We start from the raw sequence: 55,251 nt of genomic DNA, 5'->3' as shown, positions 1-55,251 counted from the left end.
TGTGTGAAAGGCGGCTTCGTCCCGACTGGACGTTATTCGCTACAAGGTTTTCCCTTGCTCGCCAAAGATGTGCCTGCACTCAATCGCAATAAAAAGAAACCGCCTTTGCGCGTGCTGCTGATGGGAGGCATACACGGCGATGAACTAACGTCGGCAGCGATCGTGTATCGCTGGGTAGATAGCATGAACGGCCCGGCGGCGCAGCGCATAGATTGGCGCATTATGCCGGTGGTGAATCCTGATGGTCTGCTGGCGAAAAAAGCCATGCGTATGAACGCCAACGGCGTCGATCTGAATCGCAATTTCCCAACACCTGATTGGGACAAGGAAGCGCCTAAATATTGGCAAGCACGCACGCGTGCTGATCCGCGTCGTTTTCCCGGCAATTCACCTTTGTCAGAGCCGGAAAGTCGTTGGGTTGAGGATGAAATGCACGCCTTCAAACCGGATGTAATTATCTCGGTGCATGCGCCTTTTGGCGTACTGGATTTCGATGGTCCGGCGCAGCCGCCACGCAAGTTCGGCCGCTTGTTACTGAATCGCGTTGGTGTTTATCCCGGATCGTTGGGCAATTACAGCGGCGTGCACAAGAACGTGCCGGTGATCACGATAGAATTGCCGAATGCACAAAAAATGCCGCCTGAAGCTGAGGTCAGGCGTATCTGGATAGATATGCTGGGCTGGATCAAGGAAAATGTTGAATCCCAGTCAACTGCGCCCGGCGTGCACTCGGTTTCGCTACCTGACACGACTGCGCCCAAAAAGTAAATTCCCGGAGTCGAGCATGGTCGCGAATCAATTTTTCGTTTAAAATAGCAGCCGCATCAAGGAGCGTTGCGATAGATCTCTCGATCTACCAGGCTTGATGCGGTCAACACCAGCAACTGCGCTCACGTTTCTTTTTTTCTAACGAAAGGAGGGCGTGATAAACGCCGCAGCCAATGACTACCTCTACTAAATTCACCGATTACGTTATCGCCGACTTGTCCCTGTCTGTTTGGGGTGACAAGGAAATCAAAATCGCCGAAACCGAAATGCCTGGTTTGATGGCAATTCGCGAAGAATTCGCCGCTGCACAGCCTTTGAAAGGCGCACGCATCACCGGTTCTATCCACATGACGATTCAAACCGCCGTGTTGATCCAGACGCTGGAAGCACTGGGCGCACAAGTGCGTTGGGCATCGTGCAATATCTATTCGACACAAGATCATGCAGCTGCTGCAATCGCTGCTGCCGGCACAGCTGTATTCGCTGTCAAAGGCGAAACGCTAGATGACTACTGGGAATATACGCACCGCATTTTTGAATGGCCGAACGACGCTAAAGGCGCACCGGTTTATTCGAACATGATTCTGGATGATGGCGGCGATGCAACCTTGTTGTTGCATCTCGGTACCCGTGCTGAAAAAGATATATCTGTTTTGAACAACCCAGGTTCGGAAGAAGAAATCTGCCTGTTCAATTCGATCAAAAAACATCTGGCCATCGATGCAAGCTGGTATTCGAAACGTCTGCCAGAAATCCTCGGCGTGACTGAAGAAACCACCACCGGTGTGCATCGTTTGTATCAAATGCATAAAGACGGCAAATTGGCTTTCCCAGCGATCAATGTCAACGATTCAGTTACCAAATCCAAGTTCGACAATCTGTACGGCTGCCGTGAATCGCTGGTCGACGGTATCAAACGCGCGACCGACGTCATGATCGCCGGTAAAGTTGCAGTCATCGCCGGTTACGGTGACGTCGGCAAAGGTTCAGCTCAAGCGATGCGCGCATTGTCGGCACAAGTCTGGGTGACCGAAATCGATCCTATCTGCGCATTGCAGGCAGCGATGGAAGGTTATCGCGTTGTGACGATGGATTACGCGGTTGAGCACGGCGACATCTTCGTTACTTGCACCGGCAACTATCATGTCATCACACACGATCACATGAAGAAGATGAAAGACCAGGCGATTGTCTGCAACATCGGTCACTTCGACAATGAAATCGAAGTCGCTGCGTTGAAACAATACACATGGGATAACATCAAGCCGCAAGTTGATCACGTGATTTTCCCTGACGGCAAACGCATCATCTTGCTGGCTGAAGGCCGTTTGGTAAATCTGGGTTGCGGTACTGGCCATCCTTCGTACGTGATGAGCTCGTCGTTCGCTAATCAAACGATCGCGCAAATCGAGTTGTATGCCAACACCAAGAATTATCCAGTCGGCGTCTACACTTTGCCTAAACATCTGGATGAAAAAGTCGCCCGTTTGCAATTGAAAAAACTCAATGCACAATTGACGACACTGACCACTGAGCAAGCTGATTACATTGGCGTTGCGCAAGTTGGTCCGTACAAGCCAGAGCACTATCGTTACTAAGAAACTGTAATAGAAAATCACAGCAGCCTGACTAATTGCGTCAGGCTTGCTGTGTAAGCATCGCTGCTTTAGAGCAAATGTTTGATAGGTGTTGTCGTGTCGTTCCATTCATCATCTTGATGATGGCGCGGCCATTCCCTGAATAATATTTGAGGAGAAATCACATGCGCTTATTGTTAATCTGGGCAATCAATGCAGCGGCGCTGTTTGCGCTCCCTTATCTGATGTCGTCGATCACGGTCGACAGCGTAGGCACGGCGATTATTGCTGCGCTGGTGCTGGGATTGGTGAACGCACTGATACGTCCCATACTTGTTTTGCTGACTTTGCCGGTCACCTTTTTGACGCTGGGTTTGTTTATCTTCGTCATCAATGGTTTGATGTTCTGGGCAGTCTCGCAAATGGTGGGCGGCTTCCACGTTGCCGGTTTTTGGTCGGCGGTGGGCGGAGCGATTTTGTATAGCGTCATCTCGTGGATATTGTCCGCGCTCATACTTAAAGAAAAATGAAACAACAGAATTTCAGCATAGAATTTTTTCCGCCCAAGACTCCGGTCGGCGTGGAAAAATTGCGCGTCACGTGCGCCAAGCTGGCCGAACTGAATCCCAAGTATTTTTCGGTCACCTTCGGTGCTGGTGGTTCGACGCAACACGGTACGCTTGATACGGTATTGGAAATTCGTGGCGCAGGTCACGACGCCGCACCGCATCTTTCCTGCCTCGGTAGTTCGCGTGAAAGCCTGCGCTCGATTTTGCAGGAATACAAATCGCATGACATCAAGCGCATCGTTGCCTTGCGTGGAGATTTGCCTAGTGGTTATGGCGCGATGGATGCATCTTCCAGCGAATTTCATTACGCGAATGAACTGGTCGAATTCATACGCGCTGAAACTGGCGATTGGTTCCATATCGAAGTAGGCGCTTATCCGGAAATGCATCCGCAGGCCAAGTCGCCAAGTGACGATATCGCCAGCTTTGCGCGCAAGGTCAAGGCCGGTGCCAACTCTGCGATCACGCAATATTTCTACAATGCGGATGCTTACTTCCGTTTTGTTGAGGATGCGCGTAAAGCAGGTGCCGACATACCGGTAACGGCTGGCATTATGCCGATTACCAATTACACGCAACTGATGCGTTTCTCGGATATGTGCGGCGCAGAAATCCCACGCTGGATACGTTTGAAGCTGGCTAGTTACAACGACGACACCGATTCGATCAAGGCATTTGGTTTGGATGTCGTGACGGATTTGTGCGAGCGTTTGTTAGCTGGTGGTGCGCCAGGTTTGCATTTCTACACCTTGAATCAGGCTGCCGCTACGCACGCGATCTGGAGTCGTTTGAACTTGTCACAGAAATAATTTGAACGTATAGATGCAAAAAGAAAAAGCCGCGTATGCGGCTTTTTTTATATCTGATTATTTTAAAACGTTGTCGATGGCGTCATCACCATATCCAGCGCAACGTCATATGGATCCGCTGCAAACGTGGTTTCCGCATTTGCGTAGGCGACGCCTATCGTCTGTGGTCGCGGTAGTGTGGCCAAGGTCCGATCATAAAAACCGCCGCCGTAACCCAGACGAAAGCGTTGCGGATTGAAGCCCACGCAAGGGATGAGCAAGGCTTGCGGCAACAGTTCCGTATGCAGCTCTGTCGGTACCGCCGCGCCATATCTATCCTTGATCACAGCATCGCCCGGCGTCCATGGATAGAACTTTAACGGTGCATTGTCACTCACAACTACGGGCAATGCGAGTTGCACGCCTAGTTCGGTGAGCATTGCATAAGCCGCATTCAGATCAGGTTCGCCGCGCATAGGCCAATACACGCCGAGGCTGTGCACCCGGTGTATAGACCACCATGCCATGATTTTTTCACCTAGTTGCTTATCCCAAAGCAGTTTTTGCTCGGCAGAGATTGCATTGCGCGCTGTGAGTAAAAGTTGTCGTAATTCGCTCTTGTTTTGCATGGGATAGGCTAAGGATTTGAAGGAATCGCGTGCTATTCTAGTTATCGTTGATGTGTATCGCGCTGCTAGCAGCTATGCACAGTATAAGCGGGTCAAAAAAAGGGTTATGAAATTGATGCTTTCGAATAAATTATTTTCTCGTATTGTGATGGTCGCGATGTCGGCGGCATGTCTTTTGCCGGCTGCGCATGCGCAAAAACGCTCAGCAGGTTTTGCCAGTGATGACGATGCTTTTCTGGCATTGCGCGATGCTTCTCGCCGTAATGATGCCGGTCGTGCTGCTGATATTGCAGCCAATCTGGGCAATTATCCGATTCCATCCTACGTTGATTATTATCAACTGAAAGCGCGTCTCAAGGATGCTTCACCAGCCGAGTTGCAAGCTTATTTGGCGCGCTATAACGGTAGCGCGATTGCTGATCGTTTGCGCAATGACTGGTTGCTTGATCTCGGCAGAAAGCGCGACTGGGTCACTTTCGATGAACAGTATCCGCAATTTCAGTTGAATGACGATACGCAAGTGAAATGCTATGCCTTGATGTCGAAAGCATTAAAGGGCATTAAAGTCGCCGATGAAGCGCGCGCCTTGCTGAACGTTCCCAAGGATTTTGGCGAAGGCTGTATCGCATTGATTACAACCTTGATGGAAACCAAACAGTTTGATGAAGATGATTTGTGGGCGCAGATCCGCCTCGCATCCGATACCGGTTCCACTGATTATGTGCGCCGCTTTGTACCATTGACCGGCATTGAAGACGGCTCACTGGTCGCCGCTATGGATAAACCTGCATCCATCGTTGCACGTGGCGTTGGATTCCGTCGTGTACGCCATGAAGTGTATGTCGTTGCTTTGGGGCGTATCGCCAGAAACAATCCGGCACAAGCTGCCGATGTATTGTCGAACAATACTTTGTTGTTGAGCAAAAAGCAGGAAGCATTTGCATGGGCGCAAATTGCTTATCAAGCATCGATGAAGCTGGCGCCGGAAGCAGTTCAATACTGGCGCAAGGCTGGCAACGCACCGCTATCGCTGGAAGCGCATCAATGGAAAATCCGCGCAGCCTTACGGGCCGGTGACTGGAAGTTGGTGCAATCTGGTATCGAAGCGATGCCTGCATCTTTGCGTGATGATGCAGCGTGGACTTATTGGCTGGCGCGTGCCTTGCGCGAGGATGGCAAGATCGAAGCGGCAAATGCGCGCTTTCAGTTGCTAGCACCACAAACCAATTTTTATGGTCAGTTGTCATTGGAAGAACTGGGTCAAAAAATCACGGTGCCACCACGCGCATTACCGGTTACAGATGAAGAGATCGCACCTATGGTGACCAATGCGGGCTTTCGTCGCGCACTTAAGTTCTTCGACCTGGATTTGCGTTTCGAAGGCTATCGCGAGTGGAACTGGGAACTGCGCAAGATGAATGATAGACAGCTCTTGGCCGCGGCAGAATTCGCGCGTCGCAGCGATGTGCTGGATCGTATGGTCAACACCTCAGACCGCACCAAGGCCGAGTTCGATTTCACGCAACGTTTCCCAACACCGTATCGCGACATCATGCGTGCCAATACGCAACGTCAAGGGATGGAAATGGCTTGGGTCTACGGCCTGATTCGGCAAGAGTCGCGTTTCATCATGAATGCGCGCTCGCATGTAGGCGCTTCGGGTTTGATGCAACTGATGCCAGCCACCGCAAAGTATGTCGCAAAAAAAATCGGCATGACAGATTTTGCACATACTCAAGTGAATGAAATCGAAACGAATATTTTGCTCGGTACTAGCTATCTGAATATGGTGCTGACCGATCTTGAGGGTTCGCAAACCATGGCAACAGCGGCCTATAACGCAGGTCCTGGACGTCCACGTTCATGGCGTTCGACTCTGCCGCGCCAAGTCGAGGGTGCAATTTTTGCCGAGTCGATTCCGTTTTCTGAAACGCGCGACTATGTGAAAAAAGTTTTATCGAATGCGACTTATTATGCGGCGATGTTCGAAGGCAAACCGCAGTCATTGAAAGCGCGCTTAGGTACTGTGGCACCGGCTTCTTTTGTGCCAACCGATTTGCCGTAAAAGCGAATTACCTGTTCCGGCATCTTGGATGCCGGAACATACATCATCCGATCACGAATATTTTTCTCGCCCACATTTATGCAAACCACAGAACTTGATCCTACGCTTTCGCAAACGCTTGGCAATGCCGAAAAGAGTGGCCTCAAGCTCGTGATCGCGAATAAAAATTATTCGTCGTGGTCCATGCGCCCATGGGTCGCGATGACTGCATTCAATATTCCATTCCAGGAAATTTCTCTGCTGCTGGATCGTTCTGATACGACAGCACAGATTGCACATTATTCATCCGCTGGTCGCGTACCAATTTTGCTGGCGGGTGAAACCACGATTTGGGATTCGCTGGCGATTTGCGAATATCTGGCGGAGCAATTTCCTGAAAAGAAAATGTGGCCAGAGGATGTCGCGGCGCGCGCGTTGGCACGTTCGATTTGTGCGGAAATGCATTCTGGTTTTACCGGTGTGCGTTCGGCGATGTGGATGAATATACGAGCCAAGTTTCCTGGCAAAGGTCGCACGATCGATGCGCAAGCCGATATCGGGCGCATCAGCGAGATCTGGGAAACCTGTCTTGCCTTGTCCGGCCCTAGCGAATTTTTGTTCGGCGAGTTCTCGATAGCTGACGCTTACTTTGCACCGGTAGTCATGCGCTTCCGTACTTATGAAGTCGTACTCGGCCCTGCACTCGACGCCTATGTTGAACGCGTTGCTGCGCATCCGGCCGTCGCGCAATGGATAAGCGGTGCGCTGGCAGAAACGGCGCATATTGAAAAATACGACGTCTATCCCGACTAATCCCATTCGAATCGCATAGCCCTGAAATGAAAACCTATATCGTTGGCGGCGCAGTGCGGGATGAGTTGCTTGGCGTCGCCGTCAAGGATCGCGATTACGTGGTGGTCGGCGCTACGCCGGAGCAGATGATCGCGCAAGGCTACACGCCAGTCGGCAAGGATTTCCCCGTATTTCTTCATCCTGTTACGCACGCAGAATATGCACTGGCGCGCACCGAACGCAAGACGGCACCTGGCTACAACGGCTTCGTATTTCATACCGATGCTGAGGTCACGCTGGAAGAAGATTTAATCCGTCGCGATCTGACCGTTAATGCGATGGCCAAAGATGCAGATGGCGTCATTGTTGATCCCTTCAACGGCAAGCAGGATCTTGCGCAACATATTTTCCGGCATGTATCGCCGGCGTTTGCAGAAGACCCTGTGCGCATACTTCGCGTGGCCCGTTTTGCGGCGCGCTTTCCACAGTTTTCGGTTGCAGCGGAAACCAATACCTTGATGCAGGAAATGGTTGCCGCCGGCGAGGTTGATGCCTTGGTGCCCGAGCGCGTATGGCAAGAACTGGCGCGCGGTTTGATGGAGCAACAGCCTTCGCGCATGTTTGCGGTATTGCGTGATTGCGGAGCTTTGAAGCGTATCTTGCCGGAGCTGGATATCTTGTGGGGCGTACCGCAACCAGCATTGCATCATCCTGAAATCGATACTGGCGTGCATGTGATGATGGTGGTCGATTACGCCGCACGACAAAATCTATCGTTGCCAATACGGTGTGCTGCGTTACTGCATGATCTGGGAAAGGGTGTGACTCCGCCGGAGCTGTGGCCCAAGCATCATGCCCACGAAATGCATAGCGCAAAGCTGGTCGATGCAGTTTGCCAGCGTTTGAAAATTCCGAATGATTGTCGCGATCTGGCGCTGATGACTGCGCGTGAACATGGCAATATCGGCCGAGCTTTAGAACTGCGCGCTGCGACCATCGTGACGCTGTTCGAACGTTGCGATGCTTTCCGCAAGCCGCAACGATTCATTGATATGTTGCAGGCATCTGAATGCGACCATCGTGGCCGCACAGGCTTTGAAGAAAAACCGTTTCCACAAAATGCTTATTTGCAAAAGGCATTAAGCGCTGCGCAAACGGTCAATGGCGGTGAGGTTGCCGCGCTGACGCAGCAGCGTTATCCGGATCAAGCCGGTCGTATTCCCGAAGCGATTCGTGAGGCGCGGGTGAAGGCAGTGGCTGCCGCGATCGATGAAATAAAGACCTCGATCTAATCGCGCAGCGAGCTCATTTTTAGCGGATGAAGCGACCGTCTTTGGTGATCATCGTCATCTCGACGAACTCGCTACCCGTGTGATCGGTAGCGGTGTAGCTGATCATCAAACCACCCAGATCAAATTTCTGCATCGATTCCATTGCACGTACGAAGCCGTCGCGTGTCAGATTTCGGCCAGCGCGTTTCAATCCTTCCACCAACACCTTGGCGGCCACGAAGCCTTCCATCGCTGCGTACGACATGGTGATGTTGCTGGCTTTGGCAAGCGCCATGAATTCTTTACCCAGCCCTGTTGTGGACGAATTTGGTGCCGGTGTAATTTGCGAGACGATCACGCCGGTACCGGCTGGCCCCAAATCCTGCACGAATGATTGTGAAGAGTTATTCGACAAGGTCATGATCTGCACCATGCTGCCTTTTGCGCGGATGGCCTTGATGAGTTCAACTGTGTGAGCGGATGAGCTAACGATGATCAAGGCATTTGGATTTGCCTTGACGATGGCATCTACGGTCGCTGCGAAATCTGGTTTGACACGCGGGAACGAGGTAATGACGGCGGGAATCAAGCTGCGATCATTCATTGCGCTGACAAAGCCTGCCAATCCGTCTTTACCAAACGAATCATCGACATGCAACAAGCCGATTTTGGTGGCTCCGATAGTAGTGAAATGTTCGACGCCTTTTTTCACTTCATCCTGATACTTTGCGCGCACGTTGAAAATCAAAGGATTTACCGGGAAATGAAAAATCGTCGCGCCGGTACTGGGCGCAATCAGTGGCACTCTGTTTGCGGCGAGTATAGGCAGCATCGCTTCTGTCAGTGGTGTGCCGCGATTCTGGAATAGAGCAAATACATGCTCCTTCTTCACCAGGGTTTCAGCATTGGTGGCCGCCAGTTTGGCGTCGAATTTGTCGTCAAGTGTGAGTAACTCGATCTTTCGACCATTAACGCCACCGCGACTATTCACGCTGGTGATGTAGGCGTTTGCGCCTTCATTCATTTCTTTAACCGGCGCTGCAATGGTGCCGGTCAGACCTATCGTTTGACCGATCAAAATTTTGGTATCGGTCACGCCATCTTCTGCATAAACCTGGCAGAAAAAACCTGCAGAAATCAGACCGACAATTAATACACGCAAAGAACCAAACATGTTGTCTCCCCTAGGTGGCCACATTTACGCAGTGATGCGTTTCTGGCTCGTTTTGTGATCGTGCCTAAGAATGCCATAGACGAGTTACAGCAACTGATTTTTCAATCAGTGATGCTGGGGTGCAGCATGTATTTTTGATAATCGGGGAGGCTTGCGTATAGAAGATTTTCGCGTAAGCGAGGGTAAAACCAGCGGCTTATGGAATAAGCGGCCTTGCCGCCAAACAAGCAGCAAGCAAAGACGTTAAAGCAGACCTGAATCAGGTCATCGGCACATGACGACGGGTGGAGAGCGCGTATAGGCGTAATTCCTGGCGGCTTACGAGGCCATCCTTGTTGGTGTCGATTCTTTCAAAATTTTCCACGACACGCACCAATTTCGCTGCTTTGGCTTGTGATTTAGTAATGCTTTTCTGCGCCGCTGCTGTATTACGGGCTGCTGTATTTTCGGCTGCGGCACGGCGCACGTCTGTTCCTGCAGCTGGTTGCGAAAATGCAACATTGCAGAATAAAACGGCGGCGATTGCGATTAATTTTGTATTCATGGTGGCTCCCCTTTGCAAGCACGAAGCGTGATTGCAAAGCGTATTGAAAAGTTATTCCGCCTGATACGCCAATTCATTTACGCCTTGTTACATTTCTACTTGATATTTCTTTTCTTCATAAGCAAGGAAGAAAGCCTTCGTTTGAAATGATGCGCTCCATGCGTAAGCTGAAGCGTCATGAATCTGATTCTGTGTGGTGCAGACTGAATACAGATTCACAGCGCAATCAAACGATGGAGATGCCTTATGGACTTGCTGGATACGATCACTGCAGCGTCAGCCGCTGCAGTAGTCATTGCGGCGCTGATCTATCGGTTGTAAATTTTAAAGCGCTCTAGAATTTCGGTATGTGCAGCGTTTTGCTGATCATCAAGCTGCCCGATAACACAAACAACAATGCGAAGGGATGAAACTCCCAAGGACCGAGCATGATGATGTTGCCGTAAATTTCGCTGCCAATACGACCTTGCGATGCCAACCACGCCAAAATACCTGTGATGACAACGCTGGTTGGAATCGGCGTTCCTTCAAAATAAGCGACTTTATCTGCGCCCTCGGACAATTCTTCCGCAGTGACGTTGTAGCGTGCAAGACGACTGACGCCGCAGCATACGAAATAGATCATCGCGACCCAATCCCAAACGCCCGTCAAGCCGGCTGCGAAACCCAAGGTTACTGGCGCGAGGCCGAATGAAATCACATCGGCAAGCGAATCCAGTTCGCGCCCCATCGCAGAATGCTGGCGACGCCAGCGCGCAATTTTTCCATCCAGTACATCGAAGATAAATGCTGCCGGCGCCATGGCTGCTGCCAAATAGAAATGCGTGAGCGACTGACTGTTCATGTACAGCATGGCGAAAAATACCGCAGCGACACCGCAAGCCGCATTGCCGAGCGTGAAGAAATCAGCGAGGTGAAAGCCACGCAACATGGAAAAATGCTTACGTGGCGGTTTAGGTGAATTCATCGCGTCTCTTTGAATAAAATATTGCCATCAGTGTGCCGAAAAGATGCGTGCGTGTGAAGTAGTCGGTAGGTCAGGTGGCAAGTATGTCATTGAATGAAATGATTGTGCATTGAAATAATTTCCATTAGAAATCTGAACACTAGCGTTTTGTTCTTTTGATTTGATCTGTTACTCATCATCACGCAATTTCGATTCAAGATAAGCCGGTTACCGCACATACAAGGGCGATGCTTGCACCTAGTCTGATGTTTTTCCTAGTGGGAGACTGACATGTTATTTTTTCAAAATAAAGCATGCAATGCGAGTAAATATGCATTGGCAATATCCATGTTTGTCGGCGGCATGGGCCTCGCTTCAACAGCGGCCATCGCAGCTGACGCGAGCGGCAATCCGCAGCAGGAGCGTGCGGCTTGCATGAATGGAAAGACCCAGCAGGATCGTGCTACTTGCCTGAGAGAAGTTGGCGCGGCGCGTGGTGAAGCCAAGCGCGGCAACCTGACTGACAGTCCAATTTCGTCGCAGAACGCGCAAGAGCGCTGCAATGTTTTGCCACCAGCCGATCGTGATGATTGCATACGTCGCATCCAGGGCGATGGCTCCGTATCGGGCAGTGTCGATGGTGGTGGTGTCCTGCGTGAAACGCGAACGATCGTGCCGGCACCTCAACCTGCTGGAACGGAATATCAGCCAGCGCCTGTAATGCGCCCTCAATACTAAAAATCGGTATTAAAAAGCCGCCTGGCGACATGCGTCGCCAGGCGGCTTTTTTTGATGTGGTGAAAATGATGGGAATTAATTTTGCAGTCAGGTAATTGGACGGCTACAAAAATTGGTAGCGTCAAATTTCTAAGCTTGCCGCCGAATTATTTCAGAGCAAATTCAGCATAGCCGCGCGCGCGCAGGGCGCACGCCGGACAAGTGCCGCAGCCATAGCCCCAATCATGCAATTCACCGCGCTCACCTAGATAACAGGTATGTGTTTCAGAGCGGATCAGATCGACCAAGTTGGTGCCGCCTAAATCCTGCGCCATCTTCCATGTCTTTGCCTTATCTATCCACATCAACGGCGTTTCCACCTGCAGATTAGTAGCCATGCCGAGATTCAGTGCGACCTGCAAGGCTTTCATCGTGTCGTCGCGGCAGTCTGGGTAGCCGGAGAAATCCGTTTCGCACATGCCACCCACCAAGACGTTCAAGCCGCGTCGGTAAGTGACGGTGGCTGCAACGGTCATGAACAGCAGATTGCGGCCAGGGACGAAGGTATTGGGCAAGCCGTTCTCCATCATCTTTATCTCGACATTGCTGGTCATTGCGGTATCGGATATTTTAGAAATCAGCGACAGATCGATCATGTGATCTTCGCCGAGTCGGCTATCCCATTCAGTAGAAAAGCCGCGCAACTTTTGCAAAACGGTGGGACGTACAGTCAACTCTATTGCATGGCGCTGTCCGTAGTCGAAACCTATGGTTTCCACTCTGCTGTAGCGTTCGAGTGCCCATGCCAAACAGGTGGTTGAGTCTTGGCCGCCGCTGAAAAGTACCAGTGCGCTATCTGCTGAATTCATGTTTCCCTTGCTGATCGAAAAGCGATAGCCGAATTATAGGCGCGTAAAGGTGGCGCGTAAGATGCGGCTATCTTTTGATGATCAGGATTGCGGTGTGATCTTGGAAATAGTTTGTTCGATAAAGTCGCCAGATGGCTCGGTAAAGCGGATCCGCACTGGGTACCATTCCTTGCTGGATGCAAACCAGATATCGATTTTCTGATCCTTGTCATCTTCCTTGATGACCTTGCTGACTTTGATGGTTTTCAAATCGCCAAATGGGGTTTTGATGGTTTCTGCTTTGCCCACTTTAAAGGTCCAGGCATCCGCATCTTTTTGTCCTGCCACTACTACAGGGATGCTGGCACCTGACTTGAATTTGGCTGGCATGCTGCGCGCAATGGTTGCGAGTTGCCACACCACGCTATTGCGATCTTGCTCGCCACCTTTGATCGGATAATTGGAGCCCGATGCGCTGAAGGTAATGCTGCGTGTTTCGCGATTAAACGTGGTGGTGGTCGCATCCTTGCGATAGCGTTTCTCCGTGGATGTCGCCGGCGCCAAACCGGATGCATCGATCGCACCTTCGCTTTTTGCTTCGAGGATTTTGCCGAGCAGCATGGCGCGGGTTTCAGTACTGATCGCGTATTTATCTTTGCTGTTGGTCCAGTGCAGCACCGCAGAACCATTCAGTGGCAAGCCTTTTTGGTTGGCATTGATGCTGTACTCAAGATCGGCGGATGGCGGCGGATTGAGCGCGGCCTTGGCTGTGGTTTGAGCAAAAGTGCCAACATGCGAGGCGCTTGCTGCGCAGAAAAACAGCGCGCTTAAAAGAGTGCGGGAAAGGAAAGATCTGGAAGCAAATTGGTTCATTGAATCACCAAATATCAAGTGGTTGAAAAGATCAGACTAGTGTATTGCGGAAACGTTCAGGCTGGTCAGCGTCATGTCGAGGTAATCGCCGTTAGTTTCGGTATAGCGTAAGCGTACCGGATACCAGTTTTGCTCGGGCGCCAGCCAGATATCCAGCTTTTGTTCGTGCGAACCAACGCGTGGCGCGCGCGCGATGTGCCAGGTGCGTGTGGTGACGCCGTCTATCGTAATGTCTTCCTGACCTATGATCAGAATTTGCCAGGTTTCTGCATTGCGAGTGCCGGCGACAAATAGATCGATGCTGCTGCCCGCAATAAATTTAGCGCTATCGCCGCGTCCTATGCCGGCCAGTTGCCAAACAATGCTGGCTCTATCCTGTTCGCCGCCGGTGCGCGGGTAGGACAAGGTGGAAGACGAAAAGCTGATTGTGTTGCGCTCACGATGGAAGTGCGTATTGGTTTCGGCCTTGCGAAAACGTTTTTCGCTATAGAGCTCGGGCGCGATACCTATGTCTTCAATCACGCCGGTACTTTGAAAGCGCAGTGCAGTAATGAACAGTACGCCAAAGTCGCCGTTCACTGTGTACTTGCTGCCGTCGGTATGCCAGCTGATGGTGCCACTGCCATACATGGGCGGGCTTTCTTTTGAAATTTTTTGTACGTCGTATTTCAAGTCGGCTGAAGGTGGTAAATCAATTTGGTAGCCGACGGCTTTTGTATCTGATGCTGGCTCTGGTTGCGCTTCATATTCTTGTGCCGCGAGTTGGTCTGCGAGCGAGATCTCGGCTTGCGCAGGCACGATCTCCTTAGCGGCTGTGGATTCGGAATTCGCGGGCTGCATTACAGCTGATTTCGCGACGCGCGGTGTTGTCTTGCGTGCTGCAAGCTTAGGCCTGGCAGCTTGTGTTGCAGCCTTGATCACCGGCTTTGCTGGCGGTGCTTCCAAGGTTGCTGCAATCACCATTGTGTTTTCAGGTGCTGATGGTTTGGGAAAAACAAGCGCACCACTGAACCAGCTAATGGTGATCAAATGCAAGACGACTGCCGCGACCAATACTGACAAACGGCGCAAGCGTGTCGATGCGCGTTTGTTTTGTGCTGAGGCTAAGGGGTGGTCCATCGTCATGTCAGCAGTGTAAACGCAAGACCATCAATTCGGTGCACAAGCGAGGACAAGGGGCGCCGCGTAAAATGCGTTCTTTGAAAGTGTTCCTTGATTATGCAAAGTAAAAGAATTCTGGCCGCAGCCCTGATGTGCTTCGCCGTCACTGCGGCGCGTGCTGCAGAACCTGTCCGTATCGGCATGATAGAAGGTATGTCCGGCCCATTTGCCAATGCAGGTGAGGCGGTTGCGCGTAATTTGCAGTTTGCGATAGCCGCCGTCAATGCGCGCGGCGGCGTCAAATTGCCGGATGGTCGGCACCCACTCGCGCTGGAGATTTTCGACAACAAGCAAGGTGTTGAAGAATCGCTGATCGAATTCAAACGGTTGACCGATAAACACATCGCCTTCGTCGCGCAAGGCAATAGCTCTGCGATTGCCAGCGCATTGGTCGAAGCGGTCGATAAACACAATCAGCGCACACCCGATAATCGTGTGCTGTTTCTCAACTATTCCGCAGTCGATCCGGCTTTGACGAATGATAAATGCAGCTACTGGCATTTTCGCTTCGATGCCAATGCCGACATGCGGATGCATGCGTTGACTGAGGTGATTAAAGGCGACCTGCGCGCCAAACGTATTTATCTGATTGGTCAGGATTACAGCTTTGGCCGCATGGTTGCGCAAACCGCGCGCAGTCAATTGGCCGTCAAGCGCCCGGATAGTGCAATCGTCGGTGATGAGTTACATCCAATAGGCAAGATCAAGGATTTCGCACCTTACATAGCCAAGATCAAAGCTAGTGGCGCGGATGCCGTAATCACCGGCAACTGGGGCAACGACCTGACCTTGTTGGTAAAAGCCGCGAAAGAATTTGGCTTGAACGCCAAGTTCTATACTTTTTACGGCAACAGTTTGGGCGCGCCAGCCGCGATCGGCGATGCCGGCGTGGATAAAGTACGGGCAGTCGCAGAGTGGCATCCGAATGCGGGTGCTGGCGTCGCACAATCACCTAGCGATCGCTTTTATCAAGGCTTTTTGCAGCGCTACACGCAGCCCAAGGACGATTACGTATTATTGCGCATGCATGTGATGATAGAGATGCTGGCTGCCGCGATTGAAAAAGCCGGTACGACAGAAGCGAATGCAGTGGCGAAAGCGCTGGAAGGCGCACGTTATCACAACGCATTTCATGATGCGACCATGCGTGCTGCCGATCATCAATTGATACAGCCTTTGTACGTATCGGTGATGCGAAAAAAATCGGCGGATGGTGCGCGCTTCGATAACGAAGGCAGCGGTTACGGCTTCAAGACAGAGCTGTATCTACCGGCCGCCAGTACGGCGTTACCGACTAGTTGTCGCATGCAAAGGCCAGCGCGCTAGTATGGATCTTTCTCTGCTAAGCTGAATTCGCAGCACAGGTTTTTCATCGTGTCTTTACGGAGGTGTCGCATGAGTCAATCCAACAATCCCAATATGCCTAACCTTCCAGGGTTCGATGCGATGGCCGATACCTTCGAGTTCGTTAAAAACATGTGGGGCGGCATGCAAACCCCTACAGGAATTCCAGGCATGGCCATGCCTACTTTATCGCTGGAAGAAATCAATAAACAGATAGCGGATTTGAAAGCGGTCGAGTCGTGGCTCAACGTCAACATGACTATGCTGCGCGGGACGATACAAGCGCTGGAAGTACAAAGTGCGACGATCGCTACGCTGAATGCAATGGGCGCGGCATTTGGTGCTGAGATGAAGCCGAATGTTTCACCAGGCAGCACATCCAATACTGCTCAGAACGCCGCGGGCAGTGCTCAGCCTGACTATGCACATACGCAAAAATCTACGCCTGCCGCTGACGCCAATCCCATGCACGCGAATGCCGCTGCAGATGCAACGACAGCATGGTGGTCTGCGTTACAGACGCAGTTTAATCAAGCGGTGAGTAGTGTGATGGCTGACGAAGCGTCTGCGAAACAGAAGGGTGCTTCAACCAAGCCAGTTCCTAAAGCCGCCACCACTGCGGCTCAAAAATCCGCAGCAAAGTCAGGAGCTGGTGCCGCTCAGAAAAAAACCAAAGTCGCGACCAAAACTGCAGCAAAAACAGCAGTTAAAAAACGCAAGCCTTCTGGCAAATCCTGAAGCTGCTTTCAACTAAGGTTTGTCGGCGACCTTGATAGCTGTTCCGGCTACACGTAGATGTTGCGCAATCCATATCGTGAGTACACCGCACGCGACGGCAATATAGCCGACCGTATCGTAATGGTCGATTTGTCCGCTGGGTGTACGCGTGATGATCAAGCCTGCCACCAGCGTCGCCAGTCCTGACGACAACATCTGTACCGACGACACCAGACTCATGAATGTGCCGCGCACTTGAGCTGCCGGCACGGCGCTCACCATCGCCATGCCCGGCACCATGCGGCCAGGCACGAGGATGAAGAACAGCGTTGAGTTAATCAGTACCAGCCACCATGCGACCGGGAATAAATGCGTGGTGATCAGCAAGGGAATAAACGATGCCAACGCCACCCAGCGGAACATTTTCAGCTTGCCGTGCTTGTCCGACATTCTGCCTATCAATTGCGAAGTGAAGAAGGTCGCAGCACCGCCGCATAGATAAATCACGGTGATGAACGATTCCGTCATGCCGACATTGCTGGTCAAATAAATCGGGATATACGGGATCACCGTAAAGCCCGCCATCATGATCAATGCGATGAACGCGAACGCAGTTAAATGGCTAGGTTCTTTGGCCACGGCAAACAACTGCTGGAAAACATTTCCAACTCGTTTGTTTTGTAAATGTGCAGTCAGATGTGGCAATAATTTATAGCCGATCAGCCAGAAAGTCGACGCCAGCAAGACGATGAAAAAGAACGGCGCGCGCCAACCGAGGTCAGTGAAGGTTGATGCTAATAACAAGCCGAGCGGCACGCCTGCGACTGTCGACATTGAGAAGGCCGTCATCACCGTGCCCATTGCTTTGCCGCGACGCTCAAATGGAATCACGTCAGCCACCATCGTTTGTACCAACGCACCTAAAATGCCGCCGAATGCACCAGCCAATGCGCGCGCAATCAGCAGCGCGGTGTAATTGGGGGCAAGGCCGCAGCACAAGGTCGCAATGATGAACAAGGCATACAGCGTCAGCATCAGCTTGCGTCTGTCAAAACGATCGATATAAGTAGCAGCCAGCAAGCTCGAAGCAGCAGCGGTCAACGTGTATGACGACAGCAACAAACCAAATTGATGGGTGTCAATCTGCAAGACTCGGATCAGCTGCGGGCCGAGCGGCATCATGATCATGAAATCGAGAATGTGCGTGAACTGTATGCCGGCAATCGTGAACAAAAAGAACCGTTCATTTTTGACTAAGGGGTTTGGTGGTGCTGCTTGCAAAGAGGGTCTGCCGGTTAAGATTTTAAGGACGTATCGGGCTTGATCGATTGCTGAAAATTTATTGTTGAAAATTCAGTATCTGCATTCGATCAAACGGGATTTTATGCGCACTAGTCTAGCCGGTTTGCAGCATGCTTGCTGGCCGATTAAGGTGACAATTAATCAGGAGAAATTTAATGGTGGCTATCGTATAGTGTCGCTTGTGCTGGAAGCGATTGCATCGGTCGGGCGAATATTCATGTAGGTACATCGAGGCAGAACATATGCAAAATATGATGAGTAGTTTGGTCAAAGCGGACACAGGTACAGAGGTGCTCTCATGATGTGGTTCGCCGCCTACGTACTCGCTGGTGCATTTGTCGGCGTGCTGGCCGGCCTGCTTGGCATTGGTGGTGGCATGACCTTGGTGCCTGTCATGGCTGCACTGTTCGCCGCGCAGCATTTTGCGCCGGATCATATCGTGCACATGGCACTAGCCACCTGTATGGCTTCGATTGCATTCACGTCCGGCTCCAGTGTGCGTGAGCATCTTAAATTTGATGGCGTTGATTTCAATATCGTGAAACGTATGACGCCGGGTTTGGTGCTCGGCAGTTTGCTGGCGACTTCTGTGTCAGCCTGGATTCCACAACGTCATTTGGCGCTGAGTTTTTCCGTGATTGTGTTCTTTGGTGCGACACAAATTCTGTTGAATAAAAAGCCGAAACCTTCTCGCACACTTCCTTCTGCATGGCCTTTGTTCTTCGTCGGTTTGGTGATCGGTATCATCGCCGGGCTGGTGTCTGCTGGCGGCGCATTCTTGACTATTCCATTCATGCTGTGGTGCGGTGTGCCTATGAAGAAAACCATAGGCACGGGCGCGATGATGGGCATTCCGCTGGCGGTGGTGGGGACTATAGGCTACATCATCTCTGGCTGGAACGTGCCGGATTTGCCATCTGATGCAGTGGGCTTTATTTCAACGATTGCGCTGGTCGGAATTGTCTGCGGCAGTGTGGTCACCGCCCCATTCGGCGCACGGTTGGCGCACCGCTTGCCGGTGCCAGTATTGAAACGCATTTTTGCCTGCCTGCTGTATGTGCTGGCCGCCAAAATGCTGTGGACTTATTGGTAGGGATTAAATGAAATTGGCCAGCGCGACGTGGGTCGAGCTGGCCAATAAAATCAGTCTGTGATCAAGATCGATCACAAACAATGATCAGTTTTTACGAGAGAATTTCTCTGCCAGTTGGCTGAGTTTATCAGCGCGCAGACGATCTGCTTCTTCGGCTTGTTTTTTGGCTGCTTCCGCTTTGCGTTGGGTTTCTTCAGCTTGACGTTGCGCCTTGCGTTGATCCGCATTCTTCTTGAAGCGTTCCTTCAAGGTAGTGGTCGCATGGCTGCGGTGCACGTCTGTGACTTCATCCGCTTGCGAACCATCAAGGTTAAAACGCACCGTGGCTTTTTCCATGCCCTTTAAATACCGCAGGGAATTGGTATGTATGCCCATTGCCGTACGCAAGGTTTTGCGGCTGACATCAGGGATTTGAGCAAACAATTGTTTGTCGATGCCGATGGCTAAAGGCTGAAATTCGCCGAAGACGGTGAATTTTTCCTGAAGCTCTTTAAGCAGAACACGGGCGGATTGAAACGGATTAGGCGTTGGTTCGGTAGTCGTCATGAAACAGTCGAGCAATGGTGAGCTTGGGTGCGCAGGATATCATGCTAGCGGCTGATTTCCTGCAGTTGTGTGTTTTTATCTGAGCGCAAGACGACGGAAGTTATCGCAACGTGTACAGTGTGCGCACGAATTATTCAGCAGACGACGAGATGCAATGATGTACGACGATGACGAAAAAACTTACGACGAGCCGATAGAGCGTCCCTGGATTGTTTTAAAAACCACTTATGACGTGGAAGCATGGATAGATCATCAAAATCGCGCGATCCAGCAATTAATCAATAGCAATAAAGCAAGCGGCTGGGGTATTTGCTTCGGTTTGAGTGAGGGCGGAGAAATTTTTTTGCATACGACGTCGGAAGGCGATGTGCTGCTAGACGTTACGCCTGAAGCCGAATGGGTCGCGCCATTGATCTCTGCCGCGACTGAAGTCGAGATACCTGCGGGGCAGATATGGGCCTTGCCCGGTGATAGATTGACGCAACTGGTGTTTGGCTTGAGCAGCCTGATTGCGACGACCCGCTTGGTGGGTGAACATAACTTCAATATAAAGAAACGGTATTAGATTTTTGGATGGAAATTTTCTCGAAACTCAGAATTTCTCGATCTGATCACATAGTCGAATGCATATGAAAAAAGGGCGAACCAGTATTATTAGTTCGCCCTTTTTGTTAGCTTTAAGACGACCGCCGTTGGGCGCTCGCCTTAAGCCGAATTACATTACGCTGCTGCCGCGTGACTGTGACGTTTGCTCAAGTAAGTACCAACAATCACGACGCCAATTGCCAATACCAGACCTGGAATGCTCAGGTGGCTATGGCCGAACAAGGCGACTTCGTGGTGTGGAATGTTCGCTGCGATCCATGGTGTGACGATAGGATCGGAGAACAACATTTCACCAGCCAGATAACCCAGCAGTGCAGCGCCCAAGGTGATGATGATAGGGAATTTTTCCATCAACTTCAGCACGATTGCGCTACCGAACACGATCAGCGGAACGCTGATTGCCAGGCCGATCACCAACAGAGTGACATTGCCATTTGCAGCTGCAGCAACGCCGAGCACGTTATCGAGACTCATGACCAGATCGGCAACCAGAATGGTTTTGATTGCGCCCCACAGGTTGGAGTGGCCTTCGATATTTTCTTCGCCGTCACCTTCGGCCAACAATTGCACGCCGATGTAGAACAACAGAACTGCACCGATCAATTTCAGGTACGGCAGAGTCAGCAATTGCAATGCGAAGATGGTCAAAACGATACGCAGGATAATCGCTGCTGCGCTACCCCAGATGACGGCCATTTTCTTTTGTTTCGGTGGCAGCGATTTCGCGGCCAGCGCGATCACAACGGCGTTATCGCCAGACAGCACGATGTTGATCAGGATGATGTTGCCGAGTGCGGCCCAGAATGCCGCGGTTCCTATAAATTCCATGTCTTCCTCAAGGTTTATTAAGTAAAAGTGGCGGTCGACGTACGACCATGTAGTTGTCGATTGTCAGGAAAATCCGAAAAATCTTTTTTTGCCACTACGTATTCGCGTGCGCGACATTTCGTTTTAAGCGGAATGCCTGCGGTTCAGGGTAAAACTACACAAAAACCGTGGGAGAAGTTGAATTGCCTAGGCAAGACTGCTTCAGTGCACAGGCGCAGATTAGCGCCGAGGAACTTAATTAGCCGTGAGAAAAGTGTTAGTTTTCCGTTAAAATTGCCTTAAAAACAATTCGGAAATTACTGCCATTTTTTGGATTATTTTCGACATGTAGTGTAGAGCCTAGGTATTCGCAGATGCGCACGACTAGCGCGAGACCCAGTCCGGTGCCGGCGGAACCTACAAGTGGTTTTGCGGAAGGATTATTTTGCAGGCGTGCTTGTATCGATTCTGGCAAGCCGGGACCGGTATCTTCGATGATGACCGAGTGGCCAATCATCTTGACGGTGACCGAGCCTTGTTCGGTGTATTGGCAGGCATTGCGGATCAAATTGCCAATGGCTGCCGTCAATAATTCTTCGCGTGCCGCCACTTGGAAATCTTCGCCCTCTATAAACGTCAGTGTGACGGGTTTGTTTGCGATGAAATGCTGGCATCGGGCGATTTCAGCATGAATGACATCTGCGATCGAGGTTTCCGGCCGATTGATTTGATCTGGTGCGCGCGCCAGCTGCAGCAGTACTTCAACGCACTCATTGGCTTCTTTTGCGGCGCGCAGGATGCGTTCAGCCGGTGCGTGCAATGCGGGTTGCTGGGCGGTCTGATCGAGTAGTAACTCGGCTGCGCCGGTAATAATCGTGAGTGGCGTGCGCAACTCGTGGCTGACGTCGCCGGTGAAGAAGCGTTCACGCGCGAGGAATTGTTTTAGCTCAGTGGTGTGGGCGGCAAATGCGCGCGCCAATATGCCGAGTTCATCCTTGCTATTAAGCAGCGGGAATTCTGATGGATGGCTATTGTCTTTGACGGCCGCGGCAAGCTCGATAATCGGATCGACAAAGCCGCGCGCGATAAAGCTGCCCAGAAACAGCGACAACGCGACGAAGCCGAGAAAGCCGGCCATGATCATCGCGTAAATAACGTGTTCGATATTTTTGTATTCGCTGGCGCGATCGACGACCACATAAGTGCCAGCATCGTCTTGGCCGACTAGCAGATGGACGACTTTTCCTTCGAAGCTTTCCTTGGCGACGCCGAGCGGCATGCCGCGCAACGGTTCGGGAATATCTTCGCCATGATAAAAACTGACATCGGATGGCATTTCGGTCGGCATGCCAACCGCGTGACGCGGCGAAGCCCAGGCAGCGATGCTGCGCAAATGTTCATCGACCAGTAAATCTTCAGTACCTTCAATGGCAACGGCGACTACCGCGCCAAAGAAAGTACAAATCGCGAGTGCGAAAAGAAGGTAGGCAACGACTATCCGTCGCCGTAATGAACTACGTCGTTTCATCCGAGCCTACCAAGCGGTAGCCTATGCCCTGAACGGTGCGCAACATCGCAAATGGATGTGCCTTATCCAAGGCCTGACGCAGAGCGTGGATATGCGTGCGTAGTGCATCGCTGTCTGGCGGATGATCGCCCCAGACTTCCAGTTCCAACGTTTCGCGCGAGACGACTTTAGGTGCTTCTTTCATCAGGCAGCCAAGGATCTTGAAACCTGTTTTGGTCAAGGTCACGGGCATGCCACCGCGTTTAACTTGATAAGTCGAGGTGTCGAATACCAGATCGCCTACGCTCAAGAAGTTGGTGCCCTGATTTTTGCCACGTGCACGACGTATCAATGCTTTCAGGCGGACTTCTACTTCCAGCAGCGAAAACGGTTTGACCAGATAGTCATCGGCGCCACTGTCGAAGCCTGCAACTTTGTCGTCCAGCGTGTCACGCGCGGTCAGCATTAATACCGGTGTGTCGTTTTGCAATTCGTCGCGCATCTTGCGGCACAGTGTCAGGCCATCAATGCCTGGAATCTTGATGTCGAGGATAACGGCATCGTATTCATGTTGCGCCGCCAGTGCGAATCCTGCATAGCCGTTGGCTGCGCAATCGAGCACGTAGCCACGCGGCTCCAGAAACGCATACAGATTCGCGACGATATCGGCGTTGTCTTCAATAATCAAAATACGCATGGTAGGGAGGCGGTGTTCGCCTGTCATCACTTTCAGTTTCGGTTTGGACCATGAATAATCGTCGGCGCTTGGTATCTGCCTGCAGATTTATGCATGGATCTGGTCAAGTCCGCCATTATGCCTGCGTGAGTCTTGGCTATCTTGGCTTTCGCAGTTTTTCGTCGTATTTTTGGCTCGGGCATTCAAAAACTGCTATGGCTGTGGAATTGCACAGAATGATATCGCTCAGCGGGAAAACGCACAAAAGGAAGCATTAATTTCTGATAATTTGGCCACATGAATACCGTTCCGGTCAACTTTGATTTTTCCGTTTCGTCTGTGGAAGTCGCTCGACGTTTGATCGGCGTGACAGTGTTGGTCAATGGCGTCGGTGGCCGCATTGTGGAAACCGAAGCTTATGATCGAGAAGATCCTGCATCGCATAGTTTTGCCGGGCCAACATCCAGAAATATCACGATGTTCGGCGCTTGCGGCCACGCCTATGTCTATCGTTCGTATGGCATCCATTGGTGCCTGAATTTCGTCTGCCGCGAAGAAGGGCATGGTGCCGGTGTTTTGATTCGAGCCTTGGAACCGAACACCGGCATTGAGCTTATGCAAAAACGCCGTGGTATGGAAACCTTGCGTTTGCTGTGCGCCGGGCCGGGTCGCTTGTGCCAGGCTTTGGGCGTAACCCGAGAGCATGACGGCATGCGTCTGAACACCGCGCCGTTTGAGTTGTTGTTGCCTGATCAGCCTGTAGCCGAAGCGGATATTGTGGCTGGCGCGCGCATAGGAATATCAAAAGCCGTGGACATACCTTGGCGCTTTGGCCTCGCTGGCTCACGGTTTTTGAGTCGGCCTTTTGGTCGGAGTCACAAATGACCAGGCATCTTTCTTCCGTCCTGATTGGCTGCGCCGGCTGGAGCCTTTCGTCCAAGGTCGCGGCTGAATTTCCAGCGGTAGGTACGCATCTCGAGCGCTATGCTGCAGTTTTTTCCACAGTAGAAATCAACTCGTCTTTTTATCGTTCACATCAAGCCAAGACATATGCGCGCTGGCGGAATAGTGTGCCGGAAGATTTTCGCTTTTCGGTAAAGATTCCCCGCACTATTACGCATGAGCATCGCTTGCGCGAGACCGAACATTTACTTGATCAGTTTTTGCTGGAAGCAGGGCAGCTGGAAGAAAAGCTCGAATGCCTGTTACTTCAATTGCCGCCCAGCTTGAAATTTTCAACCGAAGAAGCGGCGGATTTTTTTGCGCTATTGCGTGGACGAACCAGGATGGCCGTTGCATGTGAACCGCGTCATGCGAGTTGGTTTTCCCACGAGGCTGAAGAGCTGATGCTTGAATATGCCGTCAGCTTTGTGCATGCTGATCCGCCGCCAGTAGTCGACATATCACGCAGTGCTGAGCCGCGCACTTTGTACATCCGTTTGCACGGCGCGCCGGAGATATATCGTTCAGCGTATAACGATGATTTTCTGGACGCCGTTGCCGCCAAAATAATGAAGGCACGCGATCAGGCTGATCGCATCTTCTGCATTTTTGATAACACGGCGGAAGGCGCAGCGATACCTGATGCACTGTCGTTGATACGGCGCCTAGCTCTTTGAATTGCCGCGAACAATCGTGGCGCATTTTATTTTGTTTTTGCCAAGGCCTTTTCGATATCAGCAACTAGCGATTTATTATCTGGCGTGATTTTTGACGGATAGCTTTGTACGACCTTGCCTTCGCGATCCAGCAGGATCTTGTGGAAATTCCATTTTGGCGGCGTTGCGCCAGCCTTCATCAATGATTGGTAAAACGCATTGCTGTTCGGTCCGATGACAGATGTTTTGGCAAACATCGGGAATTTGACGCCGTAGGTGTTATTGCAAAACTCTGCGATTTCCTTGTTCGCGCCTGGCTCTTGCTGGCCGAAGTCATTCGATGCAAAGCCCAATACGACCAGGCCTTGATCCTTGTATTTGGCATACAGTTTTTCCAAACCTTCGTACTGCACGGTGTAACCGCAATAGCTGGCGGTGTTGACGACCAAAATAACTTTGCCTGCATATTGGCAAAGATTTTGCGGCGCTTCATCTTGCAGACGTTGAACGGTATGGCTCAAGGTCGCAGGGCATGCGGCGTTGGCTGGGGTTTGTGCCGACGCGTGCGCACCTATGAAAAAACTCGATAGCAGGGCGCAGCGCAGGATCGTGGAAATGATTTTTTTCATGATGAGTGTGATTGTCGGATTTGGATGGATGCATCTTGCATCAAGATGCCGGGTTTGTCATGTTGGCCGCGTCAGAAGTTATTTGGCATAAGCTGCATTTCGGTAAAAGATGCTGCGCAAAAATGAATTGAATTCGCCGCATCAAGTTTCGCTTTTTTGTATGGAACGAGATGGTTCAAATTGGCGTCCAACACTTTACAAGTATGTCGTTTCAGGTTTTTTGCGACGCAAGAAAAATGAAAATCCACACTGAAAATAAGGCCATATATAAGCGAATTGCGGGGCTGTTGCTGGGTAATTCGCGAATTTCTTGGTAGAATCAAGCACTTAACTCAATTTTTAAGGCGCATATGTTGTACCCAGAATTGTTTAAATCCTTAGAGCAAGTTCGCTGGAACATGGAAAAAGATATTCCATGGGATCAGTTCGACGGCTCCAAACTCACTGATGAGCAGGCGCAAACCATACGCATGAATGCGATTACGGAATGGTCAGCCTTGCCTGCAACTGAAATGTTCTTGCGTGACAATCGCGGCGATAGTGATTTCTCTGCATTCATGTCGGTATGGTTTTTTGAAGAACAAAAGCATTCGCTGGTGTTGATGGAATATCTGCGCCGCTTCAAACCAGAGTTCGTGCCAACAGAAGAAGAGCTGCACAACGTGCGTTTCGAATTCGATCCTGCGCCTGCGCTGGAAACCTTGATGATGCACTTCTGCGGAGAGATCCGTTTGAATCACTGGTATCGCTGTGCGTCAGATTGGCACACCGAACCTGTCATCAAACAAATCTACAAAATCATCAGCCAGGACGAAGCTCGCCACGGCGGTGCTTATCTGCGCTACATGAAAAAAGCGTTGAACGAAGTAGGTGATACCGCTCGCGCTGCATTTGCAAAAATCGGTGTATTGATGGCTTCGGCGCGTCGTACCGAAAAGCCTTTGCACCCAACCAATCTGCACGTGAATCAATCGCTGTTCCCGAATGACACCGTGCAATCACGTTTGCCTGATCCGGAATGGCTGGAACGTTGGCTCGATGGTCAGATCAAGTTTGACGGCGAGTGGGAAAAGAAAGTCGTCGATCGGATTCTGCACAATATGTCGCTGTTGTTTGAGCGTACCTTTGGTTCCGTGCAGGAATTGAATCGCTATCGCAAGGAAGTTGTCACGCGTTTGGCGGCTGTGCAAGCGGTCTAATAGACGATTCCGCTTTCATACCTTTATATAAAAAGCCGCAGAATCTTTGCGGCTTTTTGTTTGTCTGAAATAGCTGGAAGTGCATCCGCTACAGCTTTTCGTGAGCACACAGATTCATCAGGAGAAAATAATGCAAAGACGTATTTTTCTACGCGCGGCACTGTTGGTAGGCGCAATGCCGACGCTGGCTTTAGCCAAAACTGATAAGCCGGTGATTGAGGTTTACAAGAGCGCGACTTGCGGTTGCTGTACGCAGTGGATAGAGCATTTGCAAGCGAATGGTTTCAAGGTGAATGCGCAGAATGTGCCGAACACCGCCGCATATCGTACCAAGTTAGGCGTGCCGCCTGCATTGGGTAGCTGCCATACCGGAACCATAGGTGGTTATGCGCTGGAAGGCCATGTGCCAGCGGCGGACATCAAACGCTTGTTGGCTGAAAAGCCGAAAGCAAAAGGTTTGGCGGTGCCCGGTATGCCGATGGGATCGCCAGGAATGGAAGTGCCGGGTGAGCCAGCTGATGCCTATGATGTATTGTTGTTTCAGGCGGATGGAAAAACGACGGTTTATAGACATTACGCTGCCAAGTAATTTCGAGATTTAAATAAAAAGGGACCTTATTTCAAGGTCCATTTTTATTTGTTCTGCTTGCCGATCAGCGTTATTCGAAGCTCGCTGTGCGGCACGTTCTCAATACGGCACGCTATCAATTAGTGATGCTGATGTTCATCTTTCTTGGCATCGGTATTTTTAGCTTTGTTTTCTTCAACAGAAATAACTGTTTCGATTTTCCCGGCTTTCTTGAATGTCAGCGTCAGCGGCAGTTTATCGCCAGCCTTGAGTGGCGCTTTCAAACCCAGCAACATGATGTGATAGCCGTCACCGGGTTGCATGACGATTTTTTCCTGCGGTTTGAGTTCGATGCTGCCTACTTCGCGCATGCGCATCACGTGATCTGCGGTCATCGTCATGGAGTGGATTTCTGCTGACTGAGCTGCCGGCGATTGCGCTGATATTAATGTGTCGGCTTGCTTGCCTTTATTTTCCATCGTCAGGTAAGCACCACCGCTGGTTTGTCCGGGTACGGTTGCGCGTGCATATGGGTGATTGATCTGTATGTCGCCTACGCGATATTCATGCGCCAGCGCAGCGCCACTGATGGATAAACCGACTAATAATCCGACCAGAGAGCTGGCGGAAACGAAGGAGCGCGAATTGAATTTCATACTATCCTTTGAATGAAAATTTTAATTGTTATGCAAGGCCAAGTGCAGGTGAGCATCGTAGCGCAAAACTAGACTTAATTTCCGCCAGCAAAACCGTTTTGCCGCCACGCTTCGTACACGACGACCGCAACCGTGTTCGACAGATTCAGGCTGCGATTATCCGGCCGCATAGGCAAGCGGATACGCTGTTCGCCAGGGAAAGAATTACGCAATGCGGGATCAAGTCCTTTGGTCTCCGAACCGAATACAAAAATATCGCCAGCTTGAAAAGCCAGGTTGGCAAATGGCGTCGAGCCATGCGTCGTCATCGCAAACATGCGCGCCGGATTCAAAGGCTGTTCGGCAGGGAATGAGGCGAGAAACGCCGCCCAGTCTTTATGCACTTTCATCTCGGCATAGTCATGGTAATCAAGTCCGGCGCGGCGCATCTTGGCGTCGTCCAGCGGAAAGCCGAGCGGCTCAATCAAATGCAATTGCGCGCCGGTATTGGCACACAGGCGGATGATGTTGCCGGTGTTCGGCGGGATTTCGGGTTCTACCAGTACTACATGAAACAAAACAATTCTCCTCGGCTTACTGCAGGGATCGGATGGCGCATTTTAATCTGATGTGCAGCCAATTACTTATGTGGTGTGCGCGCAAATACCAGATTGGTCACGCGGATGGCGCCATGACGTTTTAGCGTGGCGGCAATTTCATTCATGGTTTCCCCAGTGGTCATGACATCATCCACAAGACCTACATGTTGCCCTCGTACGAATTTTACGGCGTTGGCCGGCAGCGCAAATGCGTGGCGAATATTCCGATGTCGCTCAGCGGTAGGCAACATTGCCTGCATCAAGGTATCTCGGGTGCGCTCTATTAATTGCGGAGCGAGCGGGATGGCGATCGCCCGCGATAAGGGCTTGGCGATTTCCAGTGCCTGATTAAAGCCGCGCTCGGCTAGCCTCTTTTCGCCTAAAGGCACTGCAGCCAGCAAAGTCGGCATGGTGAAAGCCGCCTCACGCAAGATCGCGTCTCGCAACTTGTGCGCAAATAAAGGCGCCAAGGCCAGTCGATTGCCGAATTTGAGGGCAAGTACCAGTTGATCTATAGGCGCGATGTAATCGCTGGCGACGATGGTGGCGTCAAACGCCGGTGGATTACTTAGACAATTACCGCATCGCTCAGCTTTGTCGCTAGCGAAGGCCAGCGGAGACGCGCATTGTGCGCAGCGATGTGGATGCTGATTGAAGAATCGGGTGTTGCAGTCGCCGCAGAGTGAGTCTGCGCCGCTGACGCCGCACAATGCGCATGACGACGGCAGCGCCGCAGGCAGTTGCCGTATGAAATGCCGAGTCCAGTCGAGAAAACGATAAAGCATCGCGCAACCCAGCCTTCATACGTGTAAACTTGCGGCATTATCTCACTGAACCTTTGCCCTATTCGTGTCTTCCACTCCTGACTCCAGCCTTAGCGCACCGATTGACTTAAACCGGGTGCGTACTTTGTTCGATGAACCGGCACGTTTGGCCGAATCGAATTTTCTGCGTCGTGAAGTCGCGACCCGGATGCATGAACGTTTGGCGCTGGTACGTATTGCTCCTGAGCGCGTGCTCGACGCTGGTTGCGGCGAAGGCGCCGATCTGACGACTTTGCAAAAACGCTTTCCGAAAGCGGCGATGCTGGGCCTGGATGCATCGCAGGCGATGCTGGTCGAGGCGCAATCGGCTCAAACCGCGGCTTTGTCCTCGATGAACCGCTTGCTGCAACAATGGTTGCCAGCCGGGATGGGCCGGGAATCGAGCGCCAATTTGTTATGCGGTAATTTCTCCCAACTTCCGTTTGGGATTAATGCGGTCGATCTGGTGTGGTCGAATCTGGCTTTGCACTGGCATCCGCAACCGGATCGTGTGTTTGCCGAATGGCGTCGCGTATTGCGGCAAGATGGCTTGTTGATGTTTTCCTGCTTTGGCCCCGATACCTTCAAGGAACTGCGCGCGGCGTTTGCCGCGGCAGATAATGAGCCGCATGCGTTGCCGTTTGTCGACATGCATGATTTTGGCGATATGTTGGTGAATGCAGGCTTCTCGACGCCCGTGATGGATATGGAAACCTTGACCGTCACCTATGGCTCGGTTGAAAAACTAATGGCCGATGTGCGCGCTTGCGGCGGCAATCCGCTGGATACTCGCCGCCGATCTTTGCTCGGCAAGCAAGCGTGGCAGCGGGTAGTGGATGTACTGGAACAAAGCCGCGGCGCCGATGGCAAGATCCCGCTGACATTCGAAATTATTTATGGTCACGCATTTCGGCCGGCTCCTCGCACTACTGCCAGCGGTGAGTCTATTGTTCGATTTGATTTGCCAAAAAAATAAGAAATACGACAAGAAGAAAAGCCAGTGCACTTGCTGAAGTGACATGATTTAATAGGCAGAATAATCGTTCTAGCGCTACAGTAATTTTTGATGATGTGCGATTAAGTGTTGCGTACTTTCAGCATTTAATTCGAATAAAGCGGGCTAAATTCCTGTGCACTTGATAACACTGTCATTTCCGACTTATACTTCGACGGTTTTGCGTGGGCGTGACTTTGCGCGCACGCTCGGTCGCACGCAAGTATGCGGTTAGACTGAGGCGAGTGCAGGAATTGCCCGGTCAGTGCGGCGCAATTAATAAGTAGTACCGGAATCGCAAGCACACAATCAGATGTGTAGTTGATTTCAGATGGATCAAGAGGAGCATTCCCAAAAGAATGCGCTACAGGCTGGGGCTGGCAGTCTTGCCCGGCGGTGAACTGAATTCTTAATTCAGAATTCTTAATTTGGGCATTTGAGGAAATCATGGAACTTGCGAAGCGCCTTCAATCTTTGATGCTTGGTGCGTCGCTCCTGACGGCAGTTTTGCCGTCGTGGGCGGTGACCGATAGTCCAGGCGGACCTGCAGTACGTCAGCTCAATTTTCAGCCGCCTGTGACGCAGATCGCCGAACAGATCTATTCGCTGCATACATTGATGCTGATTATCTGTCTGGTGATTTTTTTCGCCGTGTTCGGTGTGATGTTTTATTCGATACTGAAGCATCGCAAGTCGCTCGGCCACAAGTCGGCCAAATTCCACGAAAGTACATTAGTTGAGATCGCATGGACGGTTGTTCCATTCCTGATCGTTATTGGTATGGCGCTGCCCGCTACCAAAACGGTGGTGGCAATGAAGGACACCTCGAATGCCGACATCACCATCAAAGCCACTGGCATGCAGTGGAAATGGGGTTACGACTACCTGAATGGCGAAGGCCAAGGCATCAACTTTCTGTCGAACCTGGCAACGCCGCGTGAACAGATCGTCGATTCCTCCATCGCTAAAAACCAAAACTACCTGATCGAAGTCGACAATCCAGTTGTCGTCCCAGTCAACAAAAAAATCCGTATCGTTTTGACCGCCAATGACGTGATTCACGCATGGATGGTTCCTGCATTCGGCGTCAAGCAGGATGCGATTCCTGGTTTTGTGCGCGATACATGGTTCAAGGCTGAAAAAATCGGCACCTACCGCGGTCAGTGCGCCGAGTTGTGCGGCAAGGACCACGCCTTCATGCCTATCGTCGTGAACGTGGTTAGCGAAGAAGATTACAAAGCCTGGGTTGACGGCAAGAAAAAGGAAATGGCTGCGAATGCAGACGATCCTAACAAGACCTGGACTGTGGATGAACTCGTGCAACGCGGCGAAAAAGTCTATACATCAAACTGTATCGCTTGCCATCAAGCAAACGGCAAGGGCGTACCAGGCAGCTTCCCTGCATTGGACGGTTCGCCTATCGTCACTGGTCCAAAACCTGCAAACATTCATATCTTGCTGGAAGGCAAGGGCGCTATGCCTGCATGGAAGCCTGTTCTGTCGGACACCGAAATTGCCGCGGTAATTACCTATACCCGCAATCACTGGTCCAACAAGGCTGCGGAAAATATTGTTCAACCAGCTGAAGTGCTGGCTGCGCGCAAGTAATCGAATCAGGAGATTGAGATGAGTACAACCGCAGTCGATCACTCACACGACGCAGCCCACGATCATTCGCACGACGATCATCACGGCGTGCCAGAAGGCTGGCGCCGCTGGGTCTATGCAACCAACCATAAAGATATCGGTACGCTGTATCTGTGGTTCTCTTTCACCATGCTGCTGTCTGGCGGTTTCTTGGCGATGTTGATTCGCGCCGAACTGTTCCAGCCTGGTTTGCAATTGATGCAACCTGAGTTCTTCAATCAGTTGACCACAATGCACGGCATCATGATGGTGTTCGGCGCGATCATGCCGGCCTTCGTTGGTTTCGCCAACTGGATGGTGCCGCTGCAAATCGGCGCATCCGACATGGCGTTTGCGCGGATGAACAACTTCTCGTTCTGGTTGTTGCCACCTGCTGCGATTCTGTTGGCGGTTTCGTTCCTGGTTCCTGGTGGCGCAACTGCTGCTGGCTGGACTTTGTATGCGCCACTGTCGACCCAAATGGGACCAGGCATGGATATGGCGATTTTCGCGCTGCATATCATGGGTGCTTCGTCGATCATGGGTTCGATCAACATCATTGTCACCATCTTGAACATGCGCGCGCCTGGCATGACATTGATGAAGTTGCCGATGTTTTGCTGGACCTGGTTGATTACTGCTTACCTGCTGATCGCTGTGATGCCGGTATTGGCTGGCGCGATCACGATGACACTGACCGACCGTCATTTCGGTACATCATTCTTTAACGCGGCTGGTGGCGGCGATCCTGTCATGTACCAACACATCTTCTGGTTCTTCGGACATCCAGAGGTGTACATCATGATTTTGCCGGCCTTCGGTATCGTGTCGCACATCATCCCAACCTTCGCACGCAAGCAGTTGTTCGGTTATGCATCGATGGTGTATGCAACGGCTTCGATCGCGATTCTGTCGTTCATGGTGTGGGCGCATCACATGTTCACCACCGGTATGCCGGTGACTGCGCAGTTGTTCTTCATGTACGCGACGATGTTGATTGCAGTCCCGACCGGCGTAAAGATTTTCAACTGGATCGCGACCATGTGGCGCGGCTCGATGACTTTCGAAACACCGATGTTGTTCGCGATTGGTTTCATCTTCGTGTTCACGATTGGTGGTTTTACCGGTCTGATTCTGGCGGTAACGCCTATCGATATTCAGTTGCAAGATACCTATTACGTGGTTGCTCACTTCCACTATGTGTTGGTGGCAGGTTCCTTGTTCGCGCTGTTCGCTGGCTTCTATTACTGGGGACCAAAGTGGACAGGTTTTATGTACAACGAAACCCGCGGCAAGATTCACTTCTGGGGTTCGCTGATTCTGTTCAATGTGACTTTCTTCCCTATGCACTTCCTGGGACTGGCCGGCATGCCGCGTCGTTACGCAGATTATCCAGCGCAGTTCACTGACTTTAATGTTATCGCATCGATCGGTGGTTTGGGCTTTGGCTTGATGCAGTTGTACTTCCTGTTTGCGGTGGTCATTCCATCGATACGTGGTGGTGTACCTGCTGCTGACAAACCTTGGGAAGGTGCAGAAGGCCTCGAATGGACAGTGCCTAGTCCAGCGCCTTTCCATACATTTGAAACACCACCGACTGTTAAGTAAATGGAGCGGCGGCCTCATGTTGAATGAGGCTGCCTTCATATGACGGATCAAAAAAAGCGTAATCTGCGTACAGGATTGCTACTAGCAGCGGTCGCAATAGCTTTCATGCTGAGCGTGGTTGTCAAACGTATTTGGTTTAGTTAGGGCGAGATGGATAACCAGACAGAACCAACAGGCAGATTGAATGCCCGGATGTTCGGCAAACTTATCGTGATTGCCGTAATGATGTTTGGTTTTGGTTATCTGCTGGTGCCGCTTTACAAACAAATTTGTGAATTGACTGGCGTCAATATCCTGACCTCGCAAGAGATGAAGGTAAAGCCTATCGATAATTCGCAAATCGACAAGAGCAGGACGATTACGGTTGAGTTTGATGCGAATGCGCAGGGCCCGTTTCGGTTTCGACCAACCGTCAGCAGCATGCAAGTGCATCCGGGTGAAATGACCCAAGTGCTTTATGAGGTGGTGAATACGCAAAAGCGTAGTGTAGAAGCACAGGCAATTCCAAGCTATGCGCCGCAACAAGCTGCAGCGCATTTCAAGAAAGTGGAATGTTTCTGTTTCCAGCAGCAGACGCTGGAAGCAAATCAAGCCAAGCAAATGCCTGTGGTGTTTTATCTGGATCCGGCTTTGCCCAAGGATGTAAAGACGATTACTTTGTCTTATACCTTCTTCGAGATAGCCAAGCCTGAAAAAACGGTTGAGTTAAAACCGGCAGTAGCAGGATAAGAATAATAAATACGGAATACGACGGCGATCATGTCGCCAGGTTTAAATGGAATTGAATTGCGGTGCTCATGGCTTGAAGTTGCCCTTGCACCGTAACTATTTGAATTTTGTATTGGGAGATTGAGATGAGTGCAACATACGCAAATGCGCCTTATTATTTCGTGCCGGGTCCGTCCAGCTGGCCGGTGGCCGCGGGTATTTCCCTGCTGACGATGATGCTTGGCGCGTCGGGTTGGGTTAATGATGCAGCCTGGGGGCCGTATGCGACTTTCGCAGGCCTGCTCGGCTTTCTCGTCGTACTGTACAAGTGGTTTGGCGATGCGATAGGCGAATCTGAAGGTGGCATGTACAACCAGCGTGTTGATGCCTCTTTCCGCTGGAGCATGAGCTGGTTCATCTTCTCTGAAGTCATGTTCTTTGCAGCGTTCTTCGGCGCCTTGTTTTATGCGCGCAGCATCTCTATGCCTTGGCTTGGCGATCTGGATCACAAAATCTTGTGGCCTGATTTTGCAGCGCATTGGGGCAATGTTGGTCCTGCTGGCACCGTTGAATCATTCACGACGATGGGCCCGTTCTGGATCCCGACCATCAACACCGCGTTGCTTTTGCTGTCTGGCGTCACGCTGACAATTTCGCATCATGCGATTCGTGCAAATCATCGTACCCAAACAGCGATCTGGCTGGCGGCGACAATTTTGTTGGGCGCGATTTTCATGGGCTTCCAGGTTTATGAATACATGCACGCATACAGCGAGCTGAACCTGAAGTTGACATCTGGTGTCTATGGTTCTACCTTCTTTTTGCTGACCGGCTTCCATGGTTTCCATGTGACCTTGGGCGCGATCATGTTGAGTGTGGTTTTGTATCGTGTGCTGAAGGGCCATTTCACAGCGGAAAATCATTTCGCGTTTGAAGGCGCAGCCTGGTACTGGCACTTTGTTGACGTGGTCTGGCTTGGTTTGTACGTTGTTGTTTACTGGTTGTAATCAGTAATCAGCAAGACATAAAAAAGCCGCACTTCGGTGCGGCTTTTTTACGAGCAAGTCGGATGTTGTACTAGATGCAAATCTTGATTTCAGCGTATGCCGGTTGGTTGTATATAACCGAGGCGATACGCCAACAGGACTAAAAGAAATAGTGTGATCGAGAAGCCGACGCGCATCGCGAGTGCCTTGACCGTACGGTCGCTTTTGCCTTTATCCTTCATCAGGAAAAACAGTGCGGAGCCAAGGCTGCCGAGGATCAGGATAAAAGCGATGGCGACGAAGATTTTCATGATTGTGTCTGTCTACCGTATGGCATGGGTACGCAACGCAGAATGCTTAGAGTGAATTGGTATTGTAATGCGAATCACCTTTCGATTTAGGCTCATTCCATTTATCGCTGCAGCGATTGCAGTGGCAATAGGATTGTCGCTGGCGCAATGGCAGACTCATCGTGCGGTCGAGAAGATTGAACTGGCAGAGAAGCTGCAGGCACGCCAGTCTGCACCGGCGATTCGACTGGATGCAAGCTTGCCTAATGCCGAGGATCTTGAGTTTAGACGGGTGCTTGCCAAAGGCGAGTTCTTGCGCGACTGGCCTGTGTATCTGGACAATCGTCCGCATAATGGTGTTGCCGGTTTTTATCTGTTGATGCCGTTCAAGATTGTTGCGACCAATCAATATGTGTTGGTCGCGCGTGGCTGGATTCCGCGCAATCCATCTGATCGGATTAAAGTACCAGCCGTTGTCACACCTGATGGCACGATTGAAATTGAAGGTGTGGCGCGGCAGTCTATCGGTCAAGTCATGCAATTAGGCGCGGTTGATGCGCCACAGCCGCATGCGATTGTGCAAAATCTGGATATCCCCAGCTTTGCAGCATCGAGTAAATTGACGATGCAGCCGATTTTTCTTGAACAGCTATCCGATACCCACGATGGCTTGGTGCGCGACTGGCCCTTGCCATCTACCGGGGTGGAAAAACATCGCGGTTACGCCTTCCAGTGGTACGCATTGGCGGCAATGGCTTTTATCTTTTTTGTTGTGACAGGAATTCGCCGTGGAAAAAAGTAAAAACAAGGGACGCTGGAAATTACTCGCCGTGATTCTGGTGTGTGCATCGCCGATTATTTTGTCGTATCTGACGTACTACGTGATCAAGCCGCAAAGCCGTACTAATTACGGCGCGTTTATCGATCCGCGTGATCATCCGATTCCTGCGCTGGGAACCACGACGCTGGATGGCAAACCAATCGCACTGGATGCTTATAAAGGCAAGTGGATCATGCTGCAGGTTGACGGCGGAGAATGTCCTGCCGTCTGTGAGAAAAAACTGCATGACATACGCCAGCTACGTCTGGCGCAAGGCAAGGAGATGGAACGCATAGAGCGCGTCTGGTTGATCACCGATAACAAGCCGCTAGACACGATTTTGATCCGTGAATTTGACGGCACAAACATGCTGCGTGCAAAGGCAGATGTCGTGCGTGGATGGTTGCCAGTGGAAGAGGGCACGACGATATCTGATCATATTTTCATGATCGATCCTCTGGGCAATTTGATGATGCGCTTCCCTAAAGATGCAGACCCGAACAAGATTAAAAAAGACGTCACCAAACTTTTGAAAGCTTCTTCAATTGGTTGATTCCAATACTCTGTTCCAGCTAGCCAGCAAAGGACTTTTTGTCGCGATGCTGGCATGTGTGATTGTCTGGTCGTCGAAAGATCCAGACAAGTATCGCAAGCTGGTATGGGTGACGGTGTTCCTCACCTTTGACGTGATCATGTTCGGCGCATTCACGCGGCTAACCGATTCCGGCCTTGGTTGCCCTGATTGGCCAGGTTGTTACGGCCATGCCAATCCTTTGCAGGCGATGGAACATATACGCGCCGCTGAAGCCTTGATGCCCGATGGTCCGGTGACCGTGATGAAGGCATGGGTGGAAATGATTCATCGCTATCTTGCGATGGGCATCGGTGTATTGATCATCGCGATTATGGTGATTGCATGGCGCTTCTGGTTACAGAGCGGCCGTACTAACCAACGCTTCTCGCCGCGCTACCCGATGCTGCTGTTTGTCTTCGTCTGCATACAAGGTGCGTTTGGCGCGTGGACTGTCACGATGAAGTTGCAACCCATCATCGTGACCATCCATTTATTGCTAGGCATGCTTTTACTCGGCATGTTGACCTGGGTGGGCGCTTACCAAAAAGATCATGCGTACGTCGCAGAGCAAGCATCAGCATTGCGACTTCCTGCATTGATAGGTTTGCTATTGCTGACCGTACAAATTGCGTTGGGCGGCTGGGTTAGTACCAACTATGCAGCGCTGGCTTGTACTGATTTCCCTCTGTGTCATGGCGCATTGATCCCGCAGATGGATTTCGATAATGGCTTTACCTTGTGGCGCAGTCTGGGGATGACTGCCGACGGTGAGTATTTGCCGTTCGATGCGCTGACAGCGATCCATTGGACGCACAGAGTTTTTGCATTTGTGCTGGCCGCTTATCTTGCGTGGCTGGGTTATCAAGCGCTCAAGCTTGAAGGCATGCGGCCGATTGCGCGTGCTTTGCTGGGCGCGCTGGCTTTGCAAATCACGATTGGTATTGCCACCGTGTCATTGAAATGGCCGCTCGCACTTGCAGTAGCGCACAACGGTTGTGCCGCGCTGCTTGTGCTGCTGCTGGTCATGTTAAACTACAAGACTAGAATCTCGGGTCAGCCCGGGAAATCGTGAGTCAGATCAAATAGTTTTTGCAGATGTATTTGTATTGATCTGTTCACCCGCCGCATCAAAAGATAACGCATGACAACCCTGACCGCCTCTCCCAATCGCATCGCCCAATACTGGGCACTGACCAAGCCGCGTGTGACGCAGCTTGCAGTTTTTTGCGCCGTGATCGGCATGTTTTTGGCAACACCTGAACTGCCAAGCTGGAAGATCGTCGTTGCTGCAACTGTCGGCATCTGGCTGTTGGCCGGTGCTGCTTTCGCGATTAACTGTCTGGTCGAACGTGAGATCGATTCACGCATGGCGCGTACTGCGCGTCGTCCGATGGCGCGCGGCGAAATCACTGTGCCGCAGACGCTGATTTTTTCGGGCGTGCTTGGCGGCGCGGGGATGTGGATACTTTATAACTTCGTCAATCCGTTGACGATGTGGCTGACCTTCGCAACCTTCGTTGGTTACGCCGTGATTTACACCATCATCCTGAAACCAGCGACGCCGCAAAATATCGTCATCGGCGGTTTGTCCGGTGCGATGCCACCAGCACTTGGTTGGGCTGCGGTCGCGAATGATTTACCTATGCAAGCGTGGATTTTGGTCCTGATTATTTTCATCTGGACGCCGCCGCATTTCTGGGCGCTGGCTTTGTATCGTCGCGATGAATATGCAAAATCCGGTTTGCCTATGCTGCCGATTACACACGGTACGGCGTTCACGCAATTCCATATCTGGTTGTACACGATCGCCTTGGTGGCGACTACTATGTTGCCGTTTGCAGTTGGTATGAGCGGCTTGATTTATCTGGCTTCAGCGGCTGTGCTCGATGCAATTTTTGTCTGGTATGCGTGGCAGGTTTATCGGCATTACACCGACATGATCGCGCGCAAGATGTTTACGTATTCGATCATTTATTTGTCGCTGCTGTTCGCCGCATTATTGGTCGACCACTATTTAAGGTTTTAAAAAGATGCGTCTACGTTCCTTGCTGTTGATCTGTACTGCTTTGTTTGCGTTAAGCGCATGTGGCGAGAAGGCTGCGCCTGTGGCTTTCAATAATACGGACGTGACCGGGCTGGCATATGGCAAGGATTTTTCCCTGCATGACCATAATGGCAAGCCACGTACCTTGGCCGATTTCAAAGGCAAGGCTGTAGTGGTGTTCTTCGGCTTTACGCAATGTCCTGATGTTTGCCCGACGACGATGTTGGAAATGGCAAACGTGATGAAGGCTTTGGGTCCGGATGCTGACAAGGTGCAGGTATTGTTTATCACGGTTGATCCTGAGCGCGATACGGCAACTCTGTTGTCGCAATACGTGCCCGCATTTGATCCTCGCTTCCTGGGTTTGCGTGGTGATTTGGCAGAGACTGAAAAGACCGCCAAGGAATTCAAAGTTTTTTATCAAAAAGTGCCGGGCAAAACGCCGGGTAGTTATACCGTCGATCACACGGCTGGCAGCTATGTATTTGATCCGCAAGGGCGCATACGTTTATTCATACGCCACGGTCAAGGTGTAGAACCTATCGTGCACGACTTGAAGATTCTGTTGGCCGAACCTGCTTGATCAGTTCAGTAAATCCGACATAAAAAAAGGCGCTCAATTGAGCGCCTTTTTTGTTCACTGCAGCTTGCTTAACTACACATATTTGATTATGCGTAAGCAGCCAGCGAACCTTTCATTTTTTTCAATGCAACTGCTTCGATCTGACGTATGCGTTCTGCAGAAACACCGAACTCATCAGCCAGTTCATGCAAGGTTGCGCCTGAGCCATCATCGTTGGCCAACCAGCGCGCTTCCACGATGCGACGTGAACGCGGATCCAGTTTGCCCAACGCTGTCGACAAACCTTCGGTTTGCAGTTTGTCGTAGTTCTGTGCTTCCAAAACTTTGGTCGGCTCTTGCATATCCGAAGACAAATAAGCGATAGGTGCAAATTTGTCGTCTTCATCATCAGTTGGCGCTTCCAGCGCAATGTCGCGACCGGATAAACGCATTTCCATCTCGATGACTTCTTCGCGTTTGACGTTCAGCGTTTTTGCCAAAGCATCTACTTGATCAGGCGTCATCGAATCGAGGCCGGTTTTATGGCTGCGCAGATTAAAGAACAACTTGCGTTGTGCTTTGGTCGTCGCAACTTTTACCAAGCGCCAGTTTTTCAGGATGTACTCATGCATTTCTGCCTTGATCCAATGCATCGAATACGAAACAAGACGCACGCCTTGATCGGGATCAAAACGTTTCACGGCTTTCATCAAACCGATATTGCCTTCTTGAATCAAATCCGCATGTGGCAAGCCATAACCCAAGTAGCCGCGGGCAATTGAGACAACCAGACGCAGATGCGAAAGCACCAGCTTTTGCGCAGCGCCCAAATCGTTATCGTCGCGCAGACGACGAGCCAGTGACATTTCTTCTTCATGCGTCAGCATAGGCAGGCGATTGACCGCCGAGATGTAAGCGTCAATATTGCCCAGCGCGCCAGAAAACCCCAGTGCCATGATATTGCTGGCTGGAATCATTGCGGTTGATGCAGATGCTGCTTTCATACTTTCTCCTTGCTCACTTTTATTCAGAATCGACTCGCCTTGCTGCTGCGAAATCGTTTAGAACGGCTATATTAGCACTCTCTACGAATGACTGCTAATGAGCGTTTTATACTAGACCGATAGCTAAAATGCTATTGCATTTTTGATCACAATAAATCTTGGCTTACTAGAATTAGAGCGAACTTCTGCTATGAAGTTGCGTGTGAGGGATGTTTTTTCGCAGGATTTTTAAGTGCTTTTTACTTCCGAGCGGAAAGTACTTTATTGCGTGGAAGTCGCCGCATCAGACGCCTGAAAGGCTAGTGTGCGCTTACATTAATAATTTGGCATATTTGAAATAGCGCTCATGAAGATAAGCGCTATTTGTATTTTTAAGCCAGTCGCGCCAAATGCCGCTGCACCGATAACAGTGCTCCCAGCAAACCGAGGAAAGCACTGGCCGCCAACATGATCAAGGTTGCGCTGACATCAAGCGGAACCAATCGGAATTCGGACGCATACAGCCGCGCAAAGTCTGCGATAGCTGCGTTGAGCGGATTCAAGGCAATCGCAACCGCGATCAACGCAACGCCGCCAGCGATCAGACCGAGCAGGGCGCCTGTGTAATAAAACGGCCTGCAGATGAAAGAGTCGGTGGCGCCGACCAGACGCGAGACTTCGATTTCTTCGCGCTGCGTCATGACTTGCAAACGGATCGTGTTGAACACGACGGCAACCACCACCACGCCCAAAGTCGCAGCGAGGAATAGCAACACCAAGCGCATCACTTGCAGCAGCGCTGCCAAACGCTCCACCCATGCCGAATCAATTTGCACGTATTCAACGCCATTCAAGGCCTGCAGTTTTTCAGTAATTTGCTTGATCTTCTTGGCGTCGTCATCGTTCTGGAAGCCCGTCATTTTGACGACGTAGGCATCTGGCAAAGGATTCGCGCCTAGCGTGCTGATGGCGTCTTCCAGTCCGGTTTTATCTTTCAGCGTGCTGAGCGCTTTTTCGCGCGGAATGAATTCCAGCTTGACCGGATGTTTGGCTTCTTGCGCGATGCGTTTGATTTCCGGTGCGAGCGCCGTAGCGCGTTCACGCGATGCATCCATCTGCATGAAGATGCTGATTTCCGGTTCAACCGCTAACTGTTCGGATACGGGTCTGACGTTTTCAATCAGTGTCAAACCAGCAAATGGCAATGCTAATGCAATCGACACGACCAATACGTTGAGTAAAAAATTGCCCGGTGTTTTGAACAAGTGGCGAAACGCATCGCCTAGCGCGAAACGATGTTGTCTGAACCAGCTATTCATGCCATCACCTGCGGAGTCGTTCTGCGCCAGCTTTCGATAATCTTGCCGCGATCGAGATAAATCACGCGCGTTGCCGTATCGAGAAATTGTTCGTCGTGGGTAGAAATCAGGCAAGTAACGCCGACTGCGTTAAAAGCTTTTAACGCGTCCAGTACCTTGTTGGCGCTCTCGCGATCCAGATTTGCGGTCGGCTCATCTGCCAGAATAATTTGAGGACGATTAACGATGGCGCGTGCAATCGACACGCGTTGTTGTTCGCCGCCGGATAAGGTTTGCGGTGCGGAGCTGGCTTTGTCGAGCAGGCCGACTTTATCCAGCGCAGCGCGTGCGCGGCGTTCTGCATCGGAGCGTGACGCACCGCAGACGACTAACGGCAACATCACATTCGCCAGTACATTACGATCCGACAGCAAGCGTTGTTGCTGAAAAATCAAACCGAGATTGCGACGCAGATAAGGCAGGCCGGAATTTTTGATGCGACCGATATCATGGCCGCTGACGATGACGGTACCTTCAGTTGGTCTTTCCATCGCGGCTATCATTTTCAATAGCGTGGATTTGCCAGCGCCGGAAGGGCCGGCCAGAAAGACCAGTTCGCCTTTGTTGACCGACAGTGTGATGTCGGACAGCGCGGTGACGTTTTGCGTATATTTTTTTGAAACCTGGCGAAATTCAATCATCGATGTCGCTTTATCCCAAGAGAGCTTCTACAAATTCCTGCGCATTGAATGGCTGCAGATCTTCGATTTGTTCGCCGACGCCGATAAAGTAAACCGGTATCGGTCGTGCGCGTGCAATCGCTGCAAGTACGCCACCTTTGGCCGTGCCGTCGAGCTTGGTGACGACCAAGCCGGTGAGGCCCAATGCATCGTCAAAGGCTTTGACTTGCGTCAGCGCGTTTTGTCCGGTGTTGCCGTCTATCACCAGCAAAATCTCATGCGGCGCGGACGCCATGCCTTTGGCTGTGACGCGTTTGATTTTCTTTAATTCTTCCATCAAATGCAATTGCGTAGGCAGGCGTCCGGCGGTGTCGACCATCACGACATTCGTGCCGCGTGCTTGCGCAGAATGAACCGCATCGAAAGCGACTGCGGCCGGATCTCCAGACTCTTGCGCGATTACTGCCACGTTATTACGCTCGCCCCATACCGTCAATTGCTCGCGTGCGGCAGCACGGAAGGTATCGCCCGCTGCCAGCAAAACAGATTGGCCGTGCGCCTGCAGATGTTTAGCGAGCTTGCCGATAGTCGTGGTTTTGCCCGCGCCATTGACGCCGGTGATCATGATGACCAAAGGTTGATGTTGCCCTAGCACCAACGGCTTTTGCAGCGGCGTCAGCATGTCGAGTAGCAAGCTGCGTAAGGCCGTTTTGACTTGTGTGGCTTCGGTCAGTTTTTCATTCTTGACCTTGCGCTTCAATTCATCGAGCAGGAATTGCGTGGCATCGACGCCCGCATCGGACATCAATAATGCGGATTCCAGCTCTTCATATAATTCATCGCCGATTTTTGCGCCGACAAATAATGTCGTCAAATGGGATGATGTTTTGGAAAGCCCGACTTTCAGTCGCTCTACCCATGATTGCTTTTGCTCTACCGGCGTAACGGCGGCAACGATTTCCGTTGGCGTTACAACTGCGGCAGACACAGCTGGTTCGGGAATTGGCGCCGGCGTTACAGGCGCGTTCGCCAGCGGTGCAGGTTCTTGCGGTTTTTTCTTGAAGAAACTAAACATCGGGAATGGGGTCAGAACAGCGGTCACAGGCGCTTGCCGGTGTGTTGCAGGCAAGCGGATACAATCGACGTATTCTATCAGAGCGAAGGCTATCAAATTGCGTATTAGAACAATGAAAACAATGCTGTTGGCAGGATCAATTATTTTGGCGACGTCATTTGCGCATGCCGCACAGACTGAAGAATTCACTTTGAAAAACGGCATGAAGATTATCGTCAACGAAGATCATCGTGCACCAACAGTGGCGCACATGATCTGGTATCGCGTCGGCGCAGTGGATGAGCGCAACGGTACGACGGGCGTCGCACATGCGCTGGAACACATGATGTTTAAAGGCACCAAGAAGCTGAAAGTAGGGGAATTCAGCAAGCGTGTTGCCGAACTAGGCGGCCGTGAAAACGCATTTACCAGCAAGGATTACACCGCTTATTTCCAGCAAATCGAGAAATCCAAGCTCGAGGCCGTGATGGCGCTGGAAGCCGACCGCATGGTCAATCTGCAATTCGACAAAAATGAATTCGCCAAAGAAATCCGCGTCGTGATGGAAGAGCGCCGCCTGCGTACCGACGACCAGCCTATCGCAATGGTGCAGGAAGCATTGACCGCGACTGCCTACGCCGCGCATCCATATCGCAATCCGGTCATAGGCTGGATGGATGATTTGGAAAACATGACCGTCGCCGATGTAAAAGCCTGGCATGACGCTTGGTATGTGCCGAACAACGCGACGATGGTTGTGTCCGGCGATGTCGATGCGAAACAGGTTTTTAAACTCGCAGAAAAATACTTTGGCAACTATGCGGGCAGAACCTTGACGCGTACCCGTCCGCAAAACGAGCCGCCGCAATTCGGTATCAAACGCGTGACCGTTAAAGCTCCAGCAGAAAATCCCTATGTCGTATTGGCATTCAAAGTGCCTGCTTTGAAGGATGTCAAAAAAGATGACGACGCCTTCGCGCTCGATGTGTTGGCAGCCGTGCTGGATGGTTACGACAATGCACGTCTGACCGCCAAGCTGGTTCGTACAGATCGTGTTGCGAATGAAGTTGGCGCTTCGTATTCTGGTATCGCCCGTGGGCCAGTGATGTTTTTGCTGGATGGCTCGCCGGCGGCTGGCAATACAACTGAACAACTGGAAAAACAATTGCGTGCTGAAGTGACACGTATCGCCACCGATGGCGTATCGGAAGCTGAATTGAAGCGGGTGAAAACGCAGTTGATTGCAGGCCAGGTTTACAAACGCGATTCAGTATTTGGTCAGGCGATGGAAATTGGCGCGATGGAAATGTCGGGTCTGTCGTACAAGGATATCGATTTAATTATTGAGCGCTTGCGTGCGGTGACGCCGCAACAAGTGCAGGCAGTGGCGCAGAAGTATTTTGGCGATGAGGCGTTGACGGTGGCGACCTTGGTGCCTTTGCCGATGGCGGATAAAAAACCTGTCGCGCCAGCAGCAAGCGGTCCGCTACGTTGATAGCGGTGGTATCGCTTTTAGCTGCGTTCAAAACTAAACAAGTATTTCTGGAGTCCCATGTTTAAAATAATTACAGGCTTGGCCTTATGTGCCGCATGCAGTATTTCTCACGCTGCATTACAGATTCAATCGTGGACCTTACCGAATGGCGCGCGCGTGTTGTTTGTCGAAAATCACACGATTCCGATTCTCGATCTGAGTGTTGATTTCGATGCCGGTGCGCGTCGTGACCCAACTGGAAAATCAGGCGTTGCCGCGTTGACGAATGCGATGCTGGCACGCGGCATTCGTGCAGCACAAACGTCGAATGAGTTAGCGCTGAGCGAGGCGCAAATCTCCGATGCGTTTGCTGATACGGCAGCTATCCGTGGCGCCAGACTTGACGACGATCGTTCTGGTGTGACCTTGCGAACGCTGGTGTCGGAACGTGAAGTTGCGGTGCCATTGGTGGGACGTTTACTGGCTGAGCCCAGCTTTCCGCAAGAATTTTTGACGCGCGATAAGGCGCGCACGATTGCTTCGATCAAAGAAAGTTTGACGCAGCCGGAAGCGATTGCCGACAAAGCATTTTCGCGCTTGTTGTATGGCGCTCATCCGTACGGACAGCAACTGACAGTGGAATCGGTGACGGCAATTACGCGTGACGATTTGCTGGCTTTCCATACTGCGCATTACGTGGCGAACCGTGCAGTGGTCGCATTGATAGGCGATGTCACGCGTGAGCAGGCAGACAAAATTGCGCAGGAACTCACGCGACGTTTGCCGCAAGGAGCTGCGTTGCCGAATTTGCCGGTAGTGCCAGTCGCGAAAGGTGCAGAAGAACGTATCCCGCATCAAGCGTCGCAAGCGCATATCTTGATCGGTATGCCAGCGATGGCGCGTCACGATCCTGATCACTTCGCGCTAACGGTCGGCAATTATGTATTAGGCGGTGGCGGTTTTGCTTCGCGCTTGATGCAGCAGGTGCGTGAAAAACGTGGCCTGACTTACGGCGTCAGCAGCTACTTTAATCCGATGGCGCAACCAGGACCTTTCCAGATTGGTTTGCAAACCAAAAAAGAACAAGCTAGCGAAGCATTGAAAGTGACGCGCGATACGATGACTGAATTTTTGCGTGATGGCCCGACCGCAGCGGAATTGAAAGGCGCGAAGGATAATTTGATCGGTGGTTTTTCGTTACGTATCGATAGCAATAAAAAGATACTCGAGAATATTGCCGCGATTGGTTTTTACCAGTTGCCGCTGGATTATCTGGATACCTGGACCGCGAAAGTGGCTGCGGTGACGACGGCTCAGGTCAAGGATGCATTCAATCGCAAGCTGCAAATGGATAAATTATCGATAGTGGTCGTAGGAGCAGAAACAGGCGCGGATAAGTAAGCATGGGCAGATAGATAGACGCCACGCTGGCTTGCATGGAGCGTAGTCATTACAATCCATGCTGCGCGCACTTTTCAGCGCGTGGTTTCAATCACACCGTTCCATTGCATCGTCACTCATGTCCAAAAAGATACGTAATAAACCGCCTAAACCTGCCCCCAAGCGCCTACCGCGTCCCGTCATGACGCACCAGGTGCGCATCATAGGCGGGCAATGGAAGCGCACGCCGCTCGTCGTTCTCGATGCAGAAGGTTTGCGGCCTACGCCGGATCGTGTGCGCGAAACAGTATTCAACTGGATCAATCATTTGATCGACGGCAACTGGAGCAAGCTTAAATGCCTGGATCTGTTTGCCGGTACCGGCGTGCTCGGCTTTGAAGCGGCAAGTCGCGGTGCGGAGCAAGTCGTGATGGTAGAAATGCATACACCTGCAGTACGACAACTCGAAGCGACCAAGGAAAAACTGCGCGCTGATCAAGTTAGCATTGTGCGCGGTGACGCTTTCGCGGCAGCACAAGGTATGCAGGCACGCGGGGGCAACGGTCAATTCAATCTGATTTTTCTGGATCCGCCGTATCTTCAAAACTGGCTCGCCAAAATATTGCCGGTGTGCGCGCCTTTGTTGGCGGACGGCGGTTTGATTTATGTCGAATCTGAAGTGGCTCTTGATGGTGAGACGCCTCCTGATTGGCTGCAAGGCTGGGAAGTCGTGCGCGCAGACAATGCAGGATTGGTTTTTTACCATCTTTTGCAAGCGAAAAAACTCGCCTAACTTCAGGCATAATGCGCTTTCAGTTTATTTGCGGTGCCCATAGTGTCGTACTGCGCTATGCCGGAACCAGAAGCAAAACGCTCATATTGCCCCTTCAACCGGCGCATCTGCCGCGTGCTTTGTCCGCCAGCTGACACTTAGCCACCATACGGGAGCCATCATGGTCACAGCCATTTATCCAGGAACATTCGATCCACTGACACGTGGACACGAAGACCTGGTACGTCGCGCATCAGGTTTGTTCGACAAGTTGATTGTCGGCGTTGCCGACAGCAAGAACAAAAAACCATTCTTTTCGCTGGAAGAACGCCTGACCATTTCGAATGAAGTGCTTGGTCACTATCCGAACGTGCATGTCGAAAGTTTCTCCGGCTTACTGAAAGATTTTGTTCGTCGCCACGATGCACGCGTGATCGTGCGTGGTTTGCGCGCGGTATCGGATTTCGAATATGAATTCCAGATGGCTGGCATGAATCGCTACCTGTTGCCCGACGTCGAAACGCTGTTCCTGACCCCGTCCGATCAGTATCAATTCATCTCTGGTACGATAGTTCGTGAGATCGCTGCACTCGGTGGCGACGTGTCGAAGTTTGTTTTCCCATCAGTCGACAAATGGCTGAAAGAGAAAATCGCGGCACAAGCGCTGGAGCAAAAGTAAGCTGAAACTGGAGTTGTCATGGCCTTGCTGATTAAGGATACGTTGAACGGAGTTACGCAAGGTCACGCCTTGTGCCGGTCAGCGCAGCAAACGCCTGCAGGTGTTAGTTGTATTCGTCCTGCAGATGCGGAGGCAATATGGCACTGCTGATCACGGACGAATGCATTAACTGCGACGTATGCGAACCGGAGTGCCCGAACGATGCGATTTACATGGGGCAGGAGATCTACGAGATCGATCCGACCAAATGTACGGAATGCGTAGGCCACTTCAGCCAGCCACAATGCCAGGAAGTCTGCCCGGTCGAATGCATACCCTTCAATCCGGCGTGGCGCGAAAGCAAGGAAGAGTTGCAAACCAAATACGAAAGACTGCAGTCTGAACTTAAAGCCGTGTCGTGAAAATAGCAGCGCAATAGAAAAAGGACCAATCATTGGTCCTTTTTTTATTGCGTATTCAATTTGATTTCAGTCTGCGCCGACAATTACTCCGAGCTTACCACTTTGTTTCTGCCACCTTGCTTGGCGAGATATAAAGCCTGATCCGCCTTCGCCAAAAATTGTTGTGCTGCCGCTGCGGTTTCTTCCTTGCGGCCTATGGCCTTGAGGTTGGATACGCCGATGGAAACGGTTGAACGTAGATTCTCACCGCTCGTCAACTTGATCGGTGTATTGCAAATACTCGCGCGTATGCGCTCAGCAACTGCCACGGCCGCATCCAGCGATGCATCGATCAGCAACACGACAAATTCTTCACCGCCAAAACGACCTAACGCATCGCTCAAGCGCAACTCTGCCTTGATGCGCGCTGCAACTTCACGCAGCACCTCATCGCCGCCTTGATGGCCGTAGTTGTCATTCACCTTCTTGAAAAAATCCAGATCGATATACATCGCCGACAGCGAATAACCATGACGCTGCGTGCGTCCGACTTCTTCCAATAGGCGTCGCTCAACATAGCGGCGATTGTTCACGCCGGTCAACGGATCAGTCAGACCTATGTGTTGTAGCCGTTCATTGTTGATGACGTTTTCTACGCAAATCGCGACGATTGATGCGCGGTGCTGTAAAAAATCACTCGCCATGCCCGAAGTAAAACGCTCGGGATCAAGACTGCCCAGACTCAGCCAACCTATTAGCGCATTGCGGCGTATCAGCGGCAGTATTGCGACGCTCTTTGGTTTTAATACGGTATCTGGGAACAGTCGGCGATGCTGCATCGTGTACGGACCGATAGACGGCTTGCGTGCAGGATGCGTGATTTCGTCTATGCCTTGTTCGATGAAAAGCAGATTTGGATAGTCGCTGACATCAATGCGCAAATCGGTCAGGATTCGGCGAATTTCTGCATCAGGATCAATCAGCGAGAGTGTGACGACATCCAGTTCGGATGCTTCCGTGAGCGTATCGAAAACGCTGTCGATTAATTCCTGGAAGGTGTTCGAGCTGATGAATTCCAGGTCGAATTCCTGGTAGCGCTGCATGATCTGCTGATTGCGATGCGCCTGCTCCAGCAGTAGTTTCAACTGATTGCGTAACTGCGAATTTTCGTTAGTCAGCGTGTTCGTCATGGACATCAGATTAAAACTGCAAGGGCAGAGGCGCTATGAAAATAGCAATAGATTAAGTGCTGCATACTACGCCGATGCTTGTTGTATAGCAATTTTTGTGCGCAGTTAAGATCGCTTTAATCCCAATTCAAGTGCATAAAGCCGAAGATCATTCGTGTTGCAAGCAACTCCGGAGCAATTGCTTCAGAAATCCAGTTCAACTTCAACGTTCTGTCCGACGCGTATCACTTGCCCTTCGCCGCTCAGCAAAACGGTATTCATGCCGAACGTGATGCGGTCATCCATTTTGGGATTGGTGCGATAGGTTTGCAGAATATCCAGCGGGTCGGGGCCGAATTCGCCGCTTTCCTGATTGATGGATGGAATCGGGCAGCGCGGCGAAGGTTTGACTGGCTTCAGGTTTGCCTCGCCGATGGTGTACGAGATCGCGAAATCTTCTTCGAAGGCTGCAATATCGCTGAATACTATATTCGGACGGAAGCGATTCATAGGCAACGCAGCACGTCCTTGCGCGACCAGTTTTTCATTCAAATCATCCAGTGAACCAGTGCCGATTACCAGCATCGGGAAACCATCAGAGAACAGCGTCGGCGCTTCAAGCTCCTTGGTCCATTCTTTACTGGCGAGCCGTGTAGCGTCAGGATGAAAGCGCACCAATCTGCAAGAAGTGCCTAAGGCATTCGAGAACCACAACGCTGTCGTGTCGTCGCAATCATAGGCAGCGACTTCATCGTCCCAGACTTTTACGCGTACGACTTTTTCATCTGCTGGATCGGGCAGATCCAAGGGAATTTCAAAGCGCAGCATGCCCGGCGAACGCAGTTCCAACGTGTCGGCCTTGATGCGTGGTTCGATCAACGCCATCTTTGGAAATTCGCGTTGCGTCAGTGCTTGCCAGTTCTCATCGACTATCATCCACTCGCGATCATAAATATGCTGGCTCATCAAACCGGCTGGCGTCAACGTCGCTTCGCGCAAAGAAATGCCTGCGCAGGATTTGATCGGATACAGATTGAGTTCGGTAAGTAATGGCATGGATGGCGTGTGCTTTTCGAAATTATCTAGAAAATTGCCGCTGGTTTCGATGCATCGAAACCAGCGGCAATTTTCTAGATAATTTCGAAAAGCACACGCCATCCATGCCATTACTTACCGAACTCAATCTGTATCCGATCAAATCCTGCGCAGGCATTTCTTTGCGCGAAGCGACGTTGACGCCAGCCGGTTTGATGAGCCAGCATATTTATGATCGCGAGTGGATGATAGTCGATGAGAACTGGCAAGCACTGACGCAACGCGAATTTCCAAAGATGGCGTTGATCGAACCACGCATCAAGGCCGACACGTTGGAACTGCGTTCGCCGGGCATGCTGCGCTTTGAAATTCCCTTGGATCTGCCCGATCCAGCAGATGAAAAAGTCGTACGCGTAAAAGTCTGGGACGATGAAGTCGCTGCCTATGATTGCGACGACACGACAGCGTTGTGGTTCTCGAATGCCTTAGGCACTTCTTGCAGATTGGTGCGCTTTCATCCTGACGCTACACGGCTCGCCAGTAAAGAATGGACCAAGGAGCTTGAAGCGCCGACGCTGTTCTCTGATGGTTTCCCGATGCTGGTAATCGGCACTGGTTCACTGGATGATTTGAATGAAAAACTGGTCGCGCAAGGACGTGCTGCGTTGCCTATGAATCGCTTCCGTCCGAATATAGTATTCAGCGATATTGCAGCCTTCGAAGAAGATTTCGCGATCTCGTACACCATCGGCGAGGCAAACCTGAAGCCAGTCAAACCTTCGCCGCGCTGCCCGATTCCATCCATCAATCAGGAAAGCGGCGAATTCGGCCCCGACCCGCTGGATATTCTGCAAACCTATCGCACCAATCCCAAAATGGATGACCGCATCACGTTCGGCATGAATACCGTTTTGCTGAGCGGCGAAGGGCAAGTGATACGCGTCGGACAGAACGTTGAAGTTGAACTGGATTTCTGAAGCAATTGCTCCGGAGTTGCTTGCAACACGAATGATCTTCGGCTTTATGCACTTGAATTGGGATTAAAGCGATCTTAACTGCGCACAAAAATTGCTATACAACAAGCATCGGCGTAGTATGCAGCACTTAATCTATTGCTATTTTCATAGCGCCTCTGCCCTTGCAGTTTTAATCTGATGTCCATGACGAACACGCTGACTAACGAAAATTCGCAGTTACGCAATCAGTTGAAACTACTGCTGGAGCAGGCGCATCGCAATCAGCAGATCATGCAGCGCTACCAGGAATTCGACCTGGAATTCATCAGCTCGAACACCTTCCAGGAATTAATCGACAGCGTTTTCGATACGCTCACGGAAGCATCCGAACTGGATGTCGTCACACTCTCGCTGATTGATCCTGATGCAGAAATTCGCCGAATCCTGACCGATTTGCGCATTGATGTCAGCGACTATCCAAATCTGCTTTTCATCGAACAAGGCATAGACGAAATCACGCATCCTGCACGCAAGCCGTCTATCGGTCCGTACACGATGCAGCATCGCCGACTGTTCCCAGATACCGTATTAAAACCAAAGAGCGTCGCAATACTGCCGCTGATACGCCGCAATGCGCTAATAGGTTGGCTGAGTCTGGGCAGTCTTGATCCCGAGCGTTTTACTTCGGGCATGGCGAGTGATTTTTTACAGCACCGCGCATCAATCGTCGCGATTTGCGTAGAAAACGTCATCAACAATGAACGGCTACAACACATAGGTCTGACTGATCCGTTGACCGGCGTGAACAATCGCCGCTATGTTGAGCGACGCCTATTGGAAGAAGTCGGACGCACGCAGCGTCATGGTTATTCGCTGTCGGCGATGTATATCGATCTGGATTTTTTCAAGAAGGTGAATGACAACTACGGCCATCAAGGCGGCGATGAGGTGCTGCGTGAAGTTGCAGCGCGCATCAAGGCAGAGTTGCGCTTGAGCGATGCGTTAGGTCGTTTTGGCGGTGAAGAATTTGTCGTGTTGCTGATCGATGCATCGCTGGATGCGGCCGTGGCAGTTGCTGAGCGCATACGCGCGAGTATTTGCAATACACCGATCAAGTTGACGAGCGGTGAGAATCTACGTTCAACCGTTTCCATCGGCGTATCCAACCTCAAGGCCATAGGCCGCAAGGAAGAAACCGCAGCGGCAGCACAACAATTTTTGGCGAAGGCGGATCAGGCTTTATATCTCGCCAAGCAAGGTGGCAGAAACAAAGTGGTAAGCTCGGAGTAATTGTCGGCGCAGACTGAAATCAAATTGAATACGCAATAAAAAAAGGACCAATGATTGGTCCTTTTTCTATTGCGCTGCTATTTTCACGACACGGCTTTAAGTTCAGACTGCAGTCTTTCGTATTTGGTTTGCAACTCTTCCTTGCTTTCGCGCCACGCCGGATTGAAGGGTATGCATTCGACCGGGCAGACTTCCTGGCATTGTGGCTGGCTGAAGTGGCCTACGCATTCCGTACATTTGGTCGGATCGATCTCGTAGATCTCCTGCCCCATGTAAATCGCATCGTTCGGGCACTCCGGTTCGCATACGTCGCAGTTAATGCATTCGTCCGTGATCAGCAGTGCCATATTGCCTCCGCATCTGCAGGACGAATACAACTAACACCTGCAGGCGTTTGCTGCGCTGACCGGCACAAGGCGTGACCTTGCGTAACTCCGTTCAACGTATCCTTAATCAGCAAGGCCATGACAACTCCAGTTTCAGCTTACTTTTGCTCCAGCGCTTGTGCCGCGATTTTCTCTTTCAGCCATTTGTCGACTGATGGGAAAACAAACTTCGACACGTCGCCACCGAGTGCAGCGATCTCACGAACTATCGTACCAGAGATGAATTGATACTGATCGGACGGGGTCAGGAACAGCGTTTCGACGTCGGGCAACAGGTAGCGATTCATGCCAGCCATCTGGAATTCATATTCGAAATCCGATACCGCGCGCAAACCACGCACGATCACGCGTGCATCGTGGCGACGAACAAAATCTTTCAGTAAGCCGGAGAAACTTTCGACATGCACGTTCGGATAGTGACCAAGCACTTCATTCGAAATGGTCAGGCGTTCTTCCAGCGAAAAGAATGGTTTTTTGTTCTTGCTGTCGGCAACGCCGACAATCAACTTGTCGAACAAACCTGATGCGCGACGTACCAGGTCTTCGTGTCCACGTGTCAGTGGATCGAATGTTCCTGGATAAATGGCTGTGACCATGATGGCTCCCGTATGGTGGCTAAGTGTCAGCTGGCGGACAAAGCACGCGGCAGATGCGCCGGTTGAAGGGGCAATATGAGCGTTTTGCTTCTGGTTCCGGCATAGCGCAGTACGACACTATGGGCACCGCAAATAAACTGAAAGCGCATTATGCCTGAAGTTAGGCGAGTTTTTTCGCTTGCAAAAGATGGTAAAAAACCAATCCTGCATTGTCTGCGCGCACGACTTCCCAGCCTTGCAGCCAATCAGGAGGCGTCTCACCATCAAGAGCCACTTCAGATTCGACATAAATCAAACCGCCGTCCGCCAACAAAGGCGCGCACACCGGCAATATTTTGGCGAGCCAGTTTTGAAGATACGGCGGATCCAGAAAAATCAGATTGAATTGACCGTTGCCCCCGCGTGCCTGCATACCTTGTGCTGCCGCGAAAGCGTCACCGCGCACAATGCTAACTTGATCAGCGCGCAGTTTTTCCTTGGTCGCTTCGAGTTGTCGTACTGCAGGTGTATGCATTTCTACCATCACGACTTGCTCCGCACCGCGACTTGCCGCTTCAAAGCCGAGCACGCCGGTACCGGCAAACAGATCCAGGCATTTAAGCTTGCTCCAGTTGCCGTCGATCAAATGATTGATCCAGTTGAATACTGTTTCGCGCACACGATCCGGCGTAGGCCGCAAACCTTCTGCATCGAGAACGACGAGCGGCGTGCGCTTCCATTGCCCGCCTATGATGCGCACCTGGTGCGTCATGACGGGACGCGGTAGGCGCTTGGGGGCAGGTTTAGGCGGTTTATTACGTATCTTTTTGGACATGAGTGACGATGCAATGGAACGGTGTGATTGAAACCACGCGCTGAAAAGTGCGCGCAGCATGGATTGTAATGACTACGCTCCATGCAAGCCAGCGTGGCGTCTATCTATCTGCCCATGCTTACTTATCCGCGCCTGTTTCTGCTCCTACGACCACTATCGATAATTTATCCATTTGCAGCTTGCGATTGAATGCATCCTTGACCTGAGCCGTCGTCACCGCAGCCACTTTCGCGGTCCAGGTATCCAGATAATCCAGCGGCAACTGGTAAAAACCAATCGCGGCAATATTCTCGAGTATCTTTTTATTGCTATCGATACGTAACGAAAAACCACCGATCAAATTATCCTTCGCGCCTTTCAATTCCGCTGCGGTCGGGCCATCACGCAAAAATTCAGTCATCGTATCGCGCGTCACTTTCAATGCTTCGCTAGCTTGTTCTTTTTTGGTTTGCAAACCAATCTGGAAAGGTCCTGGTTGCGCCATCGGATTAAAGTAGCTGCTGACGCCGTAAGTCAGGCCACGTTTTTCACGCACCTGCTGCATCAAGCGCGAAGCAAAACCGCCACCGCCTAATACATAATTGCCGACCGTTAGCGCGAAGTGATCAGGATCGTGACGCGCCATCGCTGGCATACCGATCAAGATATGCGCTTGCGACGCTTGATGCGGGATACGTTCTTCTGCACCTTTCGCGACTGGCACTACCGGCAAATTCGGCAACGCAGCTCCTTGCGGCAAACGTCGCGTGAGTTCCTGCGCAAT

At 51.3% G+C, this 55,251-nt stretch carries 61 protein-coding genes and 1 riboswitch (2 of these 62 only partly in view); of the genes, 34 read left to right on the top strand and 27 right to left on the bottom strand.

Annotated features, from left to right (window positions below; all coding sequences use genetic code 11):
• From Q7T66_RS13980 to metF, 4 genes are all read left to right on the top strand, one after another.
• Positions 1-768: the 3' portion of a M14 family zinc carboxypeptidase gene (locus Q7T66_RS13980; protein ID WP_304933935.1), read on the top strand. It extends 162 nt beyond the left edge of the window; 768 of the gene's 930 nt are visible here — the last part of the coding sequence; its start codon lies beyond the left edge, outside the window; its stop codon occupies positions 766-768.
• 52 nt (positions 769-820) lie between these two features.
• Positions 821-899: riboswitch (S-adenosyl-L-homocysteine riboswitch) on the top strand.
• 42 nt (positions 900-941) lie between these two features.
• Complete coding sequence (ahcY, locus tag Q7T66_RS13985; RefSeq protein WP_304933936.1) at positions 942-2,366, top strand: adenosylhomocysteinase; 1,425 nt, start codon at positions 942-944, stop codon at positions 2,364-2,366.
• A gap of 164 nt (positions 2,367-2,530) precedes the next feature.
• Complete coding sequence (locus Q7T66_RS13990) at positions 2,531-2,875, top strand: phage holin family protein (protein ID WP_304933937.1); 345 nt, start codon at positions 2,531-2,533, stop codon at positions 2,873-2,875.
• A complete protein-coding gene (gene metF / locus Q7T66_RS13995) occupies positions 2,872-3,723 on the top strand; it encodes a methylenetetrahydrofolate reductase [NAD(P)H] (RefSeq protein WP_304933938.1) in 852 nt (283 codons plus the stop codon). Before Q7T66_RS13990 ends, metF begins: the two co-directional genes overlap by 4 nt.
• Before the next feature lie 62 nt (positions 3,724-3,785).
• On the opposite strand, the gene Q7T66_RS14000 is transcribed toward metF, so the two are convergent.
• Complete coding sequence (locus tag Q7T66_RS14000) at positions 3,786-4,331, bottom strand: 5-formyltetrahydrofolate cyclo-ligase (protein ID WP_304933939.1); 546 nt, start codon at positions 4,329-4,331, stop codon at positions 3,786-3,788.
• 115 nt (positions 4,332-4,446) lie between these two features.
• Between Q7T66_RS14000 and Q7T66_RS14005 the strand changes: the two genes are divergently transcribed.
• The 3 genes from Q7T66_RS14005 to Q7T66_RS14015 all read left to right on the top strand — a co-directional run bounded on the left by Q7T66_RS14005 (position 4,447) and on the right by Q7T66_RS14015 (position 8,459).
• Positions 4,447-6,396 (top strand): lytic transglycosylase domain-containing protein, encoded by a 1,950-nt coding sequence (locus tag Q7T66_RS14005; protein ID WP_304933996.1) that lies wholly within the window; start codon positions 4,447-4,449, stop codon positions 6,394-6,396.
• Positions 6,397-6,474: 78 nt separating this feature from the next.
• Positions 6,475-7,188: a glutathione S-transferase family protein gene (locus Q7T66_RS14010; protein WP_304933940.1), complete on the top strand. Its 714-nt coding sequence runs from the start codon at positions 6,475-6,477 to the stop codon at positions 7,186-7,188.
• A 26-nt stretch (positions 7,189-7,214) separates the two neighbouring features.
• Positions 7,215-8,459, top strand: coding sequence for a multifunctional CCA addition/repair protein (locus tag Q7T66_RS14015; protein WP_304933941.1), 1,245 nt, complete (start codon positions 7,215-7,217; stop codon positions 8,457-8,459).
• A gap of 19 nt (positions 8,460-8,478) precedes the next feature.
• Here the strand turns inward: Q7T66_RS14015 and Q7T66_RS14020 are convergent, their stop codons facing one another.
• From Q7T66_RS14020 to Q7T66_RS14030, 3 genes are all read right to left on the bottom strand, one after another.
• Positions 8,479-9,612 (bottom strand): ABC transporter substrate-binding protein, encoded by a 1,134-nt coding sequence (locus tag Q7T66_RS14020; RefSeq protein ID WP_304933942.1) that lies wholly within the window; start codon positions 9,610-9,612, stop codon positions 8,479-8,481.
• Between the two features lie 259 nt (positions 9,613-9,871).
• Positions 9,872-10,156 carry an EF-hand domain-containing protein gene (locus Q7T66_RS14025; protein WP_304933943.1) on the bottom strand — a complete coding sequence of 95 codons (285 nt, stop codon included), beginning with the start codon at positions 10,154-10,156 and terminating at the stop codon, positions 9,872-9,874.
• 334 nt (positions 10,157-10,490) lie between these two features.
• Complete coding sequence (locus tag Q7T66_RS14030; protein ID WP_304933944.1) at positions 10,491-11,123, bottom strand: phosphatidylcholine/phosphatidylserine synthase; 633 nt, start codon at positions 11,121-11,123, stop codon at positions 10,491-10,493.
• Between the two features lie 270 nt (positions 11,124-11,393).
• Here Q7T66_RS14030 and Q7T66_RS14035 point away from each other — a divergent pair, with 270 nt between their 5' ends.
• Positions 11,394-11,840 carry a hypothetical protein gene (locus tag Q7T66_RS14035; protein WP_304933945.1) on the top strand — a complete coding sequence of 149 codons (447 nt, stop codon included), beginning with the start codon at positions 11,394-11,396 and terminating at the stop codon, positions 11,838-11,840.
• A gap of 146 nt (positions 11,841-11,986) precedes the next feature.
• On the opposite strand, the gene queC is transcribed toward Q7T66_RS14035, so the two are convergent.
• From queC to Q7T66_RS14050, 3 genes are all read right to left on the bottom strand, one after another.
• Complete coding sequence (queC, locus tag Q7T66_RS14040; protein WP_304933946.1) at positions 11,987-12,688, bottom strand: 7-cyano-7-deazaguanine synthase QueC; 702 nt, start codon at positions 12,686-12,688, stop codon at positions 11,987-11,989.
• A gap of 81 nt (positions 12,689-12,769) precedes the next feature.
• The gene (locus Q7T66_RS14045) at positions 12,770-13,540 is read right to left on the bottom strand and encodes a DUF3108 domain-containing protein (RefSeq protein ID WP_304933947.1); all 771 of its coding nucleotides are present in this window, start codon (positions 13,538-13,540) and stop codon (positions 12,770-12,772) included.
• A 36-nt stretch (positions 13,541-13,576) separates the two neighbouring features.
• Positions 13,577-14,665, bottom strand: coding sequence for a DUF3108 domain-containing protein (locus tag Q7T66_RS14050; protein ID WP_304933948.1), 1,089 nt, complete (start codon positions 14,663-14,665; stop codon positions 13,577-13,579).
• Between the two features lie 93 nt (positions 14,666-14,758).
• Here Q7T66_RS14050 and Q7T66_RS14055 point away from each other — a divergent pair, with 93 nt between their 5' ends.
• On the top strand, positions 14,759-16,027 hold the full coding sequence (locus tag Q7T66_RS14055) for a branched-chain amino acid ABC transporter substrate-binding protein (protein WP_304933949.1): 1,269 nt from the start codon (positions 14,759-14,761) through the stop codon (positions 16,025-16,027).
• A 69-nt stretch (positions 16,028-16,096) separates the two neighbouring features.
• Entirely contained in the window at positions 16,097-16,783 is a 687-nt protein-coding gene (locus tag Q7T66_RS14060) for a PhaM family polyhydroxyalkanoate granule multifunctional regulatory protein (protein ID WP_304933950.1), read from the top strand.
• A gap of 12 nt (positions 16,784-16,795) precedes the next feature.
• On the opposite strand, the gene Q7T66_RS14065 is transcribed toward Q7T66_RS14060, so the two are convergent.
• Entirely contained in the window at positions 16,796-17,995 is a 1,200-nt protein-coding gene (locus tag Q7T66_RS14065) for an MFS transporter (RefSeq protein WP_304933951.1), read from the bottom strand.
• Positions 17,996-18,362: 367 nt separating this feature from the next.
• On the opposite strand from Q7T66_RS14065, the gene Q7T66_RS14070 reads away from it, so the two are divergent.
• Positions 18,363-19,157 (top strand): sulfite exporter TauE/SafE family protein, encoded by a 795-nt coding sequence (locus Q7T66_RS14070; protein WP_304933952.1) that lies wholly within the window; start codon positions 18,363-18,365, stop codon positions 19,155-19,157.
• Positions 19,158-19,241: 84 nt separating this feature from the next.
• Here Q7T66_RS14070 and Q7T66_RS14075 read toward each other — a convergent pair whose 3' ends face one another.
• The gene (locus tag Q7T66_RS14075; RefSeq protein WP_304933953.1) at positions 19,242-19,703 is read right to left on the bottom strand and encodes a ProQ/FINO family protein; all 462 of its coding nucleotides are present in this window, start codon (positions 19,701-19,703) and stop codon (positions 19,242-19,244) included.
• A gap of 154 nt (positions 19,704-19,857) precedes the next feature.
• Between Q7T66_RS14075 and Q7T66_RS14080 the strand changes: the two genes are divergently transcribed.
• Positions 19,858-20,268 (top strand): hypothetical protein, encoded by a 411-nt coding sequence (locus Q7T66_RS14080; protein ID WP_304933954.1) that lies wholly within the window; start codon positions 19,858-19,860, stop codon positions 20,266-20,268.
• 155 nt (positions 20,269-20,423) lie between these two features.
• Here the strand turns inward: Q7T66_RS14080 and Q7T66_RS14085 are convergent, their stop codons facing one another.
• From Q7T66_RS14085 to Q7T66_RS14095, 3 genes are all read right to left on the bottom strand, one after another.
• On the bottom strand, positions 20,424-21,137 hold the full coding sequence (locus tag Q7T66_RS14085) for a TerC family protein (protein ID WP_304933955.1): 714 nt from the start codon (positions 21,135-21,137) through the stop codon (positions 20,424-20,426).
• A 256-nt stretch (positions 21,138-21,393) separates the two neighbouring features.
• The gene (locus Q7T66_RS14090) at positions 21,394-22,644 is read right to left on the bottom strand and encodes a HAMP domain-containing sensor histidine kinase (RefSeq protein ID WP_304933956.1); all 1,251 of its coding nucleotides are present in this window, start codon (positions 22,642-22,644) and stop codon (positions 21,394-21,396) included.
• Entirely contained in the window at positions 22,631-23,320 is a 690-nt protein-coding gene (locus Q7T66_RS14095; RefSeq protein ID WP_112990773.1) for a response regulator transcription factor, read from the bottom strand. The genes Q7T66_RS14090 and Q7T66_RS14095 overlap by 14 nt, the downstream gene beginning before the upstream one ends.
• A gap of 276 nt (positions 23,321-23,596) precedes the next feature.
• Here Q7T66_RS14095 and Q7T66_RS14100 point away from each other — a divergent pair, with 276 nt between their 5' ends.
• A complete protein-coding gene (locus Q7T66_RS14100) occupies positions 23,597-24,184 on the top strand; it encodes a DNA-3-methyladenine glycosylase (RefSeq protein ID WP_304933957.1) in 588 nt (195 codons plus the stop codon).
• On the top strand, positions 24,181-24,918 hold the full coding sequence (locus Q7T66_RS14105) for a DUF72 domain-containing protein (RefSeq protein ID WP_304933958.1): 738 nt from the start codon (positions 24,181-24,183) through the stop codon (positions 24,916-24,918). The genes Q7T66_RS14100 and Q7T66_RS14105 overlap by 4 nt, the downstream gene beginning before the upstream one ends.
• Positions 24,919-24,944: 26 nt before the next feature.
• Here the strand turns inward: Q7T66_RS14105 and Q7T66_RS14110 are convergent, their stop codons facing one another.
• On the bottom strand, positions 24,945-25,526 hold the full coding sequence (locus tag Q7T66_RS14110) for a glutathione peroxidase (RefSeq protein WP_304933959.1): 582 nt from the start codon (positions 25,524-25,526) through the stop codon (positions 24,945-24,947).
• Between the two features lie 350 nt (positions 25,527-25,876).
• Here Q7T66_RS14110 and Q7T66_RS14115 point away from each other — a divergent pair, with 350 nt between their 5' ends.
• Together Q7T66_RS14115 and Q7T66_RS14120 are read left to right on the top strand one after the other, a co-directional pair.
• The gene (locus Q7T66_RS14115; protein WP_304933960.1) at positions 25,877-26,725 is read left to right on the top strand and encodes a diiron oxygenase; all 849 of its coding nucleotides are present in this window, start codon (positions 25,877-25,879) and stop codon (positions 26,723-26,725) included.
• Positions 26,726-26,855: 130 nt separating this feature from the next.
• A complete protein-coding gene (locus Q7T66_RS14120; RefSeq protein ID WP_304933961.1) occupies positions 26,856-27,314 on the top strand; it encodes a DUF411 domain-containing protein in 459 nt (152 codons plus the stop codon).
• A gap of 119 nt (positions 27,315-27,433) precedes the next feature.
• Here the strand turns inward: Q7T66_RS14120 and Q7T66_RS14125 are convergent, their stop codons facing one another.
• From Q7T66_RS14125 to Q7T66_RS14135, 3 genes are all read right to left on the bottom strand, one after another.
• Positions 27,434-27,949, bottom strand: a complete 516-nt coding sequence (locus Q7T66_RS14125; RefSeq protein ID WP_304933962.1) for a copper chaperone PCu(A)C — start codon at positions 27,947-27,949, stop codon at positions 27,434-27,436.
• Between the two features lie 74 nt (positions 27,950-28,023).
• Complete coding sequence (trmL, locus tag Q7T66_RS14130; RefSeq protein ID WP_304933963.1) at positions 28,024-28,506, bottom strand: tRNA (uridine(34)/cytosine(34)/5-carboxymethylaminomethyluridine(34)-2'-O)-methyltransferase TrmL; 483 nt, start codon at positions 28,504-28,506, stop codon at positions 28,024-28,026.
• A gap of 62 nt (positions 28,507-28,568) precedes the next feature.
• Complete coding sequence (locus Q7T66_RS14135) at positions 28,569-29,312, bottom strand: ComF family protein (RefSeq protein ID WP_304933964.1); 744 nt, start codon at positions 29,310-29,312, stop codon at positions 28,569-28,571.
• A 64-nt stretch (positions 29,313-29,376) separates the two neighbouring features.
• On the opposite strand from Q7T66_RS14135, the gene Q7T66_RS14140 reads away from it, so the two are divergent.
• The 6 genes from Q7T66_RS14140 (at position 29,377) to Q7T66_RS14165 (ending at position 35,273) form a co-directional block, all read left to right on the top strand.
• The gene (locus Q7T66_RS14140; protein ID WP_304933965.1) at positions 29,377-30,306 is read left to right on the top strand and encodes a methyltransferase domain-containing protein; all 930 of its coding nucleotides are present in this window, start codon (positions 29,377-29,379) and stop codon (positions 30,304-30,306) included.
• A 465-nt stretch (positions 30,307-30,771) separates the two neighbouring features.
• Entirely contained in the window at positions 30,772-31,932 is a 1,161-nt protein-coding gene (gene coxB, locus Q7T66_RS14145; protein ID WP_304933966.1) for a cytochrome c oxidase subunit II, read from the top strand.
• Positions 31,933-31,950: 18 nt separating this feature from the next.
• On the top strand, positions 31,951-33,558 hold the full coding sequence (gene ctaD, locus Q7T66_RS14150; RefSeq protein WP_304933967.1) for a cytochrome c oxidase subunit I: 1,608 nt from the start codon (positions 31,951-31,953) through the stop codon (positions 33,556-33,558).
• Between the two features lie 39 nt (positions 33,559-33,597).
• Positions 33,598-33,702: a cytochrome oxidase small assembly protein gene (locus Q7T66_RS14155; RefSeq protein WP_304933968.1), complete on the top strand. Its 105-nt coding sequence runs from the start codon at positions 33,598-33,600 to the stop codon at positions 33,700-33,702.
• Between the two features lie 6 nt (positions 33,703-33,708).
• The gene (locus tag Q7T66_RS14160) at positions 33,709-34,287 is read left to right on the top strand and encodes a cytochrome c oxidase assembly protein (protein ID WP_304933969.1); all 579 of its coding nucleotides are present in this window, start codon (positions 33,709-33,711) and stop codon (positions 34,285-34,287) included.
• A gap of 125 nt (positions 34,288-34,412) precedes the next feature.
• On the top strand, positions 34,413-35,273 hold the full coding sequence (locus tag Q7T66_RS14165) for a cytochrome c oxidase subunit 3 (RefSeq protein ID WP_304933970.1): 861 nt from the start codon (positions 34,413-34,415) through the stop codon (positions 35,271-35,273).
• A gap of 89 nt (positions 35,274-35,362) precedes the next feature.
• On the opposite strand, the gene Q7T66_RS14170 is transcribed toward Q7T66_RS14165, so the two are convergent.
• Entirely contained in the window at positions 35,363-35,563 is a 201-nt protein-coding gene (locus tag Q7T66_RS14170; RefSeq protein ID WP_304933971.1) for a twin transmembrane helix small protein, read from the bottom strand.
• A gap of 67 nt (positions 35,564-35,630) precedes the next feature.
• Between Q7T66_RS14170 and Q7T66_RS14175 the strand changes: the two genes are divergently transcribed.
• The 5 genes from Q7T66_RS14175 (at position 35,631) to Q7T66_RS14195 (ending at position 39,563) form a co-directional block, all read left to right on the top strand.
• Positions 35,631-36,344 (top strand): SURF1 family protein, encoded by a 714-nt coding sequence (locus Q7T66_RS14175; protein ID WP_304933972.1) that lies wholly within the window; start codon positions 35,631-35,633, stop codon positions 36,342-36,344.
• On the top strand, positions 36,331-36,915 hold the full coding sequence (locus Q7T66_RS14180) for a cytochrome C oxidase subunit I (RefSeq protein WP_304933973.1): 585 nt from the start codon (positions 36,331-36,333) through the stop codon (positions 36,913-36,915). The genes Q7T66_RS14175 and Q7T66_RS14180 overlap by 14 nt, the downstream gene beginning before the upstream one ends.
• 46 nt (positions 36,916-36,961) lie before the next feature.
• Positions 36,962-38,008, top strand: a complete 1,047-nt coding sequence (locus Q7T66_RS14185) for a heme A synthase (protein WP_304933997.1) — start codon at positions 36,962-36,964, stop codon at positions 38,006-38,008.
• 69 nt (positions 38,009-38,077) lie between these two features.
• A complete protein-coding gene (gene cyoE / locus Q7T66_RS14190; RefSeq protein WP_304933974.1) occupies positions 38,078-38,962 on the top strand; it encodes a heme o synthase in 885 nt (294 codons plus the stop codon).
• A gap of 4 nt (positions 38,963-38,966) precedes the next feature.
• Positions 38,967-39,563: an SCO family protein gene (locus Q7T66_RS14195; RefSeq protein ID WP_304933975.1), complete on the top strand. Its 597-nt coding sequence runs from the start codon at positions 38,967-38,969 to the stop codon at positions 39,561-39,563.
• A gap of 86 nt (positions 39,564-39,649) precedes the next feature.
• On the opposite strand, the gene rpoH is transcribed toward Q7T66_RS14195, so the two are convergent.
• From rpoH to ftsY, 4 genes are all read right to left on the bottom strand, one after another.
• Entirely contained in the window at positions 39,650-40,546 is an 897-nt protein-coding gene (rpoH, locus tag Q7T66_RS14200; RefSeq protein WP_304933976.1) for an RNA polymerase sigma factor RpoH, read from the bottom strand.
• 371 nt (positions 40,547-40,917) lie between these two features.
• A complete protein-coding gene (ftsX, locus tag Q7T66_RS14205) occupies positions 40,918-41,844 on the bottom strand; it encodes a permease-like cell division protein FtsX (protein WP_304933977.1) in 927 nt (308 codons plus the stop codon).
• Entirely contained in the window at positions 41,841-42,524 is a 684-nt protein-coding gene (locus tag Q7T66_RS14210; RefSeq protein WP_304933978.1) for a cell division ATP-binding protein FtsE, read from the bottom strand. The genes ftsX and Q7T66_RS14210 overlap by 4 nt, the downstream gene beginning before the upstream one ends.
• A 10-nt stretch (positions 42,525-42,534) precedes the next feature.
• On the bottom strand, positions 42,535-43,578 hold the full coding sequence (gene ftsY, locus Q7T66_RS14215; RefSeq protein WP_304933998.1) for a signal recognition particle-docking protein FtsY: 1,044 nt from the start codon (positions 43,576-43,578) through the stop codon (positions 42,535-42,537).
• 121 nt (positions 43,579-43,699) lie between these two features.
• Between ftsY and Q7T66_RS14220 the strand changes: the two genes are divergently transcribed.
• The 5 genes from Q7T66_RS14220 to Q7T66_RS14240 all read left to right on the top strand — a co-directional run bounded on the left by Q7T66_RS14220 (position 43,700) and on the right by Q7T66_RS14240 (position 48,263).
• Positions 43,700-45,052, top strand: a complete 1,353-nt coding sequence (locus tag Q7T66_RS14220; RefSeq protein WP_304933999.1) for a pitrilysin family protein — start codon at positions 43,700-43,702, stop codon at positions 45,050-45,052.
• 57 nt (positions 45,053-45,109) lie between these two features.
• Complete coding sequence (locus Q7T66_RS14225; RefSeq protein ID WP_304933979.1) at positions 45,110-46,432, top strand: pitrilysin family protein; 1,323 nt, start codon at positions 45,110-45,112, stop codon at positions 46,430-46,432.
• 118 nt (positions 46,433-46,550) lie between these two features.
• Entirely contained in the window at positions 46,551-47,204 is a 654-nt protein-coding gene (gene rsmD, locus Q7T66_RS14230) for a 16S rRNA (guanine(966)-N(2))-methyltransferase RsmD (RefSeq protein ID WP_304933980.1), read from the top strand.
• A 160-nt stretch (positions 47,205-47,364) separates the two neighbouring features.
• The gene (gene coaD, locus Q7T66_RS14235) at positions 47,365-47,862 is read left to right on the top strand and encodes a pantetheine-phosphate adenylyltransferase (RefSeq protein WP_304933981.1); all 498 of its coding nucleotides are present in this window, start codon (positions 47,365-47,367) and stop codon (positions 47,860-47,862) included.
• Between the two features lie 137 nt (positions 47,863-47,999).
• Positions 48,000-48,263 (top strand): YfhL family 4Fe-4S dicluster ferredoxin, encoded by a 264-nt coding sequence (locus Q7T66_RS14240; protein ID WP_304933982.1) that lies wholly within the window; start codon positions 48,000-48,002, stop codon positions 48,261-48,263.
• A gap of 83 nt (positions 48,264-48,346) precedes the next feature.
• Here the strand turns inward: Q7T66_RS14240 and Q7T66_RS14245 are convergent, their stop codons facing one another.
• Together Q7T66_RS14245 and Q7T66_RS14250 are read right to left on the bottom strand one after the other, a co-directional pair.
• Positions 48,347-49,432 (bottom strand): DUF484 family protein, encoded by a 1,086-nt coding sequence (locus Q7T66_RS14245; RefSeq protein ID WP_304933983.1) that lies wholly within the window; start codon positions 49,430-49,432, stop codon positions 48,347-48,349.
• A 183-nt stretch (positions 49,433-49,615) separates the two neighbouring features.
• On the bottom strand, positions 49,616-50,467 hold the full coding sequence (locus Q7T66_RS14250) for an MOSC domain-containing protein (RefSeq protein WP_304933984.1): 852 nt from the start codon (positions 50,465-50,467) through the stop codon (positions 49,616-49,618).
• Between the two features lie 104 nt (positions 50,468-50,571).
• Between Q7T66_RS14250 and Q7T66_RS14255 the strand changes: the two genes are divergently transcribed.
• Together Q7T66_RS14255 and Q7T66_RS14260 are read left to right on the top strand one after the other, a co-directional pair.
• Complete coding sequence (locus Q7T66_RS14255; RefSeq protein ID WP_304933984.1) at positions 50,572-51,423, top strand: MOSC domain-containing protein; 852 nt, start codon at positions 50,572-50,574, stop codon at positions 51,421-51,423.
• A gap of 183 nt (positions 51,424-51,606) precedes the next feature.
• Entirely contained in the window at positions 51,607-52,692 is a 1,086-nt protein-coding gene (locus Q7T66_RS14260; RefSeq protein WP_304933983.1) for a DUF484 family protein, read from the top strand.
• 83 nt (positions 52,693-52,775) lie between these two features.
• Here the strand turns inward: Q7T66_RS14260 and Q7T66_RS14265 are convergent, their stop codons facing one another.
• From Q7T66_RS14265 to Q7T66_RS14280, 4 genes are all read right to left on the bottom strand, one after another.
• Positions 52,776-53,039 carry a YfhL family 4Fe-4S dicluster ferredoxin gene (locus Q7T66_RS14265; protein WP_304933982.1) on the bottom strand — a complete coding sequence of 88 codons (264 nt, stop codon included), beginning with the start codon at positions 53,037-53,039 and terminating at the stop codon, positions 52,776-52,778.
• A 137-nt stretch (positions 53,040-53,176) separates the two neighbouring features.
• A complete protein-coding gene (coaD, locus tag Q7T66_RS14270) occupies positions 53,177-53,674 on the bottom strand; it encodes a pantetheine-phosphate adenylyltransferase (RefSeq protein WP_304933981.1) in 498 nt (165 codons plus the stop codon).
• Positions 53,675-53,834: 160 nt separating this feature from the next.
• Positions 53,835-54,488, bottom strand: coding sequence for a 16S rRNA (guanine(966)-N(2))-methyltransferase RsmD (rsmD, locus tag Q7T66_RS14275; RefSeq protein ID WP_304933980.1), 654 nt, complete (start codon positions 54,486-54,488; stop codon positions 53,835-53,837).
• A gap of 118 nt (positions 54,489-54,606) precedes the next feature.
• Positions 54,607-55,251, bottom strand: the 3' portion of a protein-coding gene (locus tag Q7T66_RS14280) for a pitrilysin family protein (protein WP_304933979.1). It continues 678 nt past the right edge of the window; only the last 645 of its 1,323 coding nucleotides appear in the window; the start codon falls outside the window, past its right edge; its stop codon occupies positions 54,607-54,609.

This window comes from Herminiimonas sp. (assembly GCF_030655415.1).
This window is presented reverse-complemented; position numbering and strand designations above follow the sequence as displayed.

Bases quoted from the DNA above. Each gene is read 5' to 3' on its own strand.
- ahcY (WP_304933936.1), top strand. From the start codon at position 942: ATGACTACCTCTACTAAATTCACCGATTACGTTATCGCCGACTTGTCC.
- Q7T66_RS13990 (WP_304933937.1), top strand. From the start codon at position 2,531: ATGCGCTTATTGTTAATCTGGGCAATCAATGCAGCGGCGCTGTTTGCG.
- metF (WP_304933938.1), top strand. From the start codon at position 2,872: ATGAAACAACAGAATTTCAGCATAGAATTTTTTCCGCCCAAGACTCCG.
- Q7T66_RS14000 (WP_304933939.1), bottom strand. From the start codon at position 4,331: ATGCAAAACAAGAGCGAATTACGACAACTTTTACTCACAGCGCGCAAT.
- Q7T66_RS14005 (WP_304933996.1), top strand. From the start codon at position 4,447: ATGCTTTCGAATAAATTATTTTCTCGTATTGTGATGGTCGCGATGTCG.
- Q7T66_RS14010 (WP_304933940.1), top strand. From the start codon at position 6,475: ATGCAAACCACAGAACTTGATCCTACGCTTTCGCAAACGCTTGGCAAT.
- Q7T66_RS14015 (WP_304933941.1), top strand. From the start codon at position 7,215: ATGAAAACCTATATCGTTGGCGGCGCAGTGCGGGATGAGTTGCTTGGC.
- Q7T66_RS14020 (WP_304933942.1), bottom strand. From the start codon at position 9,612: ATGTTTGGTTCTTTGCGTGTATTAATTGTCGGTCTGATTTCTGCAGGT.
- Q7T66_RS14025 (WP_304933943.1), bottom strand. From the start codon at position 10,156: ATGAATACAAAATTAATCGCAATCGCCGCCGTTTTATTCTGCAATGTT.
- Q7T66_RS14030 (WP_304933944.1), bottom strand. From the start codon at position 11,123: ATGAATTCACCTAAACCGCCACGTAAGCATTTTTCCATGTTGCGTGGC.
- Q7T66_RS14035 (WP_304933945.1), top strand. From the start codon at position 11,394: ATGTTATTTTTTCAAAATAAAGCATGCAATGCGAGTAAATATGCATTG.
- queC (WP_304933946.1), bottom strand. From the start codon at position 12,688: ATGAATTCAGCAGATAGCGCACTGGTACTTTTCAGCGGCGGCCAAGAC.
- Q7T66_RS14045 (WP_304933947.1), bottom strand. From the start codon at position 13,540: ATGAACCAATTTGCTTCCAGATCTTTCCTTTCCCGCACTCTTTTAAGC.
- Q7T66_RS14050 (WP_304933948.1), bottom strand. From the start codon at position 14,665: ATGACGATGGACCACCCCTTAGCCTCAGCACAAAACAAACGCGCATCG.
- Q7T66_RS14055 (WP_304933949.1), top strand. From the start codon at position 14,759: ATGCAAAGTAAAAGAATTCTGGCCGCAGCCCTGATGTGCTTCGCCGTC.
- Q7T66_RS14060 (WP_304933950.1), top strand. From the start codon at position 16,097: ATGAGTCAATCCAACAATCCCAATATGCCTAACCTTCCAGGGTTCGAT.
- Q7T66_RS14070 (WP_304933952.1), top strand. From the start codon at position 18,363: ATGATGTGGTTCGCCGCCTACGTACTCGCTGGTGCATTTGTCGGCGTG.
- Q7T66_RS14075 (WP_304933953.1), bottom strand. From the start codon at position 19,703: ATGACGACTACCGAACCAACGCCTAATCCGTTTCAATCCGCCCGTGTT.
- Q7T66_RS14080 (WP_304933954.1), top strand. From the start codon at position 19,858: ATGATGTACGACGATGACGAAAAAACTTACGACGAGCCGATAGAGCGT.
- Q7T66_RS14085 (WP_304933955.1), bottom strand. From the start codon at position 21,137: ATGGAATTTATAGGAACCGCGGCATTCTGGGCCGCACTCGGCAACATC.
- Q7T66_RS14090 (WP_304933956.1), bottom strand. From the start codon at position 22,644: ATGAAACGACGTAGTTCATTACGGCGACGGATAGTCGTTGCCTACCTT.
- Q7T66_RS14095 (WP_112990773.1), bottom strand. From the start codon at position 23,320: ATGCGTATTTTGATTATTGAAGACAACGCCGATATCGTCGCGAATCTG.
- Q7T66_RS14100 (WP_304933957.1), top strand. From the start codon at position 23,597: ATGAATACCGTTCCGGTCAACTTTGATTTTTCCGTTTCGTCTGTGGAA.
- Q7T66_RS14105 (WP_304933958.1), top strand. From the start codon at position 24,181: ATGACCAGGCATCTTTCTTCCGTCCTGATTGGCTGCGCCGGCTGGAGC.
- Q7T66_RS14110 (WP_304933959.1), bottom strand. From the start codon at position 25,526: ATGAAAAAAATCATTTCCACGATCCTGCGCTGCGCCCTGCTATCGAGT.
- Q7T66_RS14115 (WP_304933960.1), top strand. From the start codon at position 25,877: ATGTTGTACCCAGAATTGTTTAAATCCTTAGAGCAAGTTCGCTGGAAC.
- Q7T66_RS14120 (WP_304933961.1), top strand. From the start codon at position 26,856: ATGCAAAGACGTATTTTTCTACGCGCGGCACTGTTGGTAGGCGCAATG.
- Q7T66_RS14125 (WP_304933962.1), bottom strand. From the start codon at position 27,949: ATGAAATTCAATTCGCGCTCCTTCGTTTCCGCCAGCTCTCTGGTCGGA.
- Q7T66_RS14135 (WP_304933964.1), bottom strand. From the start codon at position 29,312: ATGCTTTATCGTTTTCTCGACTGGACTCGGCATTTCATACGGCAACTG.
- coxB (WP_304933966.1), top strand. From the start codon at position 30,772: ATGGAACTTGCGAAGCGCCTTCAATCTTTGATGCTTGGTGCGTCGCTC.
- ctaD (WP_304933967.1), top strand. From the start codon at position 31,951: ATGAGTACAACCGCAGTCGATCACTCACACGACGCAGCCCACGATCAT.
- Q7T66_RS14155 (WP_304933968.1), top strand. From the start codon at position 33,598: ATGACGGATCAAAAAAAGCGTAATCTGCGTACAGGATTGCTACTAGCA.
- Q7T66_RS14160 (WP_304933969.1), top strand. From the start codon at position 33,709: ATGGATAACCAGACAGAACCAACAGGCAGATTGAATGCCCGGATGTTC.
- Q7T66_RS14165 (WP_304933970.1), top strand. From the start codon at position 34,413: ATGAGTGCAACATACGCAAATGCGCCTTATTATTTCGTGCCGGGTCCG.
- Q7T66_RS14170 (WP_304933971.1), bottom strand. From the start codon at position 35,563: ATGAAAATCTTCGTCGCCATCGCTTTTATCCTGATCCTCGGCAGCCTT.
- Q7T66_RS14175 (WP_304933972.1), top strand. From the start codon at position 35,631: ATGCGAATCACCTTTCGATTTAGGCTCATTCCATTTATCGCTGCAGCG.
- Q7T66_RS14185 (WP_304933997.1), top strand. From the start codon at position 36,962: ATGCTGGCATGTGTGATTGTCTGGTCGTCGAAAGATCCAGACAAGTAT.
- cyoE (WP_304933974.1), top strand. From the start codon at position 38,078: ATGACAACCCTGACCGCCTCTCCCAATCGCATCGCCCAATACTGGGCA.
- Q7T66_RS14195 (WP_304933975.1), top strand. From the start codon at position 38,967: ATGCGTCTACGTTCCTTGCTGTTGATCTGTACTGCTTTGTTTGCGTTA.
- rpoH (WP_304933976.1), bottom strand. From the start codon at position 40,546: ATGAAAGCAGCATCTGCATCAACCGCAATGATTCCAGCCAGCAATATC.
- ftsX (WP_304933977.1), bottom strand. From the start codon at position 41,844: ATGAATAGCTGGTTCAGACAACATCGTTTCGCGCTAGGCGATGCGTTT.
- Q7T66_RS14210 (WP_304933978.1), bottom strand. From the start codon at position 42,524: ATGATTGAATTTCGCCAGGTTTCAAAAAAATATACGCAAAACGTCACC.
- ftsY (WP_304933998.1), bottom strand. From the start codon at position 43,578: ATGTTTAGTTTCTTCAAGAAAAAACCGCAAGAACCTGCACCGCTGGCG.
- Q7T66_RS14220 (WP_304933999.1), top strand. From the start codon at position 43,700: ATGCTGTTGGCAGGATCAATTATTTTGGCGACGTCATTTGCGCATGCC.
- Q7T66_RS14225 (WP_304933979.1), top strand. From the start codon at position 45,110: ATGTTTAAAATAATTACAGGCTTGGCCTTATGTGCCGCATGCAGTATT.
- rsmD (WP_304933980.1), top strand. From the start codon at position 46,551: ATGTCCAAAAAGATACGTAATAAACCGCCTAAACCTGCCCCCAAGCGC.
- coaD (WP_304933981.1), top strand. From the start codon at position 47,365: ATGGTCACAGCCATTTATCCAGGAACATTCGATCCACTGACACGTGGA.
- Q7T66_RS14240 (WP_304933982.1), top strand. From the start codon at position 48,000: ATGGCACTGCTGATCACGGACGAATGCATTAACTGCGACGTATGCGAA.
- Q7T66_RS14245 (WP_304933983.1), bottom strand. From the start codon at position 49,432: ATGACGAACACGCTGACTAACGAAAATTCGCAGTTACGCAATCAGTTG.
- Q7T66_RS14250 (WP_304933984.1), bottom strand. From the start codon at position 50,467: ATGCCATTACTTACCGAACTCAATCTGTATCCGATCAAATCCTGCGCA.
- Q7T66_RS14255 (WP_304933984.1), top strand. From the start codon at position 50,572: ATGCCATTACTTACCGAACTCAATCTGTATCCGATCAAATCCTGCGCA.
- Q7T66_RS14260 (WP_304933983.1), top strand. From the start codon at position 51,607: ATGACGAACACGCTGACTAACGAAAATTCGCAGTTACGCAATCAGTTG.
- Q7T66_RS14265 (WP_304933982.1), bottom strand. From the start codon at position 53,039: ATGGCACTGCTGATCACGGACGAATGCATTAACTGCGACGTATGCGAA.
- coaD (WP_304933981.1), bottom strand. From the start codon at position 53,674: ATGGTCACAGCCATTTATCCAGGAACATTCGATCCACTGACACGTGGA.
- rsmD (WP_304933980.1), bottom strand. From the start codon at position 54,488: ATGTCCAAAAAGATACGTAATAAACCGCCTAAACCTGCCCCCAAGCGC.